The organism is Micromonospora chokoriensis (assembly GCF_000718555.1).
Classification (GTDB): Bacteria; Actinomycetota; Actinomycetes; order Mycobacteriales; family Micromonosporaceae; genus Micromonospora; species Micromonospora chokoriensis_B.
In genome coordinates, this window is sequence record NZ_JOAN01000002.1 from 346029 (window position 1) to 403699 (window position 57671).

Below are 57671 nucleotides of genomic sequence, written 5' to 3' on the forward strand. Positions count from 1 at the left end.
GCTCTTCGGCCTGGTCAACCAGATCCTGCTCGCCGCGCTCGCCCTCGGGCTGCTCTGCGTCATCTTCTGGGGCTACCGCATGTGGTGGCAACGCCGACCCACCCGCGTCGACCGACGGGCCCTCGCCGGCGCCCCGCCAGCTCGTGGCGGCGTACGCGGCCTGCCGCTGTGGGCGCTGCTGATCGGCGTACCGGTGACCGCAGCGCTCGGCTGGGCGCTGCCCCTGTTCGGGCTCACCCTGCTCGCCTTCCTCGTCATCGACGTGATCGCCGGCGCGGTGTCTCGACACCGACGACCTGCCGCGGCTCCCACCTCCCCGGCACCCGCCGGCAGCTGACACCACCGGGGCGTCCGGTCACCCGCCAGGGAAGGGCGGCCGGACGCCAGCAACCGCTGAGCCCAACGGCGGATCTGACATGATCACACTGTGTCCGTTCCCGAGCCGGCCGAAGGCAGGTCACCGCCAGAACCGCCTACACCGGCGGCGCGCAGCGACCTGACCACGCTTCTCGTACTGCTGCTCACCTCGGCCGTGCTGTTGGCGCTATGTTTCGGCTGCGCCACCGCCTGGCTATACAACTAATCTCGGCCCGGCTCAACGGCCAACTGACAGTGAAGTGTTGGGAAATCAACTACTCCACTTCCGGTCGCCGCAGACGCGTGGACGGACGGATCCGACTCCGCAGCAGGAACGCGACGCCGAGGACAGCGACGCCGAGGACGACGTTCACGAGCATCGGCCAGGGGCCGCGCTGCGGACGACCGGCGCTGCGCACGGTCAGATCGGGCAGCAGACCGGTGGCGAGGTGCAGGTCGAAGATCTCGCAGTTCTGCATGCCCAACTCGCAGGTACTACCGGTGTCGAAGCGGGACAGGGTACGGCGGGTGCCGCCGCCGAGTTGCACCTCGACCACTGACGCGTGACCGGCGGCGTTGATGCTCGCGGCGACCACCGTGTCCGCGGAGCGCCAGCCGAGCAGTTGCACGACATCCTCAACCGGCGTCGGTGCTGTGCTGGCAGTCGTGACGGGCAGGAAGGCGACATCGCCGGCCTTCCACAGGAAGGTCCCGTGCCGGCCGGCGTCGCCGCCGGAGGTGCCGTTGAACGGCCCGTCGGCGACCCATGGCACGGTGGCGAGGAGCCTGCCGTCCGGTGACCAGGCGACATTGGCGGCCAATTCGCGTCCGGCGGGAATCTGGACGCTGCCGCTCTCGCGGCCGTCGAGGTCGATGAGGTGGGCCTTCTGGTCGACCTGCACGGCGAGACGGCGGCTGTCTGGCGCGAACGCCGCCATCCAGGCCGGTGTGATCGCCGGCACCTCGGTGCTGCGTCCGGTCGAAAGGTCGAGGAGCCGCAGCGTGCCGGTGCGGGCCACCTCGGCCTCGACGACGTTGACGGTGCCGAACTCGCCGGAGTTGGTGAGCGGGGCGGCACTGTAGGCGACGTGGCGGCCATCGGGGGACCAGGCCAGCAGGCGTACGCCGACCGGGTCACCGAGCGGGATCGATCGACGCTCGCCGGTGCCCAGGTCGACGAGGATCAGGTCCCGGGTCGCGCCGCGATCGTCGGCGAGCAGCACGTGGGTGCCGTCCGGGGCGAGCAGCGCCGACGGGCGGTCCCGCTCCTGCATGGCGTCGACGCGCCGGTACGTGTCCCGATCGGCTCCGACGACAAGTGACTGGAACATGTTGAACGTTTCGCCGTTGCCGTAGCCGTACAGGGCGATCGCACGGCCGGGCGGAGCCTTCGTGACTGTGCTGGTCAGCATCGAGTACCCGGCGACGCTATCCGGCAGGCTCGGCTTCGTCGACGGGCCTGCCGCCTGGAAGGGAAACGGGACACCGGGCACGATCACGGCGGCCAGGACGAGCACGACGACCGCCCATCCCGTGGCGGCGCCGATCCGCTGACGCCGAACCGAGCGGCGGCCCTGCACGAGCACGGTGTCCAGGTAGCCGGGCGGCAACGGCGGCGGATCGTCCGGCAGGGTGCTGAACAGTTCTCTCATGGCGTGTCCGACCCTCCCGGCACATAGTTCGGCAGCAGGCGGCGCAGCGCCGCGATGGCAAACGAGGTCTGGCTCTTGACGGTCCCGGTCGAGCAGCCCAGCGCCACCGCGGTCTGCGCGACGTCGAGGTCCTCCCAGTAACGAAGGACCAGCACCGCGCGCTGCCCCCGGGACAGCTTCGTCAGCGCAGCCAGCAGGTCGACGCGGTGCTCGGCACCGGCCAGCGGCGCCGTCGGTGGCCCGATCACGTCGGCCACGGGCCGGACCCGACGGATCCAGGATCGCTGCCGTTCGGCCAGGTAGGCGTGGACCAGCATCGTCCGGACGTAGGCGTCGACCGAGTCCGCCGTCGACGCCTTACGCCAATGCCGGTACAGCGCAACGAGGCACTCCTGCACCAGGTCGTCAGCAGCCGACCACTGCCCACACAATCGGTACGCCAGCCGCCGCAGCCACGGCATGCGGGCCTGCACGTACTCGACGAACTCTCGCTCACTCTGCAACCCCGGCCTCCCAACAACACAATGAGTGTCCCGAGACCCACTTCGGTTGTGCCCGGTCGTGATCCAAAACTCGCGGACATCGCACGACCGGCGGCGTCGTCCACGGCACCGGGGCCAGCAGCTCCTGTATCCCGTCCGGGCCGTTCTCCGACGTCGTTGGTGATGGTGGCAGAGTGGTCCTGAGAACCGGTTTCGACCGCGATCGTCCAATACCTAGTTGGTACGCCAGCAGCCGTGTGGGGGCCCGGCGACGTGGTGGCGGCCGGGCGGCGCTGAGCTGGTCACAGCTCCCGGATCTGGGAGCGCACCTGGCGGCGGGTCGAGCGCATGCGGGCCAGGCGAGCCGAGCGCTCAACGTTGGGCGGCGGGGCGGCCGGCGGCGGAGGCGGTGCGGCGGCCGGGTCGTCCGGGCCGAAGAGAAAGAGGCTGAGCGACGCCAGGTTGGGGCGTTCGAAGACGTGCAGCGGCTCCACCGGACGCCCCAGCAGGTCGGTCAGTTCGGCGCACATCTGCAGGAGCGAGATCGAGGTGAAACCGGCGTCGAAGAAGTTCGTCGCCGGGTCGATGGGGCGGCCCAGCATCGACGAGGCCAGCTCCTGCAAACGGCGTTCGGTGCGGTGGGCGGCCGGAGGCGGCAGCTGGCCGGGGACCGCAGGCTTCAGGTTCGGCGTTACGGCCAGGCGGTCCACCACGTGCACGCGGGCCGGCACCGTCGTGGCCGGCAGCACGGTGGCGAGGCGGGCACGAACGTCGGCCTCGGTCAGCGTCGCGGTCGCCGAGCGCTGCACCCACACACGCAGGGACTGCTGGGTATCGTCGCCCACGACCTGAGCGATCGCCTCTGCCACGCCGGGACAGCCGCGGGCCACCGACTCGATCTCCTCCAGCGTGACCCGGTGGCCGTTGAGCAGGACCTGCCGGTCGGTGCGGCCGGCGAGGTGGAGCCGGCCGGCGGCGTCGAGGCGGGCCAGGTCGCCGGTCCGCAGCCAGCGGAGCCCGTCGGCGTCGGTGGTGAACCGGTCAGCGCCCGTACCGCCGCAGTATCCCTCGGCGATGTGCGGCGCCGCGACCCACACCTCGCCGAGCCGACCGGCGGCGCACCGCCGGCCGTCCGGGTCGCGCAGCTCGACCCGCCGGCCCGGCAGCGGCTCGCCGATCGGCACCTGCGCGGTCAGCGGTAACGGCTCATCGGGGCCGATCTCGTACGCGGTCACGAGTTGCGGGGTCTCGGTGCAGCCGTAGCCGTTCAGCAGAACGGCCCGCCCTGCGCGAGATCTGATCAGCTCGGCGGTCGCCGTGGATAGCGGGGACCCGCCGCACACCACGGCCCGCAGGTCGGGCAGCGGCTCCGGGTCGGTGCTCAACGCCAGGGCCAGCATCACCGGCGTCGCGTTCACCACGGTCACCCGTTCCCGGCGCAGCCAGGCGGCCAGCCGCCCGGGGTTCTCGATCACCTCGGGCGGCGGCACGCAGATGGTCGCGCCGACCCGCAGCGCCAGACCGAGGTCGCGCAGCACCGGGTCGTGGCCGGGGCCGCTGAGCATCGACACCCGATCGTCGGCGGTCATGCCGAGACGCTCGGCGAGGTCGGCCAGGGCGGCGTCGGCGACTGCGGTGGGCACCCGGACAGCCAGCGGGTCGCCGCTGGTGCCGGAGGTGAAGAGCACGTGGTGGCCGCCGCCTTCCCGGCCGGCGTCGACCGGAGCGGCGGGACCTTCGCCGCTGGACGGGAAGGCGTGTGTCACCGCGGCGATTTCCATCGCCCGCCGCCGACGCCATGCGGGCCAGCCGGCGTCGACCAGCACGGCCTCCGCCCCAGCCCGCCGGCAGGCGAGCAGACGGAGCACGAAGAGCCGATCGCGCCGGGCCGGCAGCGCGACGACAGCGTGCGGACCGGCGGTGTCGCGCAGGTGCGCGGCCAGGTCGTCGATCCGCCGGTGCAGCGACGCGTAGTCGAGGTCGCCCTCGCGGTCGGCCAGCGCCGTCGCGGCGGCCCGTTCCCGGCTGTGCTGATCGACCAGGTCCACGGTGGAGGTCACCGCGGGGATGTCCGCGGCAGCCGCGGTGGCGGCATCGGGTGGCGCGAGAACCGCGCCGATCGGGCGGGCGGGATCGGTGCCGGCCCGGACAGCCGTGCCGACGATCTGGTCGAGGAACGCGGCGGTGTCGGCCGAGTCGAACAGCCCGCGCGGCGTAACCAGGTGCAGTCGGTAGCCGTCGGGGCTGCGGCGCACGTAGAGGCCGAGGTCGAACAGCGCCCAGGCGGGCGGCAGGTCGTACTCGGTCACCGGCAGGTCGCCCAGCGCCCGCGGCGGGGCCGCCTGGGTGAGGTCGTTGAACCACAACCTGATCAGCGGTGTGCGCCCCGCGGCGGCGCGTGGCACCCGGGCCCGGTCGACGATCGCGTCGAAGACCGGCAGGGCGTGGTCGGCGGCGTCGGCGAACGCGTCGCGCACCGCTTCGTACGACTGGAGGAAGCTCGCCGCCCGGTCGAGGGTGACCGGCAATGGCAGCGTGTCGAGCAGGAAGCCGACGAGCCGTTCGTCCTCCGCCCGGCTCATCCGCACGCTGGGCAGGCCGAGCACCTCGGCGCGGTCGGTGCCGGTCCAGGCGGCGAGGACGGCGCCGGCCGTGGTCAGGAAGAAGACCGCGGGGGTGAGGCCCTGCGCGCGCAGCCTGCGGTCCAGCGCGTCCGACTCGCCGGCGGGCAACTCGACGCTGTGTGTCGCGCCGGCAAAGACGTGCTCCTCGCGGTGGGCCGCGGTCAAAGGCAGTGGCCCGGCCGGGGCGGTTTCGGACAATCGCCGCGACCACCAGTCGAGGTCGTCCGACCAACGCGGCGTGCCGGGCACCTGCGCCTCGAACGCCAGGTGAGCCAGCAGGCTGGGCGCCGGCGCGGCGAAGCTCGGCTCCTCGCCGGCGGCCCGCGCGCGGTAGGCCAGCGCGAGGTCGTTCAACACGATGTCGGACGAGCGCAGGTCAGAGATCAGGTGATGCATGACCAGGACGAGCCAGGTGCGGTCCCGCGCCGGCTCGTGCACGGCGCCGACCCGCCACAGCGGGGCCTTCGCCAGCGGGAACGGGCGGTCCGCGATGCGGTAGAGGGCCTCCTCGACGGAAGCCTGGCGGAGCACCTCCACCGACAGCGGCGCGGCGACCCGGTCGTGCACGACGATCTCGGGCTCGCCCGGGCGCTGCTCGACGACCGCGCAGCGCAGCGCCTCGTGGCGCGCGCCGAGGTCGGCCAGGGCGGCCCGCAGCGGGGCCGGTTCAACGCGGCCGGCGACGGCGAGCACCCGGACCACGTTGTAGGCGGGCGAGTCGGGATACAGGCGGTGCCACGCCCAGATGCGGCGCAGGGTCGGGGCGAGCGGGGCGGCGGACGACGACGGGTTGGACACCGGTCGCGGTGGCAGGGCGGCCGCCGTACGCGGGGCGGCCAGCCGTGCCCGCACCACCTCGACCAGTTCGGCCATGGTCGGGTCGTCGCGCAGAATCGCCGACATCGGCAGGTCGACCTGCAGCTCCTCGCGCAGCCGCACGATCAGGCGGGCGGCCGCCAGCGAGTGACCGCCCCCGGCCAGGAATGCCTGCTGGTCGTCGGCGAGCACGTCGGCCCAGGCGGCCCGCACCCGGGCTGCCACGTCGATGTCCGTCATCATGCGCCACCCTGCTGTGCGATGTCGGCCAGAGCGGCCCGGTCCACCTTGCCGTTGGCGGTCAGCGGCAGCTCGTCGCGGCGGAAGATCCGCGCGGGCACCACGTAGTCGGGCACCCGGGCGGCGAGCGCCGCCCGTACCGACTCGATCTCGGGTCCCGGTGACCGGCACGTGTAGAACGCGACCAGGGACTGCTCGCCGGCGATCTTCACCGTCACGGCGACCGCCTCGCGCACGCCGTCGAGGGCCGCGACGATCGACTCGATCTCGCCCAGCTCGACCCGGTAGCCGCGGATCTTGACCTGGTGGTCGACCCGGCCCAGGAACTGCAGCTCGCCGTCGGGGCGCCACCTGCCGCGGTCGCCGGAGGCGTACATGCGCTCGCCGGGGACGAGCAGGTCGGGCACGAAGCGCTGGGCGGTCTGGGCCGGGTCGCGGTGATAGCCGAGCGCCGTGCTGATGCCGGCCGAGTAGATGTCGCCGGGCACGTCGGTCGGCACCGGCCGGCGATTTTCGTCGAGCACGTAGTAGCGGGTGTTCCACAGCGGACGGCCGTACGGGATGCTCGCCCACGACGGGTCGACCTCGTCGATCACGAAGTAGGTGGACCAGACCGTCGTCTCGGTGGCGCCACCGAGGTTGACGATCTGGATGTTCGGGAAGACCTTCTTCGTCTCGTCCGGCAGCGACAGCGCGATCCAGTCGCCGGCCAGGAACATCAGCCGCATCGAGGTGCTCACCGAACCAGACGTGGACAGGAATGGCAGCACCCAGGCGAACATCGGTGGAGCCGAGTTCCAGAAGGTAATCGGCTCGGTCAGCAGGATGTCGGCCAGCCGTGCCGGCTCCCCGATCTCCTCGTCGGTGGCCAGCCGGATCGAGCCGCCGGCGGACAACAGGCCGAAGACGTCATAGATGGACAGGTCGAAGCAGAACGAGGTGACCTGCAGCAGCCGGTCGGCCGGGCCGACCGAAAACGTCTTGGTGGCCCACTGCAGCATGTTGACCAGCGCGGTGTTCGCGATCGCGACACCCTTGGGCCGCCCGGTGGAGCCCGAGGTGAAGATGACGTACGCGGCGTCGCCCGGCCGGCCCCGCAACGGCAGGTCGGTCGCCGGGCGCTGCGCCACGTGCCACCCGGTCCAGATCCTCGGGTGCGCCGCCCGGCCGCCCGGAGCCGCTGCGCCGCGGCGCAGCACGACCTCGGGACGCTCGTCCGCCGGCGCCGTCGACCAGACCTCGCCGGGGAGCGTGGCGAAGAACTCGGCGGGCAGGGTCATGCCGGCCAGCACGACCTCGCCGCCGGGTCGGACGACGTCGGCCAGCGCGTCGAGCACGGCGTGCAGATAGCGAATGCCGGGGTGGTCCGCGATGTTGGAGAGCACGACCGCGTCGTAGGGACCGGGCAGGTGCTCACCCACCTCGTGGGCGGCGCCCTGCACGAGGTCGGCCAGCAGGCCCTGCTCCTTGGTCCAGGCGAGGGCGGCGTGTACCGCCTCCGCGTCCGGGTCCAGACCGGCGTAGAGGTCGACGTGCGGCGCCGTCTGCCGCAGCACGGCGCCGTCGCCGAAGCCGATCTCCAGCACCGAGGACGGCTCGCCGGCCAGCACCAGCCGGGCGATGCGGCCGGCCGTCGCCTCGTCCGTCGCCCGCCGCCGGCCGGCCGGCGCGGGCCGGGGCAGCGGCGGCTCCTCGGCGGGCACGTCCAGCAGCACGACGTCGGTCAGCGTCGGCGCCGCCGGCGGGAAGCCGTCCAGCCGGGCCAGGTCGTCAGCACCGCCGATCAGACAGCGGGCGCCGGTCGACTCGAGGACGTGGCCGAGGCGGCTCGGCGGCCAGTCCGGTTTGCATGGCACGAAGGCCGCGCCGGCGAGGGCGACGGCCACCTGCGCCACCACCGTCTCCGGGCGGTGCCGGCCAATCACCCCGACGTAGTCGCCCGGGCCGATGCCGAGCTCCGCCAGCAGGTGGGCCAGCCGGTTCGCCTCGGCGAGCAGCTCGCCGTACGTGTGGGTGAGCCCCTCGCCGGTGAGCAGGGCGGGGGCCTGCGGCGCCCGGTGGGCCGCCTCGACGATCAGGTGGGCCGGCACGATGTCGGTCCGGTAGGGGTGCTCGGTGGCGTTCCAGGCGGCCGGCGGGTATTCGACGGTCTGGCTCATGGCACTCTTCTCTCGCTCCCGTGTTCCACGGCCGCCCGCACCGCCTCGCCGTAGTCGTCCTCCCGCTCGTGCAGTGCCAGGTGCCCGCCCGCCATCCGCAGGTGCAGCGGCGGCGAGTCGAACAGCGCGTCCCAGGCCCGCAGGGCCGGCTCGGGCACGAGCCAATCCGCGCCGAAACCGATCACGCAGGCGCGCACGGGAAGTGGCGGCCGGCGGCGGGGGCGATAGCTGGCGGTCATCGTCATATCGGCCTGCAGCAGACCGCCGAACGTCTCGGCCAACTCGGGCAGCTCCAGCATCTCCGGGGCGGCGAGGCCGAGATCGACGGCCGCCCGGAGGAACGGCTCGCCGGCCGGCAGATGGGCCACCGGCGGATGGCCGAGACCGGTGAACGGTGCCCGGCTGCCGCAGACCACCAGGCCGGCGGGTGGGGTGCCGCGGTCGGTGAGGCGGGCCGCCACCTCATAGGCCAGCACGCCGCCGAGGCTGTGCCCGAGCAGCACGAGATCGGTGGCCGGCAACGTCTCCAGAGCTGCCAGCAGGCCGGTGACGGCCTGGTCGGCGTCGTACAGGAAGGGCTCGGTCGCCTGCCGGCCGTGCCCGGGAAGGTCGACGAGCGCCAAGCCGCACCACGGCGGCACGTGCCGCCGCAACGACCGGAAGGCGCGGCCGGAACCGCCGGCGTACGGGATGGCGACCACCGTCGGGCCAGGCCCGTCCGGCGGCATCAGCTCGAACCATGGGCTCAGGTCCCGGCTGTCCACGCCTGCGCTCCCCCTCCGACCGCCGTCGACGAGCACCGTTGTCAGCACGCTACGGTCGGCGCCGCTCAGGTGTCCTGTCGCCGGAACCGGCGACCCGCTGGGCCGCACGTCGGCGAGCTCAGGTCTGCCATGCCGCAGAGGCTATCGAGCACGCAGCGGGGCTGGGACGTCACGTAAAGCGGGGAGGGTGCCGACCCACTGCGCGCGGTGGAGTGTGCGGCAGATGTACCGGACATGTACGGGCATCGCTGTAGCGTCGATCCCGGCGATTAGTGAGCGCGGGCCCGTCGCCGAAAGCGGGGACCTCGGGCGGGATTCTGGCGTTGCTAGCGTCGACGACGGGTCAGAGATCACTTCGGCAGAAGGCACGCTGAACAGGCAATTACGCACTTTCTCTGGAATTGATTGGGGCTCGCGTGATTCGTACCGATCTGGTAATCAGCTCGCCCATCTTCCTCGTCGGGCTCGTCGAGGTGCTGAACAGTGCTGGCATCAAGGTCGTCGCCGTGCGTGAATCGCCGGACGAGGAACCGTCCTGGCTGGCCGACGCCGCACTGATCGACATCGACGCCCTCACCGCTGGCGACGGCCTGAGCCAGATCGCGACGACCGCCCGCACCACCGCCGTTCTCGTGCTCGTCAACGGCACCGGAAATGACCGTGACTATCTCGCGGCCGGCGCCTCTGGCGTGATCAGCAAGCGGGAGTCGGGCGCCCGGATCGTCGAGGCCATTCACGCGATCACGGCGGGATACTGCGTCGGTCCCGACGGAGTCGGCGAGCGACCGGCGGTGGAACGGCCGCAGTCCCCCGGCCAGCAACTGTCCGAGCGTGAGGAGCAGGTGCTGCGCCGGATCTCCTGCGGGCTGACGCACAGCCAGATCGCCACCCGGCTGCGGATCAGCCCGCACACGGTGGACACCTATGTGAAGCGCATCCGCGCGAAGCTCGGCGTCGGCAACAAGGCGGAGCTCACCCGGGCGGCCCTGCTGGGCGGCATGGTGCGCGGCACGAATCCCGGCCCCGACCAGCCGCCCGCCCCGATGACGCCCGCCGCCTGAGTCAGGCGGTCAAGCGCCGGCTCGGAAGTCGACGCGCATCACGACCCGGCGCAGCGTGGGGTGGCTGACCTCACGGAAACCGGCGTCGGCGAACGTCTGCCGGGCGCCCACGTGCAGCTCGCCCCAGGTGATCACTCGGCCGGGCTGGGTGATCATCGGATAGGCCTCCAGCGCACGCGCACCGCGCTCGCGGGCGAAGTCGACCGCACCGAGGACGAGCTGATAGGTCAGCCCACGACCGCGGAATCCCTTGCGCACCAGCAGGCAGGTCACCGCCCAGACGCTGTCGTCGTCCTTGTCCTCGGCACGCCCCGTCCACGGCACGCGAAGGTCTCGGAGCTTGGGATAGGCGGTGCGTGGCTCGACCGCGGCCCAACCGGCGGGCTCGTCGTCGACATAGGCGACGAGCCCGCTGGTCGTCCGGGCGTCCGGGTCGCCGCAGCCGGTCTGCTCGATCAGCGCGGCGGTGCGTTCCAGCTGGGTGGAGTTCGTCCACATCCAGCCTCGGATCTTGAATTTCTGGCACTGGCAGCGGCCCGGGTCACTAGTGCCCAGGACCGCCTGCAGGTCTACCCCCGAGACCGCATTGGCCGGTACGACGCGCACGTCGTGACCGGCGAAGGGCTCGGTCACGCTACGGTGTTCTGGGCACCATACAGATATTCGTTGAGGTCCTGCGGCCGCGTGCTCTCCGGACACTCATCGGTGTAGTAGTTCATGCCGACCGCCACCCGCAGGCCGGGCTCACGCAGCGCGCGCACGTAGTGCGGCCAGCGGCGGGCGTCGAAGAAGACCAACTGGCCTGACGACGGATAGAGGATCGAGCAGTCCTCGTCGACCTCCTCCACCGACGCGGCGTCCGCGTTGTTGGCCACCACCAGCTCACCGCCGGTGCCGCGCGGGTGGTCGGTGACATAGAGCAGCGCCTCGATCGGGTTGGTGTCCACGTGGCACTCGTAGCGGTCGCCGCCCTCCTGGACGTTCATCACGACGGCGTAGCGCTGGTCGTCCGTGGGGTGCAACCGGCGGCCGGCCGCCTCCTCGTAGAGCTCGCGGAAGTACCCGCGGTAGAGGTCGATCAACCAGGGCAGGCGCTCCCACACGGTCACGCCACGCACGGTCATGACCTGAACAGCGGCCACGTCGGCGCTCTCCCGCGAGGTGTGGTGCGGCGGCACCAGTTGCTTGGTGATCCGATCGTTGCGGGCCACTTTTTCGATCTCCTCCCGCCAGCCGGTCGGCATGGCGGCGGAGACGTCAAAGCTGAGCCAGCTGAATCGGGAGGCGTTCGACGCGCCTTTCAGAAAATCAGGCGTCTGTTCAGACATCTCGGGTTCTCCCTTCCCAGGGCATCCACGCTGGCAACGTATCCGGTTAGGGCCGCCTTACCGCGTCCCGTAAACCGGGGAGATCAGTTCCGCCGGGCCGACGGGGATGGTGTCGTCGAATATGGTGACGAGGACCGCAGACCGCCGACGTGACAGAAGGTGATCAATATGACCGGCCGGATCACGCCGGAGCAGTTCGGTGAACTGCCGGGCGTCGAAGATTGGGTGTGCGTCGCCCGGGCGGCTTTCACGTTCTATCCGACAGCGTCGCTCGCGGCCGGCGCGGAGCTGGTCACCGCGATCAGCGCGGCGGCCGGCGAGGGCCACGCGGCCCCCGAGATCGACGTCCGGGCGGACGGCGTCACCATCCGGCTGCTCACCGTCGGCGCAGAGTTCACCGGTCTCACCGAGGATGACGTCGCCTTCGCCAGGCGCGTCTCCGAGGCCGCGCACGGGCTCGGCCTGACCGCCAAGCCGTCCGCCGCGCAGAATCTGATTATCACGATCGACGCCCTCAGCATCCCGGACGTGCTGCCGTTCTGGCGGGCCGTGCTCGGTTACGAGCCGCGGGTGGACGCCCCCGAGGAGGAGATCACCGACCCCCGCCGGCGGACGGCGGGCGTCTATTTCCAGCAGATGGACGCCCCGCGGACCGGGCGCAACCGGATCCACGTCGACGTCTGGGTGCCGTTGCGCGAAGCCGAGGCCCGGGTCGAGGCCGCGCTGAAGGCGGGCGGCAAGCTGATGACCGACAAATACGCCCCCGGCTGGTGGGTGCTCGCCGACGCGGAGGGCAACGAGGCCTGCGTCGCCACCTGGGTGGCCACCGCCTGACGGTACGCCGCGGGTGTCCCCAAAAGCAGGGAAGCTCTGCCGGAATCCGGATCGTCCACGATGAGCTGAGACGGTCAACCGGAAGGGACACCCGATGCTTGCCGCGGAATACGAGATGCTGCGCCACACCTGGTTCCCGGTCGCCCGCGTGGCGGACGTCGACGAGACCGGGCCGCTGAGCGCGAACATCCTCGGCGAGGACCTCGTCGTCTACCGGGAGGCCGGCGTGTCCACGGTGGCCGGCGCCTATTGTCCGCACCGCGGGATGGACCTGACGGTCGGGCAGATGGTGAAGGGCGAGCTCGAATGCCCGTATCACGGGTGGCGGTTCGCCCCCGGCTCCGGCGCGTGCACCGCGGTGCCGTCGCTGCCGGACCGCCCGGCGCCGCCTCGCTCGAATTTGCGGGTCTATCCGTCACGCGAGGCATACGGCTACGTCTGGGCCGCCCTGGAGACCCCCGACCGGGACCTGCCCGCGATGCCCGAGGCATCCGACCCGGACTGGCAGTTCGCGCACGGCGGGCCCACCGACCTGGGCTGCGGCCTGCGTCAGGTCACCGAGAACTTCCGCGACATGTCGCACTTCGCCTTCGTACACCGGGGCTCGATGGGCCCGAACGTGCAGCAGGTCGTCGACCCCTACAAGGTGCACCGGGACGGCGTCGAGCTGCGCTGGACGCTCGACGTCGACCTGGGCGGCACCGCCATGGACGGCAACGAGGGCGTGGCCGGCAAGCAGCGGTTCGACTTCTATCTCGCCGCGCCGATGTTCGCGACGGTCAAGGCCGAGTTCCCCGAAGGCGGGCACAGTCTCGTCGTCCAGTTCGCCACCCCGATCACCGTCGACGGTGAGAAGGTGCGGCACTTCTGGTCGATCGGCATCGACTCGGCGGTGTTCGAGAAGCACGGCGCGAACATGGCCGAGATGCGCCAGTGGGAGCAGGAGATCTTCGACGAGGATTTCCCGATCATGGAGCGGCTGCGGCCCCGCGAGGCCCCGCTCGACCTGCACAGCCAGGCGCACACTCGCTCGGACAAGTTCAGCCTGGAATATCGCCGGATTTATCAGGAGCTTATCGACGGCCGCATCGCTACAGCCGTTTCAGCAACTTAGCGATCTCATCGTCGTCGGCCCGCGCCAGCGGGAAGGCGGACGTCTCCGGCTCAGCCGGCGTCGGCGGGGTGTCGGCCGCGGCCGCCTCGGCGATCCCCGCCAGCGCGGCCACGGTGGGATGGGCGAAGAGGTCGTACGGGGTGAGCGCGAGACCTGCCTCCTGGGCCCGGGCCACGACCTGGATCGCCAGGATCGAGTCGCCGCCGATCTCGAAGAAGTTGTCGTGCGGCCCGACCTGGTCGAGGCCGATGACCGCGGCGATCACCGAGGCCAGCGTCTGCTCGATCTCGGTGGCGGCGCCGGCGCTCGGTTCGCCGGTCGGTCGCTGTGCCGGCGCGGGCAGCCGGTCTCGATCGATCTTGCCGTTCGCCGAGAGCGGCAGCGCGTCGAGCTCCACGAAGCTTGACGGCACCATGTACGGCGGTAGTTGAGCTTCCAGGAACAGGCGCAGCTCGCGGACGTCGGCGTTCTGACCCGGATGCGGCACCACATAGGCGACCAGCCGCCGGTCGCCGGCGACCGGCTCGTGCATCGCCACGACCGACTCGGTGACCGCCGGGTGCCGGCTCAGCGCGGACTCGATCTCGGTCGGCTCGACCCGGAAACCGCGGATATGGATCTGGGTGTCCACCCGGGCGATGAACTCCAGGTTGCCGTCGGCGCGCTCGCGCACCAGGTCGCCGGTGCGATAGAGACGCTGGCCCGGGTGTGCTGGGTCGGGATCGGCGACGAAGCGCTGCGCGGTCAGCCCGGGCCGGTCGAGATAGCCCCGAGCCAGGCTCACGCCGGCGACGTAGAGCTCGCCGGTGCCGCCGCGCGGGGCCGGTCGCAGTCGGCTGTCCAGCACGCGCAGGTCGGCCGACGGGATCGGCGTGCCGATCGGCAGGTTCGGCCAGTCCTGCTCCGGGTCGGCCGGGTCGAGACGGAAGAACGTGGAGCTGCACGTGGCCTCCGTGAGGCCGTAGACGTGCAGGAGCGGCACCGCGTGCCGCCGCCACCGGGTCAGCCGTTCCGGCAGGACTCGTTCCCCACCGATGATCACGAGACGCAGGCAGCTCGGCAGCTTGCGGTCGAGGCGGTCCAGCTCGCGCACCCATTCGTGCCAGTACGCGGTGGGCAGCTCGATCACGGTGATCCGCTCACGCTCGATGAGCTCGACCAGATCGAGCCGGGACACCGGCTCGGACGAGGTCACCACCGCGCCGCCCGCCAGCCAGATCGGGAACAGCTCCTCGACCAGCACGTCGAAGGCCGGCGACGCGAACTGCAGGAACCGGTCCCCCGCGCCGAGGCCCAGCCGGTCCGCGACGTCGCGGCCGAAGGTGACCAGCGACCGGTGCGTGATGACGGCACCCTTGGGCTGACCGGTCGAGCCGGAGGTGTAGACGACGTAGGCCGCCGAGTCGGGGTGCGGCGCCGGCGGCTCCGGGCCGTCGCCCTCCGCGGCCGGCCCATCCAGCAGCACGACCTGGCCGGGCAGCGGCACACCGGCGGCGGTGAGCAGCTCGGCGGTGCGGCGCTCGGCGACCAGCACCCCGATCCCCGCGTCGCTCAGCTGGAAGGCCAGGCGGTCGGTGGGGTAGGAGGCATCCAGCGGTACGTAGGCACCGCCGGCCTCCAACACACCGCAGACCGCCACCGCGAGCCGGGGCGATCGGTCGAGCAGGATGCCTACCCGGCTCTCCTGGGTCACGCCCAGCTGCCGGAGGCGACGGGCCAGCCGGCCGGCCTCCCGGCTGAGGTCGGCATAGCTGGTCGGCACGCCGTCGCAGACCACCGCGGGGGCGTGTGGGGCGGACGCCGTGCGGCGCCGCAGCAGCTCCACGAAGCCCGGACCGACGTCACCGGCCACCGGTGCCGCCGCCGCGCCGGACGCGGCCGGAGCGAGGCTCACCTGCCCGACCGTGCTCCCCGGCTCGGCCAGCAACCGCTGGAGCACCCGCTCGAACTGATCGGCGAGCAGGGCCACCGTGCCGGCGTCGAACAGCTCGGTCATGAAGAGCCACTGCAGCTGCAGCCGGTCGCCGTTCGGCACGGCGACCAGGGTCAGCGCGACCGGCGCGATGCCCAGGTGGATAGGTTCGATCGAGATGCGCAGGCCGGGCAGCTCCAGGGTCATGTCGGGGCCGGTGAGCGCGTTGACCCACATGCCGCTCAGCGACGTCTGCGACGCCTCCCGGTCGAGGCCGACCGCCTCGATGAGCCGCTCCAGCGGCACGTCCTGATGGTCGAGGGCGGTAGCCATCACCTCGCGCGCCTGTTGGACGAGCCCGAGCAGGGTGTCGTCGTCGCGCACCCGCAGGCGCAGCGGTAGTGGGTTGGCGAAGCAGCCGATCAGCTGCTCGGTCTCCACCCGGTTGCGACCCGAGGCCATCGAGACCAGCACCAGGTCGTCGCGCTCCAGATAGCGGTGCAGCAGCACGGACGCGGCGGCGAGCAACACCATGGACAGCGAGGCACCCTGCTGGTCGCCGAGCCGGCGCAGATCGGCACTGAGCTGCGGCGAAAGGTTCGTGAATTGGACGTCGCCGACATAGGTGGGCCGGGTCGGATAGGGCCGGTCGGTCGGCACCCCGAGCCCTCCCGGGATGCCGGCCAGCGTCTCCTGCCAGTGCCGCAGCTCGGCGGCGGTGCGCTCGGGTGTGAGCCGCTCGCGCTGCCAGGCCGCGAAGTCGCCGAACTGCACCGGCGGAGCGGGCGGCCGCGGGCCGCCATGCCGGTGCACCGCATAGAGGGTGGCAATCTCCTGCACCAGGATGGCCATCGACCAGGCGTCCGAGACGACGTGGTCGATGGCGAACAGGGCCAGGTGCGTCTCGTCGGACAGCCGCAGCAGGGTGACGCGCAACCGCAGCGGGTCGTCCGCGCCGAAGGCCCGGGTCAGCTCGGCGGCGTAGCGGCGGCGCGCCTCGGCATGCTGTTCCTCGGGGCTCAACTGCCCGAGGTCGACGACCGGGACGGTTACCCGGGCGACCTCGCCGACCAGCTGGACCGGCGCGCCGTCCGCGCCGACCCGCACGGTGGTCCGCAGCACCTCGTGCCGCTCGACGACCTCGGTGAGCACGGTGCCGAGCAGGTCGAGGTCGAGCGTGCCCTCCACCCGGAAGGCGGCGGTGATGTTGTTGGCACCGCGCACCCGCTCGGATGCCCACTCGCGCTGCTGCGCCAGGCCTAGCGGCGTGGGCGTGGACCTGTCGCGCGGCGTGATCCGCCCGTCCCGGGGCCCGCGCTCGGCCATCAGCCGCGCCAGCCGGCTCTCAAGCAGCGCTCGCCGTTCCGGCGAGAGGGCCGCGATCTGGCTGCGCAGATCCGTCATGGGTCACCACCATCGGAACGTCGGGCACCGGCTACCGGCCAAGCTATGCGCAGCCGGCGGTCCGACCCTGTCGCGGGAAACCGGGACGGTGACCGCGGGCCGGGGCACACCATCCTCGGAGCATGCGCCGGAACAGATGGCTGCCCCGAACGCCGGCAGCGAACGCCACCGGCCGGGTTTTCCTCGTCCCCTTCTCCGGCTGCGGCGCCAGCCTCTATCGGCAGTGGCCACGCCGAGTCGACGGCGTGGAGTTCCTGCCGGTGGAGCTGCCCGGCCACGAGACACGGTTCGCCGAGCCCACCTTCGAGACCTATCAGGAGCTGGCCAGCACCATGGCCGACGGGCTCGAGGCGCACCTCGACGTGCCTTTCGCGTTCTTCGGGCACTGCGGATCAGCGCTCGCGTCGTACGAGGTCTGCCGAGAACTCACCCGGCGCGGCACGCCGCCGGCCCGGCTCTTCGTCTCCTCCGAGGTGGCGCCGCAGCACGGGCCGGTCGGTCGCTATCTGGAGATGGACGACGCCGCGCTCGGCGCCGAGCTGGCCGAGCTGATCGGCGAGCTGGGCGGCACCGTGACCGACGAACTGCTCGCGCTGCACCTCGGGGTGCTGCGCGCCGACGTGGAGGCGAACAAGCGCTACGTGATGCCCCAGGTGACCCGGCTGAGCTGCCCGATCACCGCGATCGGCTGGACCGCGGACAGCGAGGTCGCGCACACCACGATGGGTGGCTGGACGGAGTGTGGTGACACGACCTTCGTGCTGCTCAAGGGCGGGCACCACCGGTTCACCGAGGCACCGGCAGAATTGATCGACCTGCTCCGTGACGGCCTGGAGCAGCGATGACCGCCGCGCTGAGCGGAATGCGCGCCTTCACTGTGGTCTGGGCGGGCCAGTTCCTCTCGCTGCTCGGTTCCGGGCTGACCGCCTTCGCCCTGGGCGTGCACGTCTATCGGGTCACCGGATCTGCCACCACGCTCAGCGTGGTTTTCGCGCTGAGTCTGCTGCCGGCCATCGTGGTCGCGCCGTTCACCGGCGCGCTGGTGGACAGGTGGGGCACGAAGCGGTCGCTGTTGGTGAGCAACACCGCCAACATGGTCATCGCGCTGGTGCTGGCCACGCTGCTCTTCTCCGGGGCGTTCGCGATCTGGCACGTCTATCCGATCGTGGCCGCCTCGTCGGTGGTGGCGGCCCTGGAGATGCCGGCCTTCGCCACGCTCGGCCCGCGGCTCGTCGCCAAGGAGCGACTCGGCCAGGTCAACGGAATGCGGATGTCGGCGATCGCGACGAACGAGGTGCTGGCCCCGGTCGCGGCCGGTTTCCTGCTGCTCGCCGTCGGCCTGCGCGGCATCGTGGTGCTCGACCTGATCACGTTCGGGCTGGCCCTGCTCAGCGTCGCGATCGTGCCGATTCCGCGGGACACCGACGCCGACGGGGAGGCGGCGGAGCGCCCGAGGGGCCTGTTGGCGTCCTTCCGCGAGGGCTGGCGCTATGTCGCGGCCCGGCCCGGCCTGACCGCGCTGCTGCTCTTCCTCGGCGCGGTCAATCTCAGCGCCGGCTTCATCGACCTGCTCATCACCCCGTTGGTGCTCTCCTTCGCCTCGGCGGACGAACTGGGCGTGGCGCTGTCGATCGGCGGGGTCGGCATGGTGCTAAGCGGCATCGCGGTGACCGTCACCGGCGGGCCGCGCCGGCGGGTCCGCGGCATCCTGATCGGCTCGCTGGCCATGGCGGCGGCGACGATCGCCGGGGCGACGCGGCCCAGCGTCGCGCTGGTCGCGGCCGCCGCCTTCGTCTTCATGGGCGCCCTCGGCGTGGTGCTCGCCACCAACCAGGCGCTGTGGCAGAGCAAGGTGGAGCCCCGGCTGCTCGGGCGGGTCGCGGCGCTGGTGAACATGGTGTCGCAGATCCCGCAGCTGATCGCCTATCTGCTGGCCGGGGTGCTGGTCGACCGTGTCTTCGACCCCGCGGTCGGCGCTGACGACGTGCGGTCGCCAGGGCTGGCCGCGGTGATCGGCGACGGGCCCGGTCGCGGCACCGCGCTGCTCATGATGATCGTCGGCGCGCTCATTGTCGTATCCGTCGCGGTCGCGGCGGCCGCGCCGCGGCTGCGGGGTCTGGAGCGGGAGCTCCCCGACGCCGTCGGGGAGCGGGACGACTCCGCCCGGCCAGTGGTGGCGGGCCCGGCGTGACGGCCGTGGTCACGGAAACCGGCGACATTCGGTCCACGGCGCGGCCCCGTGAACTACAGAGACTTACCACCTCCAGGGAGTTCTCGTGACGAGCACGCAGCAGCACGCAGACCTGAGCGCCAAGGACGGCGAGGCACCGGCCGAGTGCGTCGGCCCGTTCGCCCTGCCGGCCGGGGTGAACGCCGCGCTGCGGTCGCTGTGCGCCGAAGCCGGGGCGGAAGAGCTGCACGCGTGGTGGGTCTGCGCCACGGTGCTGGTGCGGCGGCTGCCCGGGGCCGCGGGTCGCCGGGCCCAGGTGATCTGCGGTGTCCGTGCGGCCCTCACCCCGTCGGACGACGCGGGACCCGACCCAGCCACCGGCTTGCGCGCGGCCCTGCACCGGGTGGCTCAGGCACCACCGGAGCCGGCCGGCGCGGGCGGCGTCCCGGTCGACGTCACGATCCTGCTCTCCGCGGACGGCACCGAGTTCTATGTGGAGACCATGACGCCGGTCGCCGACAGCCCGGTCGCCGAGGGCTGGGCACGCCTGGTGCGGACGCTGCTGACCGCAGCGGTGCGCCGGCCCGATGAACCGATGGCCGCCCTGCCGCTGGTCGACGACGACGAGCGAGAGCGCATCCTGCACGGGCTCAACCCGCACCGTGTGCCGCGGACGGAGTTCCGGACCGTGGCGCAGCCGTTCGAGGAGCAGGCGCAGCGTACGCCGGACGCGGTGGCACTGGTCACCGAGGACGGCGCCACGGTCAGCTATCGGGAGCTGAACGAGCGCGCGAACCGGCTGGCGCACCACCTGATCGGCCGGGGCGCCGGGCCGGGCGACCGGGTCGGGATCCGGATGGACCGTGGGGTCGCACAGGTCGTCGCGATCTACGCGGTGGTCAAGACCGGCGCCGGCTACATCCCGCTCGACACCGATCTGCCGGACGCCCGGCTCGCCTTCATGCTGGCCGACGCGGCGCCGCTGCTGGTGCTGACCGACCGGGCTGGTCAGGAGCGGGTGCCGGACGGTGCGTGGCAGGTCGTCGACGTGGAGACCGACGCGGCGGCGTGGGAGCGGGAGCCGGCCGGCAACCCGGTCGCGGGTACGGCCGGCGGGCTGCTGCACGTGCTCTACACCTCCGGCACGACCGGGCAGCCGAAGGGCGTCGCGGTGGTGACGGCAGCAGCCCAGGCGAACACCGACTGGATGCAACGGCAGTATCCGTACGCCGAGGGTGATTGTGCGATCTTCAAGACGTCGCCGGGCTTCGACGTGTCCATCTGGGAGCTCTTCTGGCCGCTGCACCACGGCGCGCGGCTGCTGATCTGTGAGCCGGGCCGGCACCGCGACCCCGCCCACCTGGCGCGGCTGATCGAACGGCACGGCGTGACGATGATCTTCGCGGTGCCGACCGTGCTGACGCCGCTGCTGCGGCGGCTCTCCCCCACCGCGGCCGGCGCGTTGCGCTGGGTGGTCAGCGGCGGCGAGTCGATGCCGCCCTGGCTGCGCGACGCGTTCCACGCCGCTCTGCCGGCGACCACGCTGGTTAACGCGTTCGGGCCGACCGAGGCGGGATCGGTCACCGACAACGTGATCCCGCACGGGTCGACCGGCCCGACCGTGCCGGTGGGCCGACCCGCCCCCAACTTCCGCGTCGTGCTGCTCGACGAGAATCTGGGCCTGACGCCGGTGGGCACGCCCGGCGAGGCCTACATCGGCGGCGAAATCGGTCTGGCGTACGGCTACTGGCGCTCGCCGGGTCGCACCGCGGAACGGTTCGTGGCCGACCCCTACGGCCCGCCGGGCAGCCGCCTCTATCGCACCGGCGACCTGTGCCGCTATCGCGAGAACGGCCTGCTGGAGCACCTGGGCCGGATCGACCGCCAGGTCAAGGTGCGCGGCCGGCGCATCGAGCCGGGCGAGGTCGAGTCGGTCCTCGCGGGTCATCCGTCGGTGGCCGACTGTGCGGTGCTCGCGTACGGCGATCCGGCCCGGCTGCTCGCCTTCGTGGTGCTCGCCGGCCCGGCGACGACGATCGCGGCGGTGGACGAGCACGCGCTCGCGCACCTGCCCGACTACCTGCGTCCCGACCGGATCGTCGCGGTGCCGGAGATCCCGGCCACGGTCAACGGCAAGACCGACGAGGAGGCGCTGCTGCGCACCTGGACCGAGGAGTCCGCGGGACGGGACGCCGAGGCGCCGGTCGACGACCTGGAAGCCGCCCTGGTGGAGATCTACCGCCGGGTCCTCAACGTCGGGACGGTCGGGGTGCAGGACACGTTCGTGCAGCTCGGCGGGCACTCACTGCTGGCTTTTGAACTGCTCGATGAGTGCGAGGCGAGACTGCGGGCCAAGCCCGAGGTGACCGTGCTGCTCACCAGCCCGCTGCGGGAGGTCGCAGCCTCGCTACGGGCCGGGGCCAGCGCAGAGCGACCGACAGACGAGGGGTACCGATGAGATTCGGTGTAATGATCGTGCCCGAGGACCGCTGGCAGACGGCACGGCAGAAGTGGCGGCGTGTCGAGGAGATGGGCTTCGACCACGCCTGGACCTACGACCACATGAACTGGCGGACGTTCCAGAACAAGGAATGGTTCACCGCCGTGCCGACGATGACCGCCGCGGCGCTGGAGACCTCGCGCATCACGATCGGTGTGCTGGTGTCCTCGCCGAACCTGCGGCACCCGGCGTATCTCGCCAAGGAGATCGCCACGGTGGACGACATCGCCGGTGGCCGGCTGGTGCTCGGGCTCGGTGCCGGCGGCGAGGGCGTCGACGCCAGCATGACCCGACGCACGCCGTGGAAACGGCCGGAACGCACCGCGCGGTTCGCCGAATACGTCGAGCTCACCGATCAGCTGCTGTCCGGTCCGGTGACCTCGTTCGACGGGCGTTACTACTTCGCGGAGGACGTGCACGTCCGGCCGCACGACACGCAGCAGCCCCGGGTGCCGTTCGCGATCGCCGCGGCCGGCCCGCGCGGCATGCGGCTCGCCGCCCGGTTCGGCCAGTACTGGGTGACCACCGGTGCGCCCAACCTCTTCGAGCGGGCGCCCTACGCCGACACCGTGCCGCTCATCCGGCGCCAGGTCGAGGAGCTGGAGAAGGCGTGCGCGGCGACCGGTCGCAACCCGGACGGCATCGCCCGGATGCTGGTCGCCGGACCGTCGGTGGGCGACGTGCTGGCCAGCAAGGACGCGTTCTTCGACGCGGCCGGCCGGTTCGCCGAGGCGGGCATCACCGACCTGGTGGTGCAGTGGCCGCGGGCGGACGAGCCGTACAAGGGGGATGTCAAGGTGCTCGATCAGGTCGCCGAGGAGCTGTGATGCGCACGCATTTCGTGGGTGAGGTCGCCCTGGACCTGGCACGACTCGAGGCAGACCTCGCGACGTGCCGATCGTTGGAGTGGTCGGAGGCGTACAGCGACTATGTCTTCGGCGGATCGTGGAAAAGCTGCATGCTGTGGGCGCCCGGCGGGGATGCCGGCGACGGGGTGGTCACCGACTACGCCTACGACCGGTCGGCGGGCTTCACCCCGCACGCCGAGCGGTTGCCCTATCTGGCCGAGTTGATCCGCGAGACCGCGGACCTCGACCGGCTGAACTTCGCGCGGCTGGCGCTGGTCACCAACAGTGTGATCATCCCGCACCGCGACCTGCTCGAGCTCAGCGACCTGCCGGACGAGGCGCGCAACGAGCACCGGATGCACATTCCGCTGGCCACCAACGACAACTGCTTCTTCAACGAGGACAACGTCGTCTATCGAATGCGGCGGGGCGAGGTGTGGTTCCTCGACGCCTCGCGGATCCACTCGGTGGCGGTGCTGACCGCCCAGCCGCGCATCCACCTGATGCTCGACTTCGTTGACACGCCCGGAGCGGGATCGTTCACCCGGGTGGCCGGCGGCGGCGTCGAGGCCGGCATCCCGGTCGACCGGATCGTCACCCGGCCGCCGCTCGGCGACGACGAGCGCGCGGACCTCTTCGGCGTGGCGCCGTTGCTCTCGATGGACACGTTCGACGAGGTCTTCAGCATCGTGATCAAGAAGCACTTCCGCCGGGACGGCGGGTCGGACTTCGTCTGGGACACGATGCTGGAGCTAGCCGCCAAGAGCCCCGACCCGGCGGTGCTGCCGCACACCGAGGAGCTGCGCAAGCACTACACCCTGGACAGGAGCGCATAGGCGGTGAGCGTCTGGCTGCAACGCCCGCCGGCCGCCGCGCCGGCCGGCCGGGTCTTCTGCATCCCGCAAGCGGGCAGCGGCACGACCGTGTTCGACAACTGGCCCGCCGAGCGGGCCGGGGTCGAGTTCCTGCCCGTGGAGCTGCCCGGCCGGCTGTCCCGGTTCACCGAGGCACCACCGGACACCCTCGAAGACCTGGCAGCCGCCATGATCGACGGCCTGGAGCCCTATCTCGGCGTGCCGTTCGCCTTCTTCGGGCACTGCTGGTCGGCGATCCTCGCCTATGAGGTCACCCGACGCCTGGAGCGTGCCGGGCACGAGCCCGCCCGGCTCTTCGTCTCCTCCGAGGTGCCGCCGCAGGCCGGGCCGGCCGGCCGGATGCTCGACATGGACGCCGACGAGCTGGCCGCCGAGGTGGCGGCCACGATCCGCGACATCGGCCGCAAGCCGCATCCGGAGCTGGTTGACCTCTATGTCCGCATCCTGCGGTCGGACATCGAGCTGCGCCGCGGATATCACGCCCCCGAACCGAACCGCCTGGCCTGCCCGATCACGGTCTTCGGCTGGCGGGACGACCCGGAATATCCGCCCGAGTCGCTGGCCGGCTGGGCGGAATGCGGGAACGCGACCTTCATCCAGTTGCCGGGCCGGCACAACGAGTTCAACGCGGCGCCGGACGACCTGATCGACACCATTCTCGCCGGGGTGCTGGAACGCCTGCGAGGCCGGAAACCCCGGCCGGAGGGGAGCCATCGATGAGCCGCATTATCGTACGCGCCGCGGTCGCCCTGTTCGCGGTCCTACTGACGGCCGGGGCGGGCGGCGCCGCGGTCGCCGCTCCGGTGCTGGACACCGGCGACTGCCTGCCGCCGGCACCGACCTACCACAGCCGGCCGGACCTGCGGCCGATCGGCGCCTGCGCCTATCTCGACACCGGCAGCGCCGCGCCGGGCTATCTCTTCGCCTCGTCGAAGGGGCCGGGCCGCGGCGGCCCAACGATCTACGCCAACGACGGCTCGGTGATCTGGAACAAACCGGAGACGGTAGCGGACACCCACAACTTCCAGGTCGTCACGGTGCAGGGCAAGAAGCGGCTGGTCTATTTCCGGGGCACCTGGCTGGTGTACGGCTTGGACACGCGCGGCGAATACGTGATGCTGGACGAGAACTACCGTGAAGTCGGCACGATCAAAACCAACGCCACGAATTCACCAGGCCTGCACGAACTGCGGATCACCCCGGAGGGCACGGCGCTGGTCGGCGCCTACACCCCGGTGATCCGGGTGGTGAGCGGCCGGCCGGTCGTGGTCTACGACTACGTCGTGCAGGAGGTCGACTTCCAGCGCGGCAACAAGATCCTCTTCGAGTGGCGCGCGCTCGACCACATCCCGCTGTCCCAGTCCCACCTGCCGGTGCCTGGCCCGCTGGGCATCTTTGACTACTTCCACGGCAACTCGATCGAGGTCATGCCGGACGGCGACCTGCTGATCTCGGGACGGCACACGTGGAGTGTCTACAAGGTCTCGCGCAAGGACGGCCGGGTGCTCTGGACGCTGGGCAAGCCGGCCGACGGCAGCAGCAGCTTCGGCACCGAGTTGCTCAACTCCGACGCCGGCTGGTTCTGCTATCAGCACGACGCCCGGGTGGAGGCGGACGGCACGATCTCGCTGTTTGACAACGGCAACGGCGGCCCCGGGTGCGGGCACGCCTCCCGCGGGCTCAAGGTGCGCCTCGACGAGGCCGCCAAGACCGCCACGGTAGTCGACACCGTGCGGCACCAGCCGGAGATCTCCGCGACGTTCGGCGGCGACATCTCGACCCAGCCGAACGGCAACCGCCTGGTGTCGTGGGGCGAGACCCAGCGGGTCACCGAGTTCGACGCGGCCGGCCGGCCGGTGCTGGAGATGAACTTCGGGCAGATCAACTATCGGGTGTACCGCTCCGAGTGGCAGGGCTTCCCACTCACCCCGCCGACCGCCGTGCGGGACGGCTCGCAACTCGTGGTCAGCTGGAACGGCGCGACCGAGGTGGCCTCCTGGCAGCTGCTCGGCGGGTCGGACGAGGGCGATCTGCGACCGGTCGGTGCCCCGATCCCCCGGGCCGGCTTCGAGACCTCGATCGCAGTGCCGGCCGGCACTGCGGCGGTCGGCGTGCAGGCGTTGGACGCGGCCGGCAAGCCGCTCGACCACGGCCACGCCGTGGCGGGGCCGGCGCCTGAGGGCCCGTCGACCCTGGGCGTAGTCGGCAAGACCGTGCTGCTGATGCTGGCCATCTTCGGCGGCTTCGGCATGACGCTGTGGATGGCGCTGATCGCCGGCCTGGTGCTCGGGCTGGTGTGGGCGGTCATCCGGCTCGCCACCCGCAAGGGTCTCCGCAAGGCGCTGTACGGCCTGGCCGGGATGGTGCTGCTGATCATGCTGGTGAACGTCACCGGCGGCCTGGCGCAGAGCTTCTATCCCCCGCTGATCTATCTGAACATCATCTATCCGCTGGCCTTCCTGGTCGCCAACCTGGTCGGCTGGCCCCTGGTCGGCATCGTGACCGGCCTGCTCTCCGGCTCGGGCGGGGCGTGGCGGCGCGACCCCCGGCGGATGCGCGCCTATCGCGTCGCCGGCTGGCTGTGGCTCGGCTTCTTCGCGGTGAAGACCGCTGTGCAGATGCCGCTCTACCTCACCAGCAACTGGGTGGGCCTGGGCATCGCCAAGACCCTGCTCGGCTGGCCGCTGTGGATCGTCACGACGATCGTGACCGTGGTCGTCGTCCGGCGCATGATCCGTCCTGCGGCGGTGGCCGCGGAACCGGAGCCCGAGCCGACGCCGGCCGAGGCCGAGCCGACGCCGACGCCGGTCGAGGCCGAGCCGGCAACCCAGGGCGCCTAGAAGCGACCGGCCGTGCCCCTTCTTGGGGCACGGCCGGTGCACGTCGGGCGGTCAGGGGGTTGCGCTGGCGGCGGTCAGCGGCACGGATGCCGCCAGCGGCGGCAGCCCGCAGGCGCGCCGGAAATCGTCGGTGTCGTGCAGGTGCGGGAACGGCTCCGCCGGCACGGGCACGCCGAGCGCCTCGGCCAGCGGCTCCCAGCCATCGACGCCGAGGGTCCAGACCACGAGACGGTCGGCCGGCACGGTCGCCTTGATCTCGGCGATCCGGTCCTCGTACATCCGGCGAACCCACTCCTTGTCCTCGAAGCGGCCGCCGAAGTCGCCCTGCCAGACGAGACGCTCTATCACCTCCCACGTCTCCCGCGGCGGCATCCGGTCGGCGTCGGCGGGCAGCAGGCCGGCGTGCGCCGCCTGCCGTACCGCGTGCAGCGTGTTCTGGCAGCTGCGGTAGAAGCCGTCGAAGTCACGGACGTTGAGCAGGACCGTCGCCTCGGGGAACGCCTCGACCAGCTCCCGCCACACGGCGCAGCCAGGCCAGTCCACGGTGGACTCCCAGCGGGCAAGGGCGGACCGCCAGTCGACCGTTTCGCCGCGGGCGGAAGCCACCCAGGGCGGCAGGTCACGCAGGCGGTGCTCGCCGCTGATGATGTCGAGCATGTGGAAACAGGGGCCCGCACCGAGCCGTTCGATCGCGGCCCGCAGCGATAGTGTGCCGGACCGGCCGAAGCCGACACCGATGATCTTCATGGCGCTGCTCCTTCTCTGAGGGGGTGTGCGTGGTGGTGGGTGAGCACCGCTATCGGTGGCTCAGGGCCAGCGACAACGACCGGTAACCGCGGAAGAAGTTCGACTCCAGCCGGACCGGCTCGGCCCGCAGCTCGGCGGTCCGCACGAGACCGGCCAGCGCCCGGACCACCGCGCCGACCTCGATCCGGGCGAGCAGCGCCGCGACGCAGTAGTGCGCGCCGTGCCCGAAGCCCAAATGCGGGTTGGGCCGCCGGGCGGCGCGGAGTTCCTCGGGTGCGTCGAAGATGTCCTCGTCACGGTTCGCCGAGCGCAGCCAGAGCGTGACGAACTCACCCGCACGCATCGGCACACCGGCGATCGTCAGATCGCCGACCAGGACCCGCATGATGTGGTTGACCGGTGTCTCCCGACGCAGGATCTCCTCGGTCGCGACGTCCGGATCGGCTTCGCCGCCGCGCAGCTGCCGCCAGAACTCCGGCTCGGTGACGAGGGTGAGCGCCGCCGCGCCGGACGAGTGTCGGGCGGTCTCGTTGCCGCCAGCGATCAGGTCGTGACAGTTCATCACCGCCATGGTTCGGCTCATCGGCCGGCCCATGAACTGCGCCTGGGCGAGCACGGTCGCCACGTCCTCACCGGGCGTCCGGCGCTTCTCGGTGATCAGCCGGTGGCAATAGGAGAACAACTCGGTGTGCGCGGCCATCTGCGCGCCGGACGTGGCGTGCCCGGACCCGCCGAACGCCGTCTGGGTCAGCCGCACCACCTCCGGCCGGTCGGCCTCGGGCACGCCGAGCAGGTCGCAGATGACGAAGGCGGGCAGCGGCGCCGCGACGGCCTGCACGAAGTCGGCCGAGGGCTGCTCCATCGCCTCGGTCACCAGCCGCCGGGCGAGCTCCCGGGTGCTGTCGGTGACCCGCCGCATCAGCCGCGGGGTGAAGGCGGCACCCAGCACCCGCCGCATTTCCGCGTGCGCCTCGCCGTCGCTGACCAGCAGCGACATCCCGCCGGCGGCAGCGCTGGCCACCACGTCGGATGGCTTCTCCCCCAGGTGGTTGCCCTTCGCGGAGGAGATCCGGTCGCTGTGCCGGAGCACCTCGCGGATCTGCGCGTGCCGGGTGATCGCCCAGTGGTCGCGCAGACCGTGCGAGCGCACCGGGCCGCCGGCGCGGCGCAACGTCCGCCAGATCCGCTCGGGTCGCTCGCTCGCGTAGAGCCGGGGATCGGTGAGGTCGACCTTTCGCGCCTCGGCGAGCAGGTCGTCGGGGTGGGTCGGCTCGTCGACTCGGCTCAGCATGCTCCTCCCAGCGAAGGCGTTGGCCCGACGCTACGGCGAGCCGGAGCGGGGAGGGTGTCACGTAAAGGAGTGGCCATCGCCGAGCTGGTGAGACGGCTGTCCCCTAAAGCGGGGAAGCGCTGCGCGCGCGGTCACTGAACGACCATGGAGGCCAGGTGACGCCTGGGACGTATGGAGTGATGCACGATGGCAGAAGCACACGGCCGACGGGACCCCCGGTTCCACCACGTCGGGATCCAGACGAACGACCTGGGCAACAGCGTGTCCTGGTACGAGGAGTTTCTCGGCTGCAAGCCCTCCTGGACCCTGGAGCAGTTCTCCGACCTGACCCGCAGCCGACTGCCGGGCATCCGCACGCTCACCGAGCTGACCCTCGGCGACCTTCGCCTGCACCTGTTCGAGCGGCCCGGCAGCGCCACCGACCCGGCCATCAGCGACGTGCGCTTCCAGCATTTCTGCCTCTCCGTCGACGACCCTGAGGAGCTCGTCCGGTTGCGTGACCGCTGGATCGCCCTGCACGCGTCGGGCCGCTACACGTTCGCCGTGGACGAGCCCCCCACCGACGTGGTGGTGGACGCGGACGGGGTCCAGAGCTTCTACGCGTACGACGTCAACGGGCTCGAGTTCGAGTTCACGCACGTGCCGGCTCCAGCCTCATGATGCGTGGACCGGCCACGCCGATCGCCGACCCGCCGGCCGAGGAGGCCTGGGACTTCGGCGGGTATCCGTACGCCCTGGAACCGCTGTTGCTGCCTCCGGTGGACGCGACCAGCGCGCTGGCGGGCCCGGACGTGCCGGCGGAGCACGTCGAGGCGAGCCGGTTAATCGGCGCCCTGGCCGAGGGCGGGCCGACGGTGTACCGCGGCGAGCCCGAGGAGCTGTTCTGGTTCCGCTGGATCACCGGCCACCAGGTGTGCTTCCTGCTCTGGCGACTGATGCGTCAGCTCCTCGAGGAGGTCGCGGAGGACAAGGCGACCACCGACGAGGCGATCGGGCCGCTGAGCCGTTACGTCGACGGCTACTCGGCCATGCTGCTCTACACCGGGTCGTGCACCCACCAGATCTACAACGACCTGATCCGGCCCAGCATGCGGCTGCGGCACCGCGCGTTCAGCGGGAGCTGGGCGCCGGACTACCCGCACGTCCGCGCGCTGCTGCGCGGCCGTCCGCAGGCCCGGCTGACCAACGGCCCGAGCGAGTTGGACGACGCGGTGCGGCTGCACGGCCGGGTGCACGACGGCGTGGCGGCGCGGCTGGTGCCGGACGGCCACTCACTGCTCAATCAGGCGCCGGTGCGCCGGCTGAACCACGGGCTGCTGGGCATCGCCTACGACAGCTACTTCGTGACCGTGCGCACCCGGGTCAACCGCGCGCAGGCGGTGGGCCAGCTGATGCGCCGGCTCACCGCGATCGTCCGCGACCTGAGCGCTAACGGCCTCTACCCCTTCCCCGACGACGGCGTGCTCCCCGACGAGCTGCGGCTCGACGAGGTGGTGTCGTGCGCGGCCGGGATGCGGCGCATCCTCGCCGACGTGGCCCGGGCCGCCGCGGGTGGCCCGGCGCATCGGCCGCACCCGATGGGCAGCGGCGTGGCGAAGGCGGCCCGCGCATGAGTGTCCAGCGACCCGAGCTGAGCGGGACCTTCGGCGCCGTGTCCGCTACCCACTGGCTCGCCTCGTCCGCCGGCATGGCCGCGCTGGAGCGGGGCGGCAACGCGGTGGACGCCGCGGTGGCAGCCGGTTTCGTGCTGCAGGTCGTCGAGCCACACTCCAACGGGCTGGGCGGCGACGTGGCGATCGCGGTCTACTCCCGAGCAACCGGAAAGGTACGCATCGTCTGCGGTCAGGGCCCCACGCCGGAAGCGGCGACGATCGAGGCCTTCACCGGCCTGGGCCTCGACCGGGTACCCGCCTCCGGCCTGCTACCGGCCTGTGTGCCCGGCGCCTTCGGCGCCTGGATGCGGCTGCTGGCCGAGTTCGGCACGACGACGCCGGCGGACGCGCTTGCCGCCGCGATCGGCTATGCGGAGCACGGCTTCCCGCTGCTGCCCGCCACGGCCCGCACCATCGAGGTGATGGCGCCGCTCTTCCGCGAGCACTGGACCGAGTCGGCCCGCACCTATCTGACCGGCGACGCCGCCCCGGCGGCCGGCTCGCGGATGCGCAACCCCGTGCTGGCGGAGACCTATCGGCGTCTCGTCGACGAGACGCGGTGGGCCGGCAGCCGGGAAGCTCGGATCGAGGCCGCACACGCCGCCTTCTACCGCGGTTTCGTCGCCGAGGGCATCGACCGGTTCCTGGCCACGGCCGAGGCGCTGGACGAGACCGGCCGGCAGCACCGCGGCCTGCTGCGCGGCAATGACCTCGCGGGCTGGCAGGCCGGGGTCGAGGAGCCCGCGACCATCGCCTACCGCGGATTCACCGTCCACAAGCCGGGGCCCTGGTCACAAGGGCCGGTCTTCCTCCAGCAGCTCGCCATCCTGGCCGGCTGCGATCTGGCCAGCCTGCGACCGGGCAGCGCCGAGTACGTCCATCTGCTGACCGAGGCCGCGAAGCTGGCGTTCGCCGACCGGGAGGCCTGGTACGGCGACCCTGAGCACACCCCGGTGCCGATGGCGGCGCTGCTCACCGAGGAGTACGCGGCGCAGCAGCGGGCGCTGATCGGCGCCCGAGCCGCGACTGACCCACAGCCGGGCACGCCGGAGGGCCGCAAGTCCTGGTTCCCGTGGCCCACCCCGGAACCCCTGCCGCCGGACGCCCCCGACTGGCTGGTGCAGTTGAGCAGCGGCATCCCGACGGTGGTCGGGCCGGCCACCCCCCGCACCGGGGCCGGCAACACGTGCACCGTCGCGGTGGTGGACCGAGCGGGCAACATGGTCGTGGCCGTGCCGAGCGGTGGCTGGCTGAAGAGCTCGCCGGTGGTGCCCGGGCTCGGCTTCGCCCTCGGCACCCGCGCGCAGACCATGTGGCTGACCGAGGGTCACCCCAACTCGCTGGCACCGGGCCGACGCCCGCGCACCACGCTGAGCCCGGGCATCGTGCTGCGCGACGGCGAGCCGTTCCTGGCGCTCGGCACGCCCGGGGGCGACCAGCAGGACCAGTGGACGCTGCAGACCTTCCTCGCGGTCGCCGAACACGGCCGGGACCTGCAGGCGTCCACCGAGCAACCGATGTTCCACATCGACCACTTCCCGCAGTCGTTCGCGCCACGCACGTCCCGACCGGGCGTGGTGGTGGTCGAGTCGTCCTTCGGCCCCGAGGTCATCGCCGAGCTGCGTGAGCGGGGGCACGAGGTGGACGCGGTGCCGGCGCACACCCTCGGCAAGGTGTGCGCGGTCGGGGTGGACCCGGCAAGCGGGTTCGTCCGGGCCGCCGCCGGCCCGCGCGGACGTCAGGCGTACGCGGTATGTCGCTGAAGGTACGGAGAGGACTGGTGACATGAGCGCCGCAGTGAACGCCTCGGCGCGGCGGTGGCTGATGCCGCCACCGTCCGTGGACACACCCATCCTTTTCTGCTTCCCCTACGCCGGGGCCGGCGCCTCCTCCTACCGGCAATGGCCGCGGCAGATCGGTGGCCACCAGGTCTGCGCCCTGCAACCGCCGGGCCGGGAGAACCGGATGCGGGAGGAACCCCACCGCACCCACGCCGCGTTCGCCACCGACCTCGCCGACGTGCTCGAGCCCTTCGTGCGCGGCGAATACTCGTTCGCCGCGCACTGCGGCGGGGTGCCGTTCGCGCTGGACACGATCGCCGAGCTGGACCGGCGCGGATTGCCGTTGCCGACCCGGCTGATCAGCTCTTCGTGGGGTGCGCCGGACCGCGGCCTCTACGGCCGGCTCAACTTCGCCGATCTGGCGACGCTGGACCTGGTCGCCGAGACCACCGCGTTGTTCGAGCGGTCCGGCTCGCCGGTTCGGGCCGACTTCGTCGAGCTGGCCGCGCGGGTGCTGCGCACCGACCTGGAGGTGCAGCGCGGCTATCGCTTCGAGCCCAGTCGCCGGGTGCCGTGCCCGGTGATCGTCGTCGCCTGGACCCGCGACGACGTCGTCCCGCCGGAGACGGTGTTCCCCGGCTGGGCGGACCGCGCCGAGGTCACCGAGGAACTGCTGGACGGTGAGCATCTCGACTTCCTGCACTGCCCGGACGTCCTGCGCGAGGCGCTGGGCCGATGGCTGAAGACAAACGACGTCGTTCGAAAGGACGGGTAACCACCGTGACGGAGAAGACGGCCACGATCCACGAGCTCGTCGCGCGGTGGGCCCGGGAACAACCGGACGCGTCGGCGGTCGTGGGTGACGACGAGACGCTTACCTATGCGGAGCTGGACGCCCGGGCCGATCGGCTGGCCGGGCACCTGGCAGCGCGCGGAGTGGGCCTGGAGACCAGGGTCGCGGTGTCGCTGCCGCGGGGGCCGGCGATGGTGGTGGCCTTTCTGGCCACGCTGAAGGCCGGTGGGACCTATGTGCCGTTGGACAGCGACTATCCCGAGCAGCGGCGCGCCTTCGTGCTGGCCGACGCAGGCATCGCCGTGCTGGTGACCGACAAGGCAGGCACGCCGGCCGAGCCGGGCGGCGACCCGGTCGAGGTGGTGGTGCTGGAGGACCTACCCGCCACCGAGGTCGAGGCCCCCCGCGTACGGGTGGGACCTGACGCTGCCGCGTACGTCGTCTATACCTCCGGGTCGACCGGCCAGCCCAAGGGTGTGGTGGTCCCGCACGCTGGCGTGGTGCGGCTGACCACCGATCCGCGGATCGCGGTCCGCTCCGGCCAGACGGTCGCCCAGCTCGCCCCGGCCGCGTTCGACGCGTCGGTGTTCGAGATCTGGGGTGCGCTGTGCTCCGGCGGACAAGTGGTGATCATGGACGCCCGCAGCACCGTCGCCCAGCTCGGCGCGGAGCTGCGCCGGTGGCGGCCGGACTGGCTGTTCCTCACCACCGGGCTGTTCCACCTGCTGGCCCAGCACGACGCGGCCGCGCTCGACGCGGTCGGCTGCCTGCTGACCGGCGGCGACGTGCTGTCGCCCCGGCACATTCGCACCGCCGCGGCGACCCAGGCCCGGGTCTATGCCGCCTACGGCCCGACCGAGACGACCGTCTACGCCTCGCTGCACCACGTGCCGCCGGGCGGCGACGAGCCGGCCCGGGTGCCGATCGGCACGCCGCTGACTGGCAAGACGATGTATGTGCTGGGGCCGGACCTGCGGCCGGTGCCGGCCGGGGAGGTCGGCGAGATCTATCTCGGCGGCACCGGCGTGGCCCGCGGCTATCACGGCCGGCCTGTGCTGACCGCGGAACGCTTTCTCCCCGACCCGTTCGGCGGGGAGCCCGGCGCCCGGATGTACCGCACCGGCGACCTCGGCTGCGTGCTGCCGGACGGCTCGGTGGACTTCCGCGGCCGGGTGGACCGGCAGGTCAAGGTCCGCGGCTTCCGGATCGAGCTGGGCGAGATCGAGAGCACCCTGCTGAGCCATCCCGACCTCGGCGCCGCGGTGGTGGTCGCGGTCGCCGACGACACCGCCGACAAGCGCCTGGCCGCGCACGTGGTGCCGGCGCCCGGCCGGCGGATCACCGTCGCGGCGGTACGCGACTGGCTTGGCCAGCGCCTGCCGGCCTACATGATCCCGGCGACCTTCGTGACGCTGGACGAGCTGCCGCTCGACCCGAACGGCAAACCGGACCGCAGCCGGCTGCCCAACCCGTTCGCGGCGCGGGCCGAGCTCACCTTCCTGCCGCCCTACGTGCCGCCGAAGAACGAGATCGAGCAGGTCTTCGCGCGCGCCTGGGCCGATGTGCTCACGATGGACGTCGTCGGTATCGACGACGACTTCTATCTGCTGGGCGGGGACTCGCTGCGCAGCGTGGCGATGCTCGAACAGTTACGCACGCACGGCATCGAGCTGGACGCGGTGCAGTTCTTCAACAACCCCACGATCCGGGAGCTGGCCGCGGTCGTCGACCCGCAGCTCACGGCCGGCCGGGCGGGTGGGTGACCGTGGAGCTGACGCTGCCGCCGTTCGACATGCCGGTCGAGCTGTCCGACGTGGACCTCTACGACCCGCAGACGTACGTGCTGGCCGACCAGCACCCCACCTGGCGGACCATGCGCGCCAAGGCGCCGGTGTGGTGGCAGGAGCGGGCGGACGCCACCGGGTTCTGGTGCGTCACCCGGCACGCCGACTGCGAGAAGGTGGTGAAGGACTACCGCACGTTCAGCTCGCAGGAGGGCACCATCCTGGCGTCGGTGGGCGTCGGCGACACGGCCGGCGGGCAGACCATCACGCTGACCGACCCGCCCGAGCACGCCGCGATCCGGGTGCCGTCGATGCGGGCCCTCGGGCACGCGGTCGTGCAGGAGCGGACGCCGTTCATCCGGGCCCGGGTCACCGAGCTGGTCGAGCCGTGTGACGACGGCGAGGTCGACTTCGCCCGGCTGATGCGGCGCCTACCGATGGTGCTGGCCGGCGAGTTCATGGGCATCCCACCGGAGCACTGGGACGACATCGCGCTGTGGGCGGCCGCCTGCGTGGCGCCCGACGACCCGGCCTACGCCCTCGGCGCCAACCCGGCGCAGACCCTGCGGCTGGCCCACCACCAACTCTTCGCGGTCTTCCGTGACCTGGTGCGGCACCGCCGTGCGCATCCCGGCAAGGACCTCATCTCGGTGCTCATCGAGATCACCGACGCGATGAGCGGGCGGGACAAGCCGCTCGGCGAGTGGCAGGTGCTGCTGAACTGCTACAGCTTCATCCTCGGGGCCAACACCACCACGCCGAACGTCGCGAGCCACACGCTGCTGGCGCTGACCCAGCGACCCGAGCTGTGGCCCCGGCTGCGCGACGACCGCGGCGCCGTCGAGGGCCTGGTGGAGGAGGGCGTCCGCTGGTCCTCGCCCACCCACCACCTGGTGCGGCGGGCCACCGCTGACGTCGAGCTCGGCGGGGCCACGATCCGGGCCGGCGACTGGGTGTCGGCGTGGGTGGCCTCGGCGAACCGGGACGAGGCGGTGTTCGACGATCCCTACACCTTCGACATCGACCGACGCCCGAACCGGCACCTGGGTTTCGGCGGCGGCCCGCACTACTGCATCGGCGCGCCGATGTCCCGGCTCGCGCTGACCCTGCTCTTCGAAGAGCTGGTCCGCCGCTACGCGGGCTTCGAACTGACCGGGCCGCCGACGCACCTGCGGTCCAACTGGATCAACGGGCTGGTGTCGCTGCCGGTCCGGCAGGTGGGAAGGAACGCACCATGCTGATGACCGGACCGGCCGCCGACGAGCTCGCCGACCCGGTGGGCGAGATCGACCTCTACGACCCAGCGCGGTACGCCGCACGGTCCCAGCACGGCGCCTGGCACCGGCTGCGGCGCGACCACCCGATCTGGCCGCAGGAAACCCCGGACGGCATCCGGTTCTGGTCGGTGACCCGCTATCGGGACGTGGCCGCGGTGCTGATGGACGACAAGAACTTCAGCTCCGAGCACGGCACCATCCTGGCCGTGGCGGCCGGCGACAGCGCGGGCGGCAAGACCATCAACCTGATGGACCAGCCCAAGCACGCCGACGTTCGACTGCCGACGATGCGGCTGATGTCCACCCACACCGTGCGCAACCGCGCCGACCAGGTGCGGGCCCGGGTGCGACGGCTGGTGGCGGACGTCTTCGACGCGGGCGGGACGGTGGACGTCGCGGAGCTCATGCTGCACCTGCCGATGTGCGCGGTCGGCGAGACCATCGGCCTGCCGGAATCGATCTTCGATGATCTACCACGGTGGGCGATGGCCGGGGTCGCGCCGGAGGACCCGCAGTACGCCGAGGGCAGCCCCGCCGAGACCCTGCGCAAGGCACACCACAACCTGATCGCCGTCTTCTCCGAGCTGATCCGATACAAGCAGGCGCACCCCGCCGACGACGTGGTCTCGGTGCTGCTCGGGTTGCGCCCGGACGGCCGGCCGATGGACGCGCACGAGGTGCTGCTGAACTGCTACAGCTTCGCGATGGGCTCGGTGACGACCACCGCCCAGGTGGCCTCGCACCTGATCCTGGCGCTGGCCGAGCAGCCGGAGGCGTGGCAGCGGCTGCGCAGCACGCCGGGGCTGGTGCCGGCCGCCGTCGAGGAGAGCCTGCGCTGGGCCTCGCCGACCAACCACCTGCTGCGGCGCACCAACGCCCCGGTGGAGATCGCCGGCACCCGCTTGGAGGCCGGGGAGCTGGTCGCGGCCTGGGTGGCGTCGGCGGATCGGGACGACGCGATCTTCGCCGACCCGTACACCTTCGACCCCGGCCGCAACCCCAACCCGCACCTCGCCTTCGGCCTGGGCCCGCACCGCTGCATCGGTGGCCCGCCGGCCCAGCAGGTGCTCGGCGTGCTGCTGGAGGAGATGATCGACCGGCTGAGCGAGTTCCACGTCGCCGGGCCGGTCACCCATCTGACCTCGAACTTCATCAACGGCATCACCAGTCTGCCGGTGGACTTCCAGCCGGTGTCGGCCCGCCGGGCGGCGGTGATCACGTGAACGACCCGCAACAGGACACCGTGGTGCGGCGGGAGGAGCGGGAGCTCTCGTCGGACTACCGGGCGCCGGGCAGCCCGCTCGAACAGGAACTGGCCCGGATGTGGAGCGAATACCTCAAGGTCGACCGGATCGGGGTGGACGACGACTTCTTCGAGCTCGGCGGCCACTCGCTGCGGGCCGCGGACCTGCTAGTGGCCACCGAGCGCGCGATGGGCGTGCATGTGCCGGCCACCACGCTCTACCTGCAGCCCACCATCGCCGAGCTGGCCGAGGCGATCGAGCAGCTCCGGGACGGTGGATCGTGAGGCTGACCCCACCCGATCCGGGCCGGCCGGTGGACCTCGGCGCCGACCTGACCGATCCGGCGTATTACGTCGACGGCGACCCGCACGCGGTGTGGCGCGAGCTGCGCCGCACGGCGCCGGTGTCGCTGCGGCAGACCGGCGCCGGGATCGAATACTGGTCGGTCACCCGACACCCCGACGTCGATCGGGTGCTGCGCGACCACCGGTCGTTCACCTCCACCCGCGGCACCTTCCTCAACGTGCTCGGCCGACCCGACCCGGCGGCCGGCCGGCAGCTCGCCGCCACCGACCCGCCGCGCCACACGGCGATGCGCAGCCCGCTGCACCAGACCCTGTCGCTGCGCTCCACGGCCGGCGAGGACCCGATGATCCGGGAACGCGTACGGGCGCTGCTGATGCCCTCCGTCGAGGCCGGCGAGATGGACGTCGCCACGGTGATGTCCGGCCTGCCGGTCGCGGTGCTCGGCAGCATGATGGCGCTGCCCGCCGACGACTGGCAGCAGCTCACCGACCTGGCCGCGATGGCTGTCGCCCCGGACGAGCCGGCCCGCATGCTGCCCAAGGGCCCACAGGCGACGCTGCAACGCGCGCATCGCGCGCTGTTCGCCTATTTTCAGGACAAGGCCCACGAGCGGCGCGAGAACCCGGGATCCGATCTGATGAGCGCGCTGCTCGACCTGCGGATCGACGACCAGCCCGACCCGGGCAGCATGGTGTCCAACTGCTACAGCCTGATGGTGGGTGCCGCCACCTGGCCGCACGCCGCCACGGCTGGCCTCTACCAACTGGCGGAGAGCGGGCGGTACGCCGAATACGCCGGCCGGCCCGAGCTGCTCGACCCGCTGATCGAGGAGGCTTTCCGGTGGGCCTCGCCGGCCAACCACTTCCTGCGACATGCCACGACAGAGGTCGAGCTGGGCGGGGTACGGCTGCCGGCCGGCGCGCCGGTGGTGGTCTGGTTGGGCTCGGCCAACCGGGACGAGGCAGTCTTCACCGACCCGTACGCCTTCGACCCGGCCCGGTGGCCCAACCGGCATCTGGCCTTCGGCAGCGGCCCGCACAACTGCCTCGGCGCACCCCTCGCTCGCCGCATGATCCGGCACGTGTTCACCGAGATGTTCGAGCTGGTCACCGACGTCGCGCCGGCCGGGCCGCCGAGCCACGTGGCGTCCAACTTCGTGGCCGGCTACCGGCACGCCCCAGTAAAGCTTGAGGTGGCTCAGCATGGCTGACCAGGTGCGCGTGACGGTCGACCGGGAACGCTGTGTCGGGTCGGCGACCTGCACGGTGGTCGCGGCCGGCCTCTTCGAGCTGGACGAGCACGACCGCGCGGTGCCGCTGACCGAGGTGGTCAGCGACGCCGACGTGGTCGACCAGGCGGCCCAACTCTGCCCGACCGCGGCGATCCACCTGAGCCCGGCGGACTAGCGCCTGTTTCATAAGGGCGGTCGAGCCGAGGCGGAGTCCGGGCGGCGGTCCGGCAAGGCGCGGTTTCGTTCGGATACCGGTGTTGTATCTGGACGAAACCGCAACGCCGCCGGTCGTCGTCCGGGCCCGCCGCAGGCCGGCCAGTTCTTATGAAACAGGCGCTAGTCGCCGGTCACCCCGTCGTACGCCTCGCGCAGCAGGTCGGCGTGGCCGAGGTGCCGGGCGTACTCCTCGATCAGGTGCACCACGATCCAGCGCAGCGTCGGCCCCTCGCGGTCCGGCCAGGGCCGGCCGGACAGCTGGTCGAGCCCGCCGGTCGCCAACGCGGCGGCGGTGAGCTCACGGCCTCGGGCGACCCAGTGCTCCCACAGGGCGGTCAACTCCTCGGGGCTGTCGTCGGCGGCCGACTCCCAGGGCCAGTCGCCGTCGGTCGACCAGTTGACCGCCGCCCACGGCGGCTGCTCCTCGTGGGCGTGCAGGTTGTAGGAGAGCCAGAAATACTCCACCCAGGCCAGGTGCTTGAGCACCCCGCCGAGGCTGATCGGGGAGGCCACCAGGCGGGCCCGCAGGCCGTCGGCGCCGACCCCGGCGGTCTTCCAGGCGAGCGTGGCCCGCTGGAAGTCGAGGAAACCGAGCAGCGTCTCGACCTCGGTGCCGGCGCCTGGCGGCTCGGGGCGGCCTTGATCGTCCCAAGTGGTCATGCCCTGACCGTACCGGCGGCCCAGTCGCAAGAACACCTGACAGGCGGGACCGTGTGCCGCCGGGTTGGCTGGGAGGTGGAGCGGGTCGATCGGCACATCGGAAGGACAGCAGTGGGCACCCAGACCATCAGGACCATCGCCGAGCTGCTACGCCGGCGGGCCAGCGAGCTTCCCGGTCACCTCGGATACCGGTTCCTCGCCGACGGCGAGGACGAGCAGATGCTGCTCACGTACGCGGAGGCGGACGCGCGGGCCGCCGGGATCGCCGCTGCCCTACGGGATTCCGGTAGCGCTCCCGGTGATCGGGTGCTGCTCCTGCTGCCGCCGGGCCTCGACTACGTCACGGCGTTCTTCGGCTGCCTCTACGCCGGAGTCATCGCGGTGCCGGTCTATCCGCCGGACCCGTTCGCGCTGGAGCGGACCCTTCCCCGGCTCGCCGCCGTGGCCCGCGACGCCGGCCCGGCGATCGCCCTGACCACCTCGCCACTGCTGGGATTCCTCGACGACGTGGCGCGCCTCGCCCCCGAGCTGGGCGCACTGCGCTGGATCGCGGTGGACGAGACCGAGGCCGACCCGGCCGGCGACGTCTTCTCGGACGAGCCGGAGGCCACGGCGCTGCTGCAGTACACGTCCGGCTCCACCTCGACGCCGCGCGGGGTGATGCTGTCGCACGCCAACCTGCTGCACAACTCCGGGCTGATCCGCGGCTTCTTCGACACCAGCGAGCAGGACAGCGGCGTCTCCTGGCTGCCGCCCTATCACGACATGGGCCTGATCGGCGGCCTGCTGCAGCCGCTGCACGCCGGAGCCACCGTCACACTGATGTCGCCGCTGCACTTCCTCGAGGAACCCATGCGCTGGCTGCGGGCGGTGCACAAATACGGCGCCTCGATCAGCGGCGGCCCGAACTTCGCCTATGAGCTGTGCGTCCGTAAGTCCGACCCGGCTCAGGTCGCACAGCTCGACCTGAGCGGCTGGCGGGTGGCCTTCAACGGGGCCGAGCCGATTCGCCCGGACACGCTGCGCCGGTTCGCCCGCACGTTCGCCCCGGCCGGCTTCCGGGCGGAGGCGTTTCTGCCCTGCTACGGCCTGGCCGAGGCGACGCTCATCGTCTCCGCCGCCCGGGGCGCCCGCGAGGTGACCGCCGACGGCCTGCCGGCTCCCCTGGTCAGCTGCGGGCGACCGGCCGACGACCAGCGGGTCGCCGTCGTCGACCCGGCCACCGCCGAGCCCGTCCCGGACGGCACGGTGGGCGAGATCTTGGTGGCCGGCCCCAGCGTGGCGAAGGGCTATTGGAATCAGCCCGACCAGACCGCGCGGGTCTTCGGCACCGGCTTCCTGCGCACCGGCGACCTGGGCTTCCTCGACGGCGGCGAGCTCGTCGTGACCGGCCGGCTCAAGGACCTGCTGATCGTGCGCGGCCGCAACCACTACCCGCAGGACATCGAGCACACCGTGGAGCGCACCGACCCGGTGGTGCGGCCCGGCTGCGCGGCGGCTTTCCTGGTGCCGGGCGACGACGAGGACCGGCTGGTCGTGGTGCTGGAGGCGCGGCGCGGCGCGGCGGAACTGGACGTCGGTGACCTCGCGGGTCGGATCCGCCGGGCGATCGCCGAGGAGCACGGCGTGCAGGTGCACACGGTGGCGCTGGTGCGGGCCGGCGGTCTACCCAAGACGTCCAGCGGCAAGATCCAGCGGTGGCGGTGCCGCGAGCTGTTCTGCGACGGCGAGCTGCCCGAGCTGGGCCGGGTGTCGACCTCCGAAGACGCTGCCACCGCACCGTCGGTCACGGCCGAAGAGGTGCTGTCGGCACCGGCCGGCGAACGCCACGGTCGGCTGGAGGCCTACCTGCTCGGCCACATGGCCCAGCTGGGCGGGGTCGCGCCCGACGACGTCGAGCGCGGCGAGCCGCTGCTGAACGCCGGCCTCGACTCGCTCGCCGTCGTTCAGCTCAAGCAGCGGATGGCGGTGGAGCTGGGCGTGACGCTGCCGCTCGCCCCGCTGCTCAGCGGCGCCAGCCTGACGCAGGTCGCCGGCCTGCTCGCCGAGCAGCTCGACGAGCCGGCCGCGCGGCCGGCACCGACGTCGGCGCCGGTGCACGACGATGACCAGGAGCCGACCGGCCCGCTGGCAGCCAACCAGCGGTGGATGTGGGTGCTGCAGCACCTGGAGCCGGCCAGCACCGTCTATACCATCGCGGTGGCGCTACGCCTGCTGTCGCCGGTGGACCCGGAGGTGCTGCGTCGCGCGCTGGGCGTCCTGGTGGCCCGCCATCCGATCCTGCGCACGACCTTCCCCCGCAGGGGCAGCACGCCCGTGCAGGTGGTGCACCCGACCGGGTCGCCGGCGTTTCGCGAGCACGACGCAGACGGGCTGACCGAGGCCGAGCTGGCCGACCGGCTGTCGGACGTCGCGCACACCCCGTTCGACCTGGTGGCGGGGCCGTTGCTGCGCGCCGACCTGTTCCGGCGCCCCGGCGGCGACGTGCTGCTGCTGTCGATGCATCACATCATCGCCGACTTCTACGCGGCGACCATCCTGGCCCGGGAACTCGCCCAGGCATACGCCGCCGAGCAGGCCGGGCGGCCGCTCGCGCTGCCGGCGCCCCGAGCCACCTATCTGGACGTGGTCGCCGATCAGCGGGCCGTCCTGAGCGACCCGGAGTCCGCCGGCCGGCTCAAGGATTACTGGGACGACCAGGTGGGCGCCGGCGTGCCGGGGTTGTCGCTGCCCGGCTCGCGGCGAGACGGCGCCGGCCGGGGCGGGTCGCACACGTTCGTGCTCTCCGCCGACCTGACCCGACGGTTGCACGAACGGGCCGCCACCGAGAGGGTGACGCTGCAGGTACTGCTGCTCGCCGCCTACCAGACGCTGCTGCACGGACAGAGCGGCAAGGACGACGTGGCCGTCGGCGTGAGCGCGGCCGCGCGCACCCGGCTGGAGTTCACCGACGTGGTCGGTTGCTGCACCAACCCGGTCATGGTGCGCAGCCGGACCACCGAACGGGAGCCGTTCCGCGACCTGCTGGCGCGCACCCGGACCGGGGTGATCGACGCGCTGGAGCACCAGGACTACCCGATGATCGTGCTTGCCGAGCGGCACCGGACCACGCACCGTGGGCGGCTGCTGTTCGAGACGATGTTCACCGTGAACCGGTCGCCGGACGGTGACGACCTGGCGCCGGCCATCTCGATCGGCCTGGGCGGGGTCCGCCGCAAGCTCGGTCCGCTCGAGGTGGAGACGATCGCGCTGCCGCCCGGCGAGGCCACCCGGCCGCTGGACCTCGCGATGGCCGAGGTCGGCGGGGTGCTGCACGGCCTGCTGCGGTACGGGGCGGGGGTGCTCGACGACATCTCGGCGGAGGCGTTCGCCGGCCGCTACACCCAGGTGCTGGAGCTGCTGGCCGCCGACGCCGATCGCGAGGTCGGCGAGTTGGCCCGCGGCGCATCCCGGGCGACGCCGGCCTGAGGGGTCAGCCGGTCGCCGCCAGCGCGGCCCGGATCTCGTCGGCGAGCTTGCCGGCGGCGTCGTCGGCGAGCGACCAGTGCCCGGCGCCGACCTCGGCGGTGCGGAACCCGGCGCTGGTGTGGTCGCCCCACAACGGCAGATCCGTCGCGTCCACGAACGGGTCGTCGGCGCCACGCACGGCCAGCACCGGGATCGGCAGTCGGGCCGGCCCGCGGAACACGTAGTCGTCGCCGAGCGCCCAGTCGGCGCGCAGCACCCGCTCGAGCAGCTTGCGAAAGTCGGGGTCGGCCAGCAGGCCCGGTGGCGTGCCGCCCATCGACGACGTCTGGGCCAGTAGCTCCTCGGTCGGCAGGCGGCTCATCCCAGAGTCGTACATCAGGGCCGGCGGCGGGCAGTGGCAGAACACCAGCAGCCGCGGGTTGCGGCACGGCGCGTCCACCAGCCGTCGGGCCAGCTCAAAGATGATCAGCGCGCCGAGGCAGTGCCCCATCAGCGCGTAGTCGCCCTGGAAGGCCGCGTAGCCGTCGCTTGCGGCGGCCCGGTCGAAGTCGGCGACCAGCGCGCTCATCTCCCGGTGCGGCTGCTCGCGGACCCGCCGCCCGTGCCCGGGCAGCACGGCCGCGGTCAGCGTCGTGCCGTGCGGCTCGAGGTGCCGGCGCAGCGCGTTGAAGACCGTGGACGCGGCACCGGTGTGCGGGAACGCGAAGATCTCGGTCCCCTCGGCTGGGACACGGTAGGGAAACCACGAGTGAACACCAGACATGAATGAGCCTCCGAAAGACGCCATAATCAGTCAATCGGCCGTACGCCGGGGGCGGCGGTCCCCGCTTTCGGCGACGTCCCCGCGCCCGGTGGGTTGCCTAACGTGGCGTCATGGCCCTGGAATCACACCCGCAGCCGATCGGTGACGAGGGCGCCAGAGTGCCGCCGCGCACACCGCGCGAGCAGACCATCGCCAGCATCTGGGCGACGGCTCTGGAGCGGACGGACATCGGCGTCTACGACGACTTCTTCGAGCTGGACGGCGACTCGCTGGCCGCCATCGACGTGATCGCGAAGATCCGCGACGTCTACGGCGTCAGCATCCAGTCGATGAGCTTCTTCGAGGCTCCGACGGTCGCCGCGCTCGCCGCTGCGGTGGCCGCGGCCGCACCCTCGGAACGGCCGCCGGTCACGCCCCGTGACCCGGACTCCGAGCCGGTGCTCTCCTTCGACCAGCAGCGGCTGTGGCTGGAGAACCAACTGGCGCCGGAGTCGGCCTACAACGTGCACGGCCGACTGCGCCTCTCCGGCCCGCTGGACGTGGCGGCGCTGAACGCCTCAATCGCCGCGATCCTGCAGCGGCACCAGGCGCTGCGGTCCCGGTTCCCGCTCGTGGACGGACGGCCCCAGCAGGCGGTCGACGAGGTCGGCGCGGATTGGCACATCGCCGTCCGCGACGTCGGCGGCGAGCCGGGCGACCAAGCCGCAGCGGCCCGCCGGGCGGCGGACGAGGACGCAGCCACGCCGTTCGACCTGGCCACCGGCCCACTCTTCCGGTGCACGCTGATCCGGCTCAGCGACACCGAGCACGTGCTCAGCATCACCGCCCACCACATCGTCTGTGACGACTGGTCGACCGGGCTGTTCGTACGCGAGTTGTCGGCGCTCTATCTGGTCGGTGGCGACGCCACCCGGGCCGAGCTGCCGCCGCTGCCGGTGCAGTACCGCGACTTCGCGGCCTGGCAGCGCCGGTGGCTGGTCGGCGAGGCGCTCGAGGGCCAGGTGAACTACTGGCGCGACCACCTGGCCGGTGCTCCCCCGGCGCTGAACCTGCCGACCACGCGCTGGCGGGTGCAGGCCGAACAGGCGCGCGGCGACCGCATCCGTGCGGTGCTGTCCGAAGCGGACACCGAGGCGGTGCACCGGCTGTGCCGGCAATACCACGTCACCACCTTCATGGCGCTGCTCGCGTCGCTCGGCACGGTGCTGGCCCGCTGGACCGGCGACCGGGACGTGGTGATCGGGGTGCCGATCACCGGCCGCACCGACGCCGGCACGAAGAACCTCATCGGCTTCTTCGTGAACACCCTGCCGCTGCGCATCGACCTGGCCGGCCGACCGTCGTTCGCCGACCTGCTCGACCGGGTGCGCCGGGCCGCGCTTGGCGGCTACGAGCACGCCGACGCACCGCTCGACCTGCTGGCGGGCCAGCTGAAGTTCGCCCGGGTGCCCGGCCGCACCCCGCTCTTCCAGGTCGCGCTGAACGGCGTGGACGACTTCGGTGTCGAGCCGCTCTCGGGCGTGACTACCCAGCCGATGGACGCGCCGGCCCCGCCCAGCAAGTTCGACCTGACGCTGACGGCCCGGGAGTCTGGCGGTGTGCTGCACCTGGACCTGGAGTACAACGCCGACCGCTACACCGAGCCGATGATCCGGGCGCTCTTCGAGCAGGTCCGCACCCTGCTGCTCGCCGCCGTGGCGGATTCCGACCGAGCCGTCTTCGACTATCCGCTCAGCGATGCCGAGCCGGCCGTCGCCCCCGTGCCGGCCGCGCTTCCCGACCTGCGGTCCGAGCGCATCGCGGTGCTGTCGCCGCGGCCCGGGCACCGAGCGGCGGCGGACACCTCCGGCGGGGAGGTGGTGCCGACCACGGACGCACCCCTCGGCGACCTCGACGCCCTGCTCGTCTGGCTACGCGACGCCGGGATCAGCGTGCTGCACGTCGACCCGCCGGTGCTGCGCGCGCTGGCCGCCCGGGCCGGCGAGGCCGGGCTGCCGAGCCTGCGCCACGTCTTCGTCGGCAACCGCGGCGACTTCCTGGCGCACGACGTGGAGCTGGTACGCCAGCTGTCCGCCTCGGCCGACTGCGTCGGGCTCTACGGCGTGGACGAGCCGGGCGGGCCACTGGCCGCCTATCCGGTGCCGGACGGATGGAAGCTGGAGACCGCGCCGCTGCGCGTGCCGCTCGGCACCGAGCTGCCAGGCAGCTCCCTGCGGCTGCCGGACCGCTCCGGCCGCCCGGCCGCGGTCGGCGAGGTCGTCGAGCTGCACGCCGGCGAGCGGCGGACCGGCCACCTCGGTCGGCGCTGGGCCGACGGCACACTCGAATTCGTCGGCACCACCGATCCGACGCCGGACGTCACCGAGACGGTCGGCACACTGCGCGACGCCCCGGACGTCCGGGAAGCTCTGGTCACCGGGCTGGTCGCGTATGTCTGCGGGCCGCAGAACGGCGCCGGCGCCGTGCACCAGCACCTGGTGACCCGGCTGCCGGAAAACCTGCTCCCCCGTCACCTGATGGTGCTCGACCGGCTGCCGCTGACCGCGGACGGCGAATACGACCTGGCCGCCCTTCCGCAGCCCGACGAGGACAGCGAGGCGCTGGGCACCTATGTGCCGCCCCGCACCCCGCTGGAACGCGAGCTGACCGCGATCCTGCACGAGCTGCTCGACGTGGAGCGGATCGGCGTCTACGACAGCTTCTTCGAGCTGGGCGGCTTCTCGCTGTTGGCCACCCGGCTCGTCGCCCGGGTCCGCGACGTCTACGGCGTGGAGCTGCCGCTGCGCGACCTGTTCGGCTCGGCGACCGTCGACCAGCTCGCCCGGCTGGTCGTGCAGGCCCAGGCCGAGCTGGCCGGCGTCGAGGACCTCGAGGCGCTGCTGGACGAGCGGATCCCGTGACCGCGACGGACCCGGCCACGCTCGCCGACTTCCGGGCTCGCCAGGAACGTCGGCGCGCGGAGGCGTACACCCGGTTCTTCTCGCCGGTGACCGCCCGGTTCGCCGGCGCGCTCGTCCGCCGACTCGGCCACCCCGCCGGCCCGGCCTTGGACCTCGGTTGCGGCGACGGCGTGGTCACCCGGGAGCTGCGGGCGGCCGGCTGGGCGTCGCTGGCCCTGGACATCTCCCCCGAGTTGGCCGCCGCCGCGCTGGCCGGCACCGGCGGCCCGGTCGTCATCGGCGACGCCCTGCGCCTGCCCCTGGCGAGCGCGAGCCTCGCCGCGGCGGCCAGCGCGTTCGTCCTACCCCACCTCGACGACCTGGACGCCGCGCTGACCGAGACCCGCCGGGTGCTGCGCCGCGACGGCGTGCTCGCGCTGGCCGGCTGGGCGCCCGCGGCGGTCTCGCCGTTCACCGGGCTCAGCGCCGACCTGCTGCGGGAGCGGGCCGCCGCGACCGAAGAGCGGCTGCTGGCCGAGGCCGGCCAGCGCACCGACGCCGACCACCTGGCCACCCGGCTGGCTGCGGCGGGCTTCGCCGAGGTCACCGTCGAGACCGCCACCACGGTGGTCCGCCTGCCGTCGCCGGGGCACTGGTGGAAGGGCCTGGTGGGCGGCTCCTGCGGCTTCACCGAGCTGCTGCAGGTGCAGAGCCGGGAAGTGCAGCAGGCGACCCGCGAGGCGTTCCTCGCCGAGGCCAGGGACTTCACCGTCGGCGGCGAGGAGGTCGCCGTGCCGGCCGCCGCGCTGTTGATCCGCGGCCGCGCCGCCTAGCCTTCTTTCCGGACACCCAGCACGTGATCCAGCCCCGCCCGGATCGCCGTGCCGAACTCCTCCTGCTGGTCGTGCATCGCCAGATGACCACCCATCAACCGCTGGTGCAGGGGCGGCGCGGCGCACAGGTCGTCCCAGGCCCGCAACGCGGGCTCCGGCACCAGCCAGTCGGCGTCGAAACCCACCACGCAGGCCGGGACGGGCAGCGGCGGTCGGGGCCGGAAGGCGAAGCTCTGCACCACGGTCAGGTCGGCGTGCAGCGCGGTGGCGAAGAGGTCGGCCAAGCCCGGCAGCTCCAGCATCGCCGGGGAGGCGAGACCCATCGCGACCGCCTCGCGCAGGAATGTCTCGCCGGCCGGCAGGTGCGCCACCGGCGGGTGGCCGATCCCGTGGTGCGGTGCTCGGGTGCCGCACACGATCAGGCCGGCCGGTGGGGTGCCGGCCTCGGTGAGCCGGGTGGCGATCTCGTACGCCAGCCAGCCGCCCAGGCTGTAGCCGAGCAGCACCAGCCGGCGCGACCCCAGGGTGCCGATCGCGTCGAGCACACCGTCGATCACCGCCTCGGCGTCGCGCAGGCAGGTCTCGCTCATCCGCCGCCCGTGCCCGGGCAGGTCGACCAGGGCCAGTGCGCAGCCGTCGGGCAGGTAGGGGTGCAGCGGGCGGAACGCGCGTCCGGCGGCGCCGGCGTACGGGAGGGCGACCGTCACCGCCTCGGCGCCCTCCGGGTTGAGCACGTCGTCGAACCACCGGGTAGCCGTGATCATGTCCGCGTTTCCTCGTCGCCGGAGCACAGTGGCTCGTTCGTCTGCGTCTCGTCGTAGGCGACGACCCGCAGTTCGCTGGTGTAACGCTGCCCGTCCGCGTCGACGAGCCAGAGCTCGTCCGGCGCGGGCAGCATCTCGGTGAAGGTGGCCGCCGCCGCGTCGCCGTGCTCCGCCCGGCTGCGCCGCACGCCCCGGGCCAGGTTGCGCAGCGACAGCGGCGCGTCCCGGTCGACCAGGTAGGGCTTGGGCTGGTCGGCGGTCTTCACGAAGACGAACCGTGGCATTCCCCGCTCGATCAGCCACTGCCGCAGCTCGCGGTGCCGGTAATCGGCGTTCTCGGGCGCCGGGATGCTGGCGAGCGGCAGGTGCCAGGTCTCCCGGGCGATGATCACCTCGTCGAGCATCAGCCGCGGCTGGTGCCCGCCCGGGTCGCGCACCCGGAACCGGTTGACCACCAGCGCGGTGAGGAACTCGCCGAGGACCTCGAGCAGCGGGGCTGGGCGGCCACCGTCCGCCGGCCGGACGACCAGCTGGCCGCCCTCCTCGGTGACCAGCAGGCCGGCCCCGGGCAGCGGGTCGACGCCCGCCGGGTGTCCCTCGTCGGCCGTGTACGACCAGTAGGTGTACCGGTCCGGCAGGTCCATCGCGGGCGGCGGGTAGGTGCGCGAGGTGACCGCCGGCGCGTCCGCTGGGTAAACCGGCACGAAGCGCCCGCCGGTGAAGTCGGCCGCGGTGGCGTCGAGCAGTTCCGCGCGGTCGTCGGCCTGGGTGAGGAAGGCCCGGTTCTCCATCGTGTTCAGCGCGAGGTGCAGCTCGCCGAGCACCCACTGCGGCCGGCCGCCCGCCGGATCGGTGCGGAGCAGCAGGTCGGGGCTGTGCTGACGGCCAGCGCGCCAGGCCACCGGCCCGGCCGGGAAGAGCGCCCGCACCAGCGGCGCCACGGCGGCGCTGGACATCCGCGCCGGGGCGCCCCGGGCGGTGGACAGCAGCTCGCCCCAGCGTTCGCGGAAGTCGTCGCCGACCCGGTCGGCCGCCGTGCCCGGCATGCCGTTGAGCACGTCGCCAGCGGCCAGCACGAGGTCGCACAGTGCGACCGGGCCACCGGCGCGGTCCCGCAGCGACCGGTACCGCCGGGTGAGGTCACGCTCGACCTCGACGCCGGTCTCGGCGAGCAGCCAGCGCGCGGTGTCCAGCATCAGGGCCAGCGGGGTGCGCAGGTCGTCGAGCAGGTCGGCGCCGATCGTGACGTCGAGGTCCCGGCGGCAGTCCTCGTAGACCATGGCCCGGCCCAGCGGGGTGCCCGGCTTGTCGCGGTGGCCAGCCCGCCCGGTGATGGCGCTGAACGTCTCCGTCAGCCGATCGAGGGCGTCCAGCAGGGCGGGCGGGTCGCCGGCCGCGGCGGCCACCGCGGCGACTGAGCGGTCCAGCTCGTCGAGCCGCTCGGTGAACTCCGCGCGCAGGTCCGGGTCCGTGACGCCGGCGACGTGCCGGCGCAGGTCGCGTTCGGGGTGCTCCTGCACCGGAATCGGCAGGCCGGCGAGGACGACACCACGGGCGATCAGCCGGTCCAGGGCCGCAGCGGCCCCGACGCAGGTGTCGACCAGCTCACCGGCCCGGCGGGGCCGGGTCAGCGCGGCCGCGACCACGGCTTCGGCGCCGGTCAGCTCCTCCGGCCGCGACCGGGGGCGACGCAGCACGCCGCCGGTCAGGTCGCACACCGGGTTGCGGCGGACGATCAGGTGGCTGGCGGCACGCGGGTCGGCCGCGAACGCCCGGGCCACCGCGTCGACCGCCCACGTCTCCCGATAGACCGACCGGCTGCGCAGCCCGCCGGAGCCGGTCAGCGTCAGGCCGGAGCGGTCGTCGGCGAACCGCGCCCAGGCGACCGGCCCGAAGAAGCCGATGGTCTCGTTCTTGGCGCAGTAGCGCTGGGCGAGGAAGGCGACTAACGCCTCCCGCTGGTCCCGCCGGGAGAGCCGGCCGTCCAGGTCGGCCGCGAAGCGGCCCAGCCAGTTACGCACCACAGCCGGGTTCTGCCAGGTCACCGCCTCGACGAAGACCGGCCGGGCGGCGAGCGCGCGCACCGCGGCGGCGGACACGGCGCGGGCCTGCTCCTCGCTGGCGGCATCCGGGTCCGGCGGGGCAAAGGCGTCCAGCCAGGACACCGGCATTCCGGTGCCGCGCAGGGCGCTCAGCCGCCACAGCGACCAGTCGCCGGCAAGCGGCACCCGGTGCGCTGCCGGGGCTTGGCCGGCAGGCCCCGGCAGCGTTGGTACGGCGGCGGTCCGCATCGGTGCTCAGCCCTCCACCTGCTGCTGAAGCAGGACGGTGAGCTGCTTCAGCGTGGGCGCGTCGAAGAGCAACCCGATGTTGAGCTCGACGCCGAACACGTCGCGGACCCGCGACATCAACTCCACCGCGGACAGCGAGTTGCCGCCCAGCTCGAAGAAGTCGTCATCGACCGCGATGTCGTCGATGCCCAGCGTCTCGGCCCACAGCACGCGCAGCCGGTCGAGCATCGGGGCCTCGCCCGCGATCACCGGCACGGGTGGCGGAGCGGGCTCGGCCGCCCGCGCCACCGCAACGGGCTCGACCAGCGCCACGGGCGCCGGAGGGAAAGCCACCGGCGCGGCGGCAGCCGCGGGAGTCGCGGCGGGTGAGAAGCCGGTGCCGCCCGGCTCGCTGAGCGGCACCGGCCGGCCGTCGACGAACGGTCGCACCAGGACCCGCTCCGGGGTCGAGGCGCAGAGCAGGGTGAAGACGAGATCGACGCCGACTGCGGGCGGAATGCCGATGGCACCGCCCGGCCGCGGCTCGGCCTCGTGGACGACTGCCTCCGCCGCGACCTCGACCTCGTCCGCGCCGACCTCCTCGTCGCCCAGCGACGGTCCGTCCACCCGCCGCATCGTGAAGCCCTCGATGTGCACCAGGACCCGGCCGTCCGGGTCGAGCAGGTCGATGTCGGCGACGAGCAGCCCGTTGGCCACCTTCCGGCGGTGGATGTGCGAAATCAGCTCTGCGGGCAGCCAGCCGTGCACGACCATCCGGCGATAGAGGAACGGGACGTGGAACGGATCGGTGTCGTCGCGCGCGGTTCCGGTCGCGCAGTCGAGCAGCGCCGGGTGCAGCGGGTGCACGTCCAGGTCGGCTTCGAAGGCCGCTGGCAGCCGCATGGTGACGAGCCGCTCCTCGCCGCGGGCGAGCAGCTCGGTGATGCCGCGCCAGCGGGGGCCGAGCTGGAACAACCGGCCTGGCCCGCCAGTGTCCGGCAACGGCTGCGGCTCGGTGTCCTGGCGCAGCGCCTCAAGATCGGCCTTGTCGGCGGCCACCGCCTGCCGGGCGATCCGGCCGACGACGTGCCGCACCCAACCGGCGCCGGCCCGATCCGCCGGCCGGGACAGCACCGTCCACGAGTGCGCGTCGCCGTCGGCCACGAAGTCGACCCGGACCCGCCGGGCCGCCCTCGCGACGAGCGGGGCCGAGAACGCGACGTCCGAGATCACCACGGCCAGCGACTCGTCGTCGGCCGGCAGACGCTCGCGGAAGGCGCGCAGCATCAGGTCGAGACACGCGCTACCGGGCAGCAGCGGCCGTCCCTCGAGGCGGTGCTCGTCCAGGGCCCAGGTGCCGGCGTCGTCGAGAGTGGTCTCCCAGCGGACGACGCCCTCGGGCTCGGACGGGGGCGGCGGGGCGGCCGCCATGCCCACCTCCGCCCAGCTCGGGAAGCCGATGCTGAGCACCCGGCCGGCCGGTAGACCGGCGTCGCGTGCGTAGAGGTCGAGCACCGCGTTGGCTGCGGCGTAGTCACCGCTGCCGGCCAGCCCGTCGGCTGCGGCGCGGCTGGAGAAGAGCACGGCGAAGTCGAGCTCCGGGCGGCCGGCCAGGGCCTCGGCGAGGGCGTACGTGCCCTGCACCTTGGGCCGCAGCACCTCGGCCATCTGCTCGGGCCGGCGCACCTGCAGCATGCCGTCGCCGGCCACTCCGGCGAGGTGCAGCAGGCCGTTGACCGGGCCGAAGTGGGCGGTGACGACGTCGAGGGCCCGGCGTACCTGGCGCGGGTCGCCGACGTCGCAGCGCAGCAGCCGCACCTCGGCGCCGAGAGCCGTGGCGTCGGCCACCGCGGCCGGCTCCGCCCCCTGTTCCGGCACGTGCCGGCCCAGCAGCGCGATCCGCGGGCTCGTTCCGGTCGCGGCCAGCCCGCGCATCATCGCCAAGCCGAGACCGCCGAGCCCTCCGGTGATGACATAGACGCCCCGGTGCCGAACGACCGATTGCGGCCCGGGGGTGACCCAGAGCGGTTCTTCGCGCGGCACCCACCGACGCCGGCCGCGCAGCGCGACCACCAGGTCGTCGCCGGCCCGGTGCAGCTCGTCGCGCAGCTGCTCGACCGGGGTGTTGCCGGCGACGTCGATCAGCCGGCAGGACAGCCAGGGCACCTCCTTGGCGAGGCTCCGCACGAGCCCGTGCAGCGTCGCCTTCACCGGTTCGAGCGGGTCGGAACCGGAGACGTCCGCTGAGCCAGTCGCCACAGTCAGCAGTTCCGGCAGCTTGCCGGAGGCGCCGGTGCGCAGGCCGTGCCGGATGAGCGCGTGCAGGGTGTTGGCCGAGCGGTCGAGCTGCTCGCCGAGGGTGTCGCCGGAGACCGGCTCCCAGGTGGCGGCGGCGCTCGCGTGCACCAGCAGGTCGGGCCGGACCCCGCGGGCGGCGAGCTCGTCGAACATCCGGGCCACGTCGTCGGCGGAGCCGTCGCGCAGGCTGAACTCGTCATCGCGGGCGTGATAGTCGCTGCCCGGCCGGGCCCGCACGGTCCGCAGCCCAGCCTGGTGCAGGGCGAGCACGATGTCGAGCGCCCGGTTCTTGGCGGCCGGCAGCAGCACCACCGCGGTGCGGCCCCGGTTGTCGCCGGTCGCCGGGCTGCCCGGGGTGGGCCGCCATTCCACAGTGGAGAAGGGAGTGACCGGGGCCTGCGGCGATTGAACCACCGGCTCGGCCGACGCCGGCGCCGGCTCGGGGGCCAGCGGCGCGGCCTGCGGCGCCGGCGGGTCGATCCAATACCGCTTGCGGCGGTACGAATAACCGGGCACCGCCACCCGGCGGCGCATCGGTGCCTGACCGAGCGCCTCCCAGTCGATGTCGTGGCCCTCGGCCCACAGCTGGGCGGCGGCTTCGAGCATCGTGGTGGTGCCGTCCCCGTCGGTCCCGGCCGGCGGCAGCGTGGGCACGGCGGCGAAGGCGCCCTGACGTACCCGGGGGTGCCGGCGGGCGAGCCCGGTCAGCACCTGGCCCGGGCCGCTTTCCAGCAGCACCCCCGTGCCGGTCTCCAGCAGTCCGTCGAGGGCGGCTCCGAAGCGCACCGGGCCGACCAGTTGGCCGGCCCAGAAGGACGGGTCAGCGGCCTGCTCCGCGGTGAGCGGGCGGCCGGTGGCCGCGGAGTACACGGTGATCGCCGGGGCTGCCGGCGTGACATCGGCGAAGGCCTGCGCGAACGCGTTCGCGGCGTCGCCGAGCAGCGGCGTGTGGAAGGCGTCGGAGGTCTCCAGGCGCCGGGTGCGCAGACCTCGGTCGCCAAGCGTCGCGGCGGCGCGGTCCAGGGCGTCGTGCGGGCCGGCCAGCACCACCTGGTCGGGCCCGTTGACCACGGCGACCGTGACGCCGGCCGGCAGATCACCGACCTGCTCCTCGGCAGCGGCGACGGCGAGCATGCCGCCGCCAGCCGGGTGGTCGTGCATCGCCCGAGCCCGGGCGAGCACCAGTTTGGCGCCGTCGGCGGGTGTGAAGACGCCGGCGACGGTGGCGGCCACGAGCTCGCCGACGCTGTGCCCGAGCAGGGCGGCCGGCCGCACACCGGCGGACTGCCAGAAGTCGGCCAGCGCGGCCTCGACCGCGAACAGCAGGGGCTGGGCCTGCCGGGTGTCCGTGACGTCCAGGTCGGACTCGCCGAGCCAGCTGGCCCGCAGCTCACGGCCGGCATCGCCGAACAGGTCGAACCAGCCGTCCAGGGCTGCGGCGAAGGAGGGCACCGCGAGATGGAGGTCGTGCGCCATCCGGAGGTGCTGGGAGCCCTGGCCGGGGAGGAGCAGGCTGACCGGGCGCGCCGGGGCGGTGGTCGTGCGGCCGGTGTGGATCCGACGCGGGTTGGACTCGCGCAGCACGGTCGCGGCGTCGTGCGCGGAAGTGCACACGACGGCGGCCCGTACCGGGTGCCGGGCCCGCCCGTGCTGCAGGGTGGCCACCGCGTCCGCGAACAGCGCCTCGCCGCGTGCGGTGAAGTAGTGCGCGAGCGGTGCCCGAGCGGCTTCCTCCGCGTCGGCGGTCAGGCCCGACCACACGATGACGCGGGGCCGCTCGTCGTGCAGTTCGAACCGCTGTGCCGGCGGCTCCTCCAGGACGACGTGCACGTTGGAGCCGCCGATGCCCATTGAGCTGACCCCCGCCCGGCGCGGGCGCTGCGGGTCGCGCGGCCACGCGGTGAGGACGTCCTGCACCCGGAACGGGGTCTCCTCGATCTTCAGCCGCGGGTTGGGGGCGGTGAAGTTGATGCTCGGCGGCAGCTGCTCACGTTCCAGCGCCAGCACGGCCTTGACCAGCCCGGCAATCCCGGCCACCGGGCCGAGATGGCCGACGTTGCCCTTCACCGAGCCGAGCGCGCACCGACCCGCCGGCAGCGCGCCGCCGGCCAGCCGGGTGTACGCCTCGGTCAGCGCTGCCACCTCGATCGGGTCACCCAGCGCTGTGCCGGTGCCGTGCGCCTCGACGTACGAGATGTCCTCGGGGCGCAGCCCGGCGAGCGCCATCGCCTCCATGATCACCGCGGTCTGCCCGGCCTTGCTCGGCGCGCCGAAGCTGACCTTGTCTGCCCCGTCGTTGTTCAGCGCGATGCCGCGGATGACGGCACGCACCTGGTCGCCGGCCTCGATCGCGTCGTCCAGCCGCTTGACGATCACCGCGCAGGCGCCGCCGCCGAACACCGTGCCGCTGGCCGCCGCATCGAACGGCCGGCAGTGCCCATCGCGGGACCGCACGCCGCCCGGCGCCCACAGATAGCCGTGTCCATAGGGAAACTCGACGTCCGCGCCGCCCACCACAGCGACGTCGCAATCCCCGATGCGCAGCGACTGGCAGGCCAGGTGCAGCGCGACGAGGGTGCTCGAGCAGGCGGTCAGCACGGTCACGCTGGGTCCGCGCAGATCCAGCTTGTACGACGTGGTGGTGGCGACGTAGTCACCGTGGTTGAGCGTCACGACGCCGGACAGCGCCGAGTTCGCGATCTCCGGGTGCCGCAGCAGGTGCTGCTCGGCATAGTGCGCCGGCCCGGCAGAGGCGAACACACCGACTCCGTCGCGCAGGGTGCCCGGGTCATAGCCGGCGTTCTCGATCGCCGAGTGGGCCATCTCCAGGAACAGCCGGATCTGCGGGTCGCACATCTCGGCCTCGCGCGGCGTCATCCGGAACAGCTGCGCGTCGAAGTACTCGGCCTCGGGCATCATCGACGCGGTCTTCACATAGGCCGGGTCCGCGATCAGCTCCTCGGCGACGCCGCTGGCCCGCAACTCCTCGTCGGTGCGCTCGGTCACCGACTCCCGGCCGCGGACGAGGTTGAGCCAGAACTCCTCGACATCGCGGGCGCCAGGCACCTTGGCGGCCACCCCGACCACGGCGATCGCATCGTCCGAGTTCAGCACCGTCACCTCCTCCGAATCGGTCATCGCGCGCCCTGCCCGACCAGGACCGCGGCGAGTTCGCCGAGGGTCGGCGACTCGAACAGGGCCCCGATGCTCACCTCGATCGCGAACGTGTCGCGGATGCGGCCCACGAGCCCCACGCCCATCAGCGAGTCGCCGCCGAGGGCGAAGAAGTCGTCCTCGGGTTTGATCCCCGTTCGGCCGAGCACCTGCGTCCAGAGCTCGGCGAGCCGGTCCTGCACGTCGCCGCCGTCGGTTGCCGCCACGGTCGTGACCGCCGCCGCCACCGGCTCCGCCGCCACCGGGGCGGCCGGGACCGCGACGGCGGACACCAGCGGCTCATCCGGCGGCACGGGCCGTCCATCACGATGCGGCAGCACCGCCACCTGGGCCGGCCCGCCGCCGGCCAGCAGCCGCAGCAGCAGCCGCACGCCGTCGTCCGGGGACAGGCCCTCGCCGGACGGTGCCTCGGCGAGAGCCGAGGTGAAATCGGCGACCGGCGGTCGCAGCCGGAAGCCGACCACCTCGGTCACCACCGCGCCGTCGTCAGCGACGAGTTGCACGTCCGCGACGAGGTCCGCGCCGGGACGCTGCCGCAGCCGGCAGAACACCCGACCGGGCACCGGCGCCCACCAGGTCATCCGCTCGTAGTGAAAGGGCAGCAGCAGCTCGTCCGGCCGGCGGCGGCGCAGCAGCCCGGTGCCGACGTCCATCAGCGACGGATGCACCGCCCGCCCCGCGGCCTCGCCGCGGAACGGCTCGGACAGCTCCAGCTCGGCGACGATCGTGTCGGCGGACTCCCAGAGCCGGCGCACGCACCGCCACCGCGGGCCGAACACCATCGTGCCGCCCGGCTCCGGCAGCAGGGTCGGCGGCGTGGTCTCGGCCAGCCCGGCGGGCAGCTCGGCGACGTCCGCGACCGGCGCCGGCACGTCGGCCGGGGTAATCCGGAACGTGGTGTGCTCGTACTCGTCCACGTCGTCCCCGCGCACGTGCACACGCACCCGCCAGGCCCGGTCGCCGTCCGGCTCCACCGTGGTCCGCAGTCGCCGCGGGGCGTCCGCGACCAGCGGCCGCAGGAACATGACGTCGGTCAGCGTCACCGGGCCGGCGAGCTCGGGCACCATCTCCGGCAGGGCCCGCAGCACCAGGTCGAGGGTGCCGGTGCCGGGCATCACCGCGGCGTCCTTGATGCGATGCTCGTCGAGCTCCCAATGGGTGGCGGCCGCGACGACAGTTTCGTGGGTGAGCAGAGGGGCCGCCGCGGAGGTGGCTGCGCGCAGCCGGTCGGTGAGCCGTTCGACGACGCCGGTGGCGGCCATGCCGACCGTGGTCCAGGGCGGCCAGTCGATGCTGCGCCAGCCGGGTTGCTCGGCGCAGAAGGCGTCGAGGAAGGCATTCGCGGCGGCGTAGTCGCCGTTGCCGACCATGCCGGTCAGCGCGGCGCGGCTGGAGAAGCAGACCACGAAGTCGACCGGCGGGTGGCCGGCCAGCGCGGCGGCCAGCGCGAGCGTGCCGTGCACCTTGGGCCGCAGCACGTCGGCGGCGTCAGCCCGGTCGCGCATCTGCAGCATGCCGCCACCGGCCACCCCGGCCAGGTGCAGCACACCGCTGATCGGCCCGAGCGTCTCGGCGACCTCGTCCAACGCCTTGCGCAGCTGCGGCCCGTCGGCCACGTCGGCGGTCACCACCATCGCCTGGGCGCCCATGGCCCCGATCTCGGCGAGGTCGTCGGCGACGTCCCGGCCGGTACGGGAGAGCAGGGCCAGCCGCGGCCGGCGGCCCGTCGCGGCGAGACCCTTGGCCACGGCCAGACCCAGCCCGCCGAGGCCACCGGTGATCAGATAGACGCCACCGCGCCGGATCGCCGGCTCGTCCTCGGGCCCCGGCCCCGGCCACGGCCGCTGCACCGGCACCCAGCGGCGGCTGCCGCGCAGCGCGACGAGCCGCTCGGAGGCGCCGGAGAGCAGCTCGGCGACCAGCATGTCCTCGGCCCGCCCCGGCCCGGTGTCGATCACTCGGCAGCCCACTCCGACGGTCTCCATCGCATAGGTGCGGGCGGCTGCCACCAGCGCAGCCCGGCACGGGATCAGCGGCTCGCCGCCCGAGACGTCCACCGCGCCGTTGGTGAGCACAATCAGCTCGGGCAGCCGGCCGTTGACCGGCTCGCGCGCGGCGGTGCGCACCAGGTCCAGCAGGGCGAAGACGGTCAGGTCCAGCTCGTCGTCGACGGCGTCCCGGTCGGCGGCCGGTAGCCCGGCGCCCCAGGCGTGCACCAGGGTGGCCGGCGCCCGGCCGCTCGCGGTCAGCCGCTCCAGCA

Annotated in this window: 40 protein-coding genes (2 of these 40 cut by a window edge); 24 read left to right on the forward strand and 16 right to left on the reverse strand. The window is 72.7% G+C overall.

Annotation, left to right across the window (positions count from 1 at the left end; genetic code table 11):
• Positions 1-337 carry the 3' portion of a PepSY-associated TM helix domain-containing protein gene (locus IF46_RS0104950; protein ID WP_030487075.1) on the forward strand. The gene continues 1139 nt to the left of window position 1, outside the view, so the window shows 337 of its 1476 coding nt (coding positions 1140-1476); its start codon lies off the left edge, out of view; it ends in the stop codon at positions 335-337.
• A 295-nt stretch (positions 338-632) separates the two neighbouring features.
• Here IF46_RS0104950 and IF46_RS0104955 read toward each other — a convergent pair whose 3' ends face one another.
• From IF46_RS0104955 to IF46_RS0104970, 5 genes are all read right to left on the reverse strand, one after another.
• A complete protein-coding gene (locus tag IF46_RS0104955; RefSeq protein ID WP_030487076.1) occupies positions 633-2009 on the reverse strand; it encodes a hypothetical protein in 1377 nt (458 codons plus the stop codon).
• Positions 2006-2512, reverse strand: coding sequence for a SigE family RNA polymerase sigma factor (locus IF46_RS0104960; protein ID WP_030487077.1), 507 nt, complete (start codon positions 2510-2512; stop codon positions 2006-2008). Before IF46_RS0104960 ends, IF46_RS0104955 begins: the two co-directional genes overlap by 4 nt.
• A 281-nt stretch (positions 2513-2793) precedes the next feature.
• A complete protein-coding gene (locus IF46_RS33075) occupies positions 2794-6171 on the reverse strand; it encodes an acyl carrier protein (RefSeq protein WP_051723651.1) in 3378 nt (1125 codons plus the stop codon).
• Positions 6171-8330 (reverse strand): AMP-binding protein, encoded by a 2160-nt coding sequence (locus IF46_RS33080; RefSeq protein ID WP_051723652.1) that lies wholly within the window; start codon positions 8328-8330, stop codon positions 6171-6173. The genes IF46_RS33075 and IF46_RS33080 overlap by 1 nt, the downstream gene beginning before the upstream one ends.
• Positions 8327-9094, reverse strand: coding sequence for a thioesterase II family protein (locus IF46_RS0104970; protein ID WP_030487078.1), 768 nt, complete (start codon positions 9092-9094; stop codon positions 8327-8329). Before IF46_RS0104970 ends, IF46_RS33080 begins: the two co-directional genes overlap by 4 nt.
• 416 nt (positions 9095-9510) lie before the next feature.
• On the opposite strand from IF46_RS0104970, the gene IF46_RS0104975 reads away from it, so the two are divergent.
• Entirely contained in the window at positions 9511-10155 is a 645-nt protein-coding gene (locus tag IF46_RS0104975; protein ID WP_198041353.1) for a helix-turn-helix transcriptional regulator, read from the forward strand.
• Positions 10156-10164: 9 nt separating this feature from the next.
• Here the strand turns inward: IF46_RS0104975 and IF46_RS0104980 are convergent, their stop codons facing one another.
• Together IF46_RS0104980 and IF46_RS0104985 are read right to left on the reverse strand one after the other, a co-directional pair.
• Positions 10165-10788, reverse strand: coding sequence for a GNAT family N-acetyltransferase (locus IF46_RS0104980; protein ID WP_030487080.1), 624 nt, complete (start codon positions 10786-10788; stop codon positions 10165-10167).
• Positions 10785-11483, reverse strand: a complete 699-nt coding sequence (locus tag IF46_RS0104985) for a 2OG-Fe(II) oxygenase (RefSeq protein WP_084597758.1) — start codon at positions 11481-11483, stop codon at positions 10785-10787. The genes IF46_RS0104980 and IF46_RS0104985 overlap by 4 nt, the downstream gene beginning before the upstream one ends.
• A gap of 168 nt (positions 11484-11651) precedes the next feature.
• Between IF46_RS0104985 and IF46_RS0104990 the strand changes: the two genes are divergently transcribed.
• Both IF46_RS0104990 and IF46_RS0104995 read left to right on the forward strand, forming a co-directional pair.
• Positions 11652-12317: a VOC family protein gene (locus IF46_RS0104990; protein WP_030487082.1), complete on the forward strand. Its 666-nt coding sequence runs from the start codon at positions 11652-11654 to the stop codon at positions 12315-12317.
• A gap of 94 nt (positions 12318-12411) precedes the next feature.
• A complete protein-coding gene (locus IF46_RS0104995; RefSeq protein ID WP_030487083.1) occupies positions 12412-13431 on the forward strand; it encodes an aromatic ring-hydroxylating oxygenase subunit alpha in 1020 nt (339 codons plus the stop codon).
• Here IF46_RS0104995 and IF46_RS0105000 read toward each other — a convergent pair.
• Complete coding sequence (locus IF46_RS0105000; protein WP_051723653.1) at positions 13409-16747, reverse strand: non-ribosomal peptide synthetase; 3339 nt, start codon at positions 16745-16747, stop codon at positions 13409-13411. The two genes, IF46_RS0104995 and IF46_RS0105000, sit on opposite strands and share 23 nt — an antisense overlap.
• A gap of 122 nt (positions 16748-16869) precedes the next feature.
• On the opposite strand from IF46_RS0105000, the gene IF46_RS0105005 reads away from it, so the two are divergent.
• The 7 genes from IF46_RS0105005 to IF46_RS0105035 all read left to right on the forward strand — a co-directional run bounded on the left by IF46_RS0105005 (position 16870) and on the right by IF46_RS0105035 (position 25980).
• A complete protein-coding gene (locus IF46_RS0105005) occupies positions 16870-17592 on the forward strand; it encodes a thioesterase II family protein (RefSeq protein WP_030487085.1) in 723 nt (240 codons plus the stop codon).
• Positions 17589-18938 carry an MFS transporter gene (locus tag IF46_RS0105010; protein WP_198041354.1) on the forward strand — a complete coding sequence of 450 codons (1350 nt, stop codon included), beginning with the start codon at positions 17589-17591 and terminating at the stop codon, positions 18936-18938. The genes IF46_RS0105005 and IF46_RS0105010 overlap by 4 nt, the downstream gene beginning before the upstream one ends.
• An 85-nt stretch (positions 18939-19023) precedes the next feature.
• Complete coding sequence (locus IF46_RS32215; protein ID WP_198041355.1) at positions 19024-21375, forward strand: non-ribosomal peptide synthetase; 2352 nt, start codon at positions 19024-19026, stop codon at positions 21373-21375.
• Positions 21372-22244 (forward strand): LLM class flavin-dependent oxidoreductase, encoded by an 873-nt coding sequence (locus IF46_RS0105020; protein WP_030487088.1) that lies wholly within the window; start codon positions 21372-21374, stop codon positions 22242-22244. The genes IF46_RS32215 and IF46_RS0105020 overlap by 4 nt, the downstream gene beginning before the upstream one ends.
• Positions 22244-23101 carry an aspartyl/asparaginyl beta-hydroxylase domain-containing protein gene (locus tag IF46_RS0105025; protein WP_030487089.1) on the forward strand — a complete coding sequence of 286 codons (858 nt, stop codon included), beginning with the start codon at positions 22244-22246 and terminating at the stop codon, positions 23099-23101. Before IF46_RS0105020 ends, IF46_RS0105025 begins: the two co-directional genes overlap by 1 nt.
• Positions 23102-23104: 3 nt before the next feature.
• Entirely contained in the window at positions 23105-23860 is a 756-nt protein-coding gene (locus IF46_RS0105030; protein WP_084597777.1) for a thioesterase II family protein, read from the forward strand.
• Positions 23857-25980: an arylsulfotransferase family protein gene (locus tag IF46_RS0105035; protein WP_030487091.1), complete on the forward strand. Its 2124-nt coding sequence runs from the start codon at positions 23857-23859 to the stop codon at positions 25978-25980. The genes IF46_RS0105030 and IF46_RS0105035 overlap by 4 nt, the downstream gene beginning before the upstream one ends.
• A 51-nt stretch (positions 25981-26031) precedes the next feature.
• On the opposite strand, the gene IF46_RS0105040 is transcribed toward IF46_RS0105035, so the two are convergent.
• Positions 26032-26727 (reverse strand): sulfotransferase family protein, encoded by a 696-nt coding sequence (locus tag IF46_RS0105040; protein ID WP_051723654.1) that lies wholly within the window; start codon positions 26725-26727, stop codon positions 26032-26034.
• 49 nt (positions 26728-26776) lie between these two features.
• Positions 26777-28018 carry a cytochrome P450 gene (locus tag IF46_RS0105045; RefSeq protein WP_051723655.1) on the reverse strand — a complete coding sequence of 414 codons (1242 nt, stop codon included), beginning with the start codon at positions 28016-28018 and terminating at the stop codon, positions 26777-26779.
• Positions 28019-28204: 186 nt separating this feature from the next.
• On the opposite strand from IF46_RS0105045, the gene IF46_RS0105050 reads away from it, so the two are divergent.
• The 10 genes from IF46_RS0105050 to IF46_RS0105095 are packed head-to-tail and all read left to right on the forward strand — an operon-like array spanning position 28205 to position 38261.
• A complete protein-coding gene (locus tag IF46_RS0105050; protein ID WP_030487094.1) occupies positions 28205-28678 on the forward strand; it encodes a VOC family protein in 474 nt (157 codons plus the stop codon).
• Positions 28675-29631: a hypothetical protein gene (locus IF46_RS0105055; protein WP_157562597.1), complete on the forward strand. Its 957-nt coding sequence runs from the start codon at positions 28675-28677 to the stop codon at positions 29629-29631. Before IF46_RS0105050 ends, IF46_RS0105055 begins: the two co-directional genes overlap by 4 nt.
• Positions 29628-31433, forward strand: coding sequence for a gamma-glutamyltransferase family protein (locus IF46_RS0105060; RefSeq protein ID WP_030487096.1), 1806 nt, complete (start codon positions 29628-29630; stop codon positions 31431-31433). Before IF46_RS0105055 ends, IF46_RS0105060 begins: the two co-directional genes overlap by 4 nt.
• 22 nt (positions 31434-31455) lie before the next feature.
• Positions 31456-32226, forward strand: a complete 771-nt coding sequence (locus IF46_RS0105065) for a thioesterase II family protein (RefSeq protein ID WP_232233936.1) — start codon at positions 31456-31458, stop codon at positions 32224-32226.
• A 5-nt stretch (positions 32227-32231) separates the two neighbouring features.
• Entirely contained in the window at positions 32232-34007 is a 1776-nt protein-coding gene (locus IF46_RS0105070) for a non-ribosomal peptide synthetase (RefSeq protein ID WP_051723657.1), read from the forward strand.
• Positions 34004-35269, forward strand: coding sequence for a cytochrome P450 (locus IF46_RS0105075; protein ID WP_232233937.1), 1266 nt, complete (start codon positions 34004-34006; stop codon positions 35267-35269). Before IF46_RS0105070 ends, IF46_RS0105075 begins: the two co-directional genes overlap by 4 nt.
• Positions 35263-36528, forward strand: coding sequence for a cytochrome P450 (locus IF46_RS0105080; protein WP_084597761.1), 1266 nt, complete (start codon positions 35263-35265; stop codon positions 36526-36528). The genes IF46_RS0105075 and IF46_RS0105080 overlap by 7 nt, the downstream gene beginning before the upstream one ends.
• Entirely contained in the window at positions 36525-36833 is a 309-nt protein-coding gene (locus tag IF46_RS0105085; RefSeq protein ID WP_051723658.1) for a phosphopantetheine-binding protein, read from the forward strand. Before IF46_RS0105080 ends, IF46_RS0105085 begins: the two co-directional genes overlap by 4 nt.
• Positions 36830-38065, forward strand: coding sequence for a cytochrome P450 (locus tag IF46_RS0105090; RefSeq protein WP_030487102.1), 1236 nt, complete (start codon positions 36830-36832; stop codon positions 38063-38065). The genes IF46_RS0105085 and IF46_RS0105090 overlap by 4 nt, the downstream gene beginning before the upstream one ends.
• The gene (locus IF46_RS0105095; protein WP_030487103.1) at positions 38058-38261 is read left to right on the forward strand and encodes a ferredoxin; all 204 of its coding nucleotides are present in this window, start codon (positions 38058-38060) and stop codon (positions 38259-38261) included. The genes IF46_RS0105090 and IF46_RS0105095 overlap by 8 nt, the downstream gene beginning before the upstream one ends.
• A 161-nt stretch (positions 38262-38422) precedes the next feature.
• Here the strand turns inward: IF46_RS0105095 and IF46_RS0105100 are convergent, their stop codons facing one another.
• Positions 38423-38962: a DinB family protein gene (locus IF46_RS0105100; RefSeq protein ID WP_030487104.1), complete on the reverse strand. Its 540-nt coding sequence runs from the start codon at positions 38960-38962 to the stop codon at positions 38423-38425.
• 111 nt (positions 38963-39073) lie between these two features.
• Here IF46_RS0105100 and IF46_RS0105105 point away from each other — a divergent pair, with 111 nt between their 5' ends.
• Complete coding sequence (locus IF46_RS0105105) at positions 39074-42430, forward strand: AMP-binding protein (RefSeq protein ID WP_051723659.1); 3357 nt, start codon at positions 39074-39076, stop codon at positions 42428-42430.
• Positions 42431-42434: 4 nt separating this feature from the next.
• Here the strand turns inward: IF46_RS0105105 and IF46_RS33085 are convergent, their stop codons facing one another.
• Positions 42435-43193, reverse strand: coding sequence for a thioesterase II family protein (locus tag IF46_RS33085; protein ID WP_051723660.1), 759 nt, complete (start codon positions 43191-43193; stop codon positions 42435-42437).
• A 110-nt stretch (positions 43194-43303) separates the two neighbouring features.
• Here IF46_RS33085 and IF46_RS0105115 point away from each other — a divergent pair, with 110 nt between their 5' ends.
• Together IF46_RS0105115 and IF46_RS33090 are read left to right on the forward strand one after the other, a co-directional pair.
• Positions 43304-46093 carry a condensation domain-containing protein gene (locus tag IF46_RS0105115; protein WP_030487107.1) on the forward strand — a complete coding sequence of 930 codons (2790 nt, stop codon included), beginning with the start codon at positions 43304-43306 and terminating at the stop codon, positions 46091-46093.
• Positions 46090-46905: a class I SAM-dependent methyltransferase gene (locus IF46_RS33090; RefSeq protein ID WP_051723661.1), complete on the forward strand. Its 816-nt coding sequence runs from the start codon at positions 46090-46092 to the stop codon at positions 46903-46905. Before IF46_RS0105115 ends, IF46_RS33090 begins: the two co-directional genes overlap by 4 nt.
• Here IF46_RS33090 and IF46_RS33095 read toward each other — a convergent pair.
• The 4 genes in view from IF46_RS33095 to IF46_RS0105140 are tightly spaced (at most 6 nt apart) and all read right to left on the reverse strand, a layout consistent with a single transcriptional unit that may run on beyond the window.
• The gene (locus IF46_RS33095) at positions 46902-47669 is read right to left on the reverse strand and encodes a thioesterase II family protein (RefSeq protein WP_030487109.1); all 768 of its coding nucleotides are present in this window, start codon (positions 47667-47669) and stop codon (positions 46902-46904) included. The genes IF46_RS33090 and IF46_RS33095 overlap by 4 nt on opposite strands.
• On the reverse strand, positions 47666-49960 hold the full coding sequence (locus IF46_RS0105130; RefSeq protein ID WP_030487110.1) for a lantibiotic dehydratase: 2295 nt from the start codon (positions 49958-49960) through the stop codon (positions 47666-47668). The genes IF46_RS33095 and IF46_RS0105130 overlap by 4 nt, the downstream gene beginning before the upstream one ends.
• A 6-nt stretch (positions 49961-49966) precedes the next feature.
• A complete protein-coding gene (locus IF46_RS35480; protein WP_030487111.1) occupies positions 49967-55375 on the reverse strand; it encodes an SDR family oxidoreductase in 5409 nt (1802 codons plus the stop codon).
• Positions 55372-57671, reverse strand: the 3' portion of a protein-coding gene (locus IF46_RS0105140) for a type I polyketide synthase (protein WP_030487112.1). The gene runs 2968 nt beyond the window's last position; 2300 of the gene's 5268 nt are visible here — the last part of the coding sequence; its start codon lies beyond the right edge, outside the window; the stop codon is at positions 55372-55374. The genes IF46_RS35480 and IF46_RS0105140 overlap by 4 nt, the downstream gene beginning before the upstream one ends.

Coding starts and splice junctions, on each gene's coding strand:
- IF46_RS0105045 (WP_051723655.1), bottom strand. CDS start 28,018: ATGCTGAGCCGAGTCGACGAGCCGACCCACCCCGACGACCTGCTCGCC.
- IF46_RS33075 (WP_051723651.1), bottom strand. CDS start 6,171: ATGACGGACATCGACGTGGCAGCCCGGGTGCGGGCCGCCTGGGCCGAC.
- IF46_RS0105000 (WP_051723653.1), bottom strand. CDS start 16,747: ATGACGGATCTGCGCAGCCAGATCGCGGCCCTCTCGCCGGAACGGCGA.
- IF46_RS0105100 (WP_030487104.1), bottom strand. CDS start 38,962: ATGACCACTTGGGACGATCAAGGCCGCCCCGAGCCGCCAGGCGCCGGC.
- IF46_RS0105035 (WP_030487091.1), top strand. CDS start 23,857: ATGAGCCGCATTATCGTACGCGCCGCGGTCGCCCTGTTCGCGGTCCTA.
- IF46_RS0105025 (WP_030487089.1), top strand. CDS start 22,244: ATGCGCACGCATTTCGTGGGTGAGGTCGCCCTGGACCTGGCACGACTC.
- IF46_RS0104985 (WP_084597758.1), bottom strand. CDS start 11,483: ATGTCTGAACAGACGCCTGATTTTCTGAAAGGCGCGTCGAACGCCTCC.
- IF46_RS0105115 (WP_030487107.1), top strand. CDS start 43,304: ATGGCCCTGGAATCACACCCGCAGCCGATCGGTGACGAGGGCGCCAGA.
- IF46_RS33080 (WP_051723652.1), bottom strand. CDS start 8,330: ATGAGCCAGACCGTCGAATACCCGCCGGCCGCCTGGAACGCCACCGAG.
- IF46_RS33085 (WP_051723660.1), bottom strand. CDS start 43,193: ATGTCTGGTGTTCACTCGTGGTTTCCCTACCGTGTCCCAGCCGAGGGG.
- IF46_RS0105050 (WP_030487094.1), top strand. CDS start 28,205: ATGGCAGAAGCACACGGCCGACGGGACCCCCGGTTCCACCACGTCGGG.
- IF46_RS35480 (WP_030487111.1), bottom strand. CDS start 55,375: ATGACCGATTCGGAGGAGGTGACGGTGCTGAACTCGGACGATGCGATC.
- IF46_RS0104990 (WP_030487082.1), top strand. CDS start 11,652: ATGACCGGCCGGATCACGCCGGAGCAGTTCGGTGAACTGCCGGGCGTC.
- IF46_RS0105055 (WP_157562597.1), top strand. CDS start 28,675: ATGATGCGTGGACCGGCCACGCCGATCGCCGACCCGCCGGCCGAGGAG.
- IF46_RS0105060 (WP_030487096.1), top strand. CDS start 29,628: ATGAGTGTCCAGCGACCCGAGCTGAGCGGGACCTTCGGCGCCGTGTCC.
- IF46_RS0105130 (WP_030487110.1), bottom strand. CDS start 49,960: ATGCGGACCGCCGCCGTACCAACGCTGCCGGGGCCTGCCGGCCAAGCC.
- IF46_RS33095 (WP_030487109.1), bottom strand. CDS start 47,669: ATGATCACGGCTACCCGGTGGTTCGACGACGTGCTCAACCCGGAGGGC.
- IF46_RS0105005 (WP_030487085.1), top strand. CDS start 16,870: ATGCGCCGGAACAGATGGCTGCCCCGAACGCCGGCAGCGAACGCCACC.
- IF46_RS0105010 (WP_198041354.1), top strand. CDS start 17,589: ATGACCGCCGCGCTGAGCGGAATGCGCGCCTTCACTGTGGTCTGGGCG.
- IF46_RS0105040 (WP_051723654.1), bottom strand. CDS start 26,727: ATGAAGATCATCGGTGTCGGCTTCGGCCGGTCCGGCACACTATCGCTG.
- IF46_RS0105065 (WP_232233936.1), top strand. CDS start 31,456: ATGAGCGCCGCAGTGAACGCCTCGGCGCGGCGGTGGCTGATGCCGCCA.
- IF46_RS0105095 (WP_030487103.1), top strand. CDS start 38,058: ATGGCTGACCAGGTGCGCGTGACGGTCGACCGGGAACGCTGTGTCGGG.
- IF46_RS0104955 (WP_030487076.1), bottom strand. CDS start 2,009: ATGAGAGAACTGTTCAGCACCCTGCCGGACGATCCGCCGCCGTTGCCG.
- IF46_RS0104995 (WP_030487083.1), top strand. CDS start 12,412: ATGCTTGCCGCGGAATACGAGATGCTGCGCCACACCTGGTTCCCGGTC.
- IF46_RS0105080 (WP_084597761.1), top strand. CDS start 35,263: ATGCTGATGACCGGACCGGCCGCCGACGAGCTCGCCGACCCGGTGGGC.
- IF46_RS0105020 (WP_030487088.1), top strand. CDS start 21,372: ATGAGATTCGGTGTAATGATCGTGCCCGAGGACCGCTGGCAGACGGCA.